At 56.5% G+C, this 57,168-nt stretch carries 54 protein-coding genes, 1 pseudogene and 1 other annotated feature (2 of these 56 only partly in view); of the genes and pseudogenes, 36 read left to right on the top strand and 19 right to left on the bottom strand.

The window, feature by feature from the left end:
- Both lplA and B3X29_RS02735 read right to left on the bottom strand, forming a co-directional pair.
- Positions 1–950, bottom strand: partial view of a lipoate--protein ligase LplA gene (lplA, locus tag B3X29_RS02740; protein WP_290503518.1) — the 5' portion only. 67 nt of this gene lie to the left of the window's left edge; the window shows 950 of its 1,017 coding nt (coding positions 1–950); its start codon is at positions 948–950; the stop codon falls past the left edge of the window.
- A gap of 35 nt (positions 951–985) precedes the next feature.
- Entirely contained in the window at positions 986–1,633 is a 648-nt protein-coding gene (locus B3X29_RS02735) for a YtjB family periplasmic protein (protein ID WP_103178181.1), read from the bottom strand.
- A 122-nt stretch (positions 1,634–1,755) separates the two neighbouring features.
- Between B3X29_RS02735 and serB the strand changes: the two genes are divergently transcribed.
- From serB to nadR, 3 genes are read left to right on the top strand one after another with little or no spacing between them, the layout of a single operon-like run.
- Complete coding sequence (serB, locus tag B3X29_RS02730) at positions 1,756–2,724, top strand: phosphoserine phosphatase (protein ID WP_103823182.1); 969 nt, start codon at positions 1,756–1,758, stop codon at positions 2,722–2,724.
- 11 nt (positions 2,725–2,735) lie between these two features.
- Entirely contained in the window at positions 2,736–4,121 is a 1,386-nt protein-coding gene (gene radA, locus B3X29_RS02725) for a DNA repair protein RadA (protein WP_103823183.1), read from the top strand.
- 35 nt (positions 4,122–4,156) lie between these two features.
- Positions 4,157–5,389 (top strand): multifunctional transcriptional regulator/nicotinamide-nucleotide adenylyltransferase/ribosylnicotinamide kinase NadR, encoded by a 1,233-nt coding sequence (nadR, locus tag B3X29_RS02720; protein ID WP_103178184.1) that lies wholly within the window; start codon positions 4,157–4,159, stop codon positions 5,387–5,389.
- Between the two features lie 107 nt (positions 5,390–5,496).
- On the opposite strand, the gene ettA is transcribed toward nadR, so the two are convergent.
- Positions 5,497–7,164, bottom strand: a complete 1,668-nt coding sequence (gene ettA / locus B3X29_RS02715; protein WP_103178185.1) for an energy-dependent translational throttle protein EttA — start codon at positions 7,162–7,164, stop codon at positions 5,497–5,499.
- A gap of 220 nt (positions 7,165–7,384) precedes the next feature.
- On the opposite strand from ettA, the gene sltY reads away from it, so the two are divergent.
- Together sltY and trpR are read left to right on the top strand one after the other, a co-directional pair.
- Positions 7,385–9,322, top strand: coding sequence for a murein transglycosylase (gene sltY / locus B3X29_RS02710; RefSeq protein WP_290503517.1), 1,938 nt, complete (start codon positions 7,385–7,387; stop codon positions 9,320–9,322).
- A 55-nt stretch (positions 9,323–9,377) separates the two neighbouring features.
- Positions 9,378–9,704: a trp operon repressor gene (gene trpR, locus B3X29_RS02705; RefSeq protein ID WP_103178187.1), complete on the top strand. Its 327-nt coding sequence runs from the start codon at positions 9,378–9,380 to the stop codon at positions 9,702–9,704.
- Positions 9,705–9,764: 60 nt separating this feature from the next.
- Here trpR and yjjX read toward each other — a convergent pair whose 3' ends face one another.
- Positions 9,765–10,280, bottom strand: coding sequence for an inosine/xanthosine triphosphatase (gene yjjX, locus B3X29_RS02700; protein WP_156653893.1), 516 nt, complete (start codon positions 10,278–10,280; stop codon positions 9,765–9,767).
- A gap of 49 nt (positions 10,281–10,329) precedes the next feature.
- On the opposite strand from yjjX, the gene gpmB reads away from it, so the two are divergent.
- The gene (gene gpmB / locus B3X29_RS02695) at positions 10,330–10,977 is read left to right on the top strand and encodes a 2,3-diphosphoglycerate-dependent phosphoglycerate mutase GpmB (protein WP_290503516.1); all 648 of its coding nucleotides are present in this window, start codon (positions 10,330–10,332) and stop codon (positions 10,975–10,977) included.
- Here gpmB and robA read toward each other — a convergent pair.
- A complete protein-coding gene (gene robA, locus B3X29_RS02690) occupies positions 10,974–11,843 on the bottom strand; it encodes an MDR efflux pump AcrAB transcriptional activator RobA (RefSeq protein ID WP_290503515.1) in 870 nt (289 codons plus the stop codon). The two genes, gpmB and robA, sit on opposite strands and share 4 nt — an antisense overlap.
- A 212-nt stretch (positions 11,844–12,055) precedes the next feature.
- Here robA and creA point away from each other — a divergent pair, with 212 nt between their 5' ends.
- From creA to creD, 4 genes are read left to right on the top strand one after another with little or no spacing between them, the layout of a single operon-like run.
- Positions 12,056–12,526 carry a protein CreA gene (gene creA / locus B3X29_RS02685; RefSeq protein ID WP_103178190.1) on the top strand — a complete coding sequence of 157 codons (471 nt, stop codon included), beginning with the start codon at positions 12,056–12,058 and terminating at the stop codon, positions 12,524–12,526.
- 14 nt (positions 12,527–12,540) lie between these two features.
- Positions 12,541–13,230, top strand: a complete 690-nt coding sequence (gene creB, locus B3X29_RS02680; RefSeq protein WP_103178191.1) for a two-component system response regulator CreB — start codon at positions 12,541–12,543, stop codon at positions 13,228–13,230.
- Complete coding sequence (creC, locus tag B3X29_RS02675) at positions 13,230–14,654, top strand: two-component system sensor histidine kinase CreC (protein ID WP_290503514.1); 1,425 nt, start codon at positions 13,230–13,232, stop codon at positions 14,652–14,654. The genes creB and creC overlap by 1 nt, the downstream gene beginning before the upstream one ends.
- A 58-nt stretch (positions 14,655–14,712) precedes the next feature.
- A complete protein-coding gene (creD, locus tag B3X29_RS02670; protein ID WP_103178193.1) occupies positions 14,713–16,062 on the top strand; it encodes a cell envelope integrity protein CreD in 1,350 nt (449 codons plus the stop codon).
- Positions 16,063–16,107: 45 nt separating this feature from the next.
- On the opposite strand, the gene arcA is transcribed toward creD, so the two are convergent.
- The gene (gene arcA, locus B3X29_RS02665; RefSeq protein ID WP_039030451.1) at positions 16,108–16,824 is read right to left on the bottom strand and encodes a two-component system response regulator ArcA; all 717 of its coding nucleotides are present in this window, start codon (positions 16,822–16,824) and stop codon (positions 16,108–16,110) included.
- Positions 16,825–16,919: 95 nt separating this feature from the next.
- Between arcA and yjjY the strand changes: the two genes are divergently transcribed.
- The 7 genes from yjjY (at position 16,920) to B3X29_RS02630 (ending at position 23,772) form a co-directional block, all read left to right on the top strand.
- A complete protein-coding gene (gene yjjY, locus B3X29_RS02660; protein WP_001541509.1) occupies positions 16,920–17,060 on the top strand; it encodes a protein YjjY in 141 nt (46 codons plus the stop codon).
- 399 nt (positions 17,061–17,459) lie between these two features.
- Complete coding sequence (locus B3X29_RS02655; RefSeq protein WP_103178194.1) at positions 17,460–18,146, top strand: tRNA/rRNA methyltransferase; 687 nt, start codon at positions 17,460–17,462, stop codon at positions 18,144–18,146.
- A 212-nt stretch (positions 18,147–18,358) separates the two neighbouring features.
- Positions 18,359–18,427 carry a thr operon leader peptide gene (gene thrL / locus B3X29_RS02650; RefSeq protein ID WP_103181027.1) on the top strand — a complete coding sequence of 23 codons (69 nt, stop codon included), beginning with the start codon at positions 18,359–18,361 and terminating at the stop codon, positions 18,425–18,427.
- Positions 18,366–18,484: a sequence feature (Thr leader region), on the top strand. Its footprint overlaps the gene before it by 62 nt.
- 25 nt (positions 18,485–18,509) lie before the next feature.
- Entirely contained in the window at positions 18,510–20,972 is a 2,463-nt protein-coding gene (gene thrA / locus B3X29_RS02645) for a bifunctional aspartate kinase/homoserine dehydrogenase I (RefSeq protein WP_156653894.1), read from the top strand.
- 1 nt (position 20,973) lies between these two features.
- Complete coding sequence (thrB, locus tag B3X29_RS02640) at positions 20,974–21,903, top strand: homoserine kinase (protein ID WP_103178196.1); 930 nt, start codon at positions 20,974–20,976, stop codon at positions 21,901–21,903.
- 3 nt (positions 21,904–21,906) lie between these two features.
- The gene (gene thrC / locus B3X29_RS02635) at positions 21,907–23,193 is read left to right on the top strand and encodes a threonine synthase (protein WP_103178197.1); all 1,287 of its coding nucleotides are present in this window, start codon (positions 21,907–21,909) and stop codon (positions 23,191–23,193) included.
- A 291-nt stretch (positions 23,194–23,484) separates the two neighbouring features.
- Complete coding sequence (locus B3X29_RS02630; protein ID WP_103178198.1) at positions 23,485–23,772, top strand: DUF2502 domain-containing protein; 288 nt, start codon at positions 23,485–23,487, stop codon at positions 23,770–23,772.
- Between the two features lie 30 nt (positions 23,773–23,802).
- Here B3X29_RS02630 and yaaA read toward each other — a convergent pair whose 3' ends face one another.
- Both yaaA and B3X29_RS02620 read right to left on the bottom strand, forming a co-directional pair.
- Positions 23,803–24,576, bottom strand: coding sequence for a peroxide stress protein YaaA (gene yaaA, locus B3X29_RS02625; RefSeq protein WP_103178199.1), 774 nt, complete (start codon positions 24,574–24,576; stop codon positions 23,803–23,805).
- A 66-nt stretch (positions 24,577–24,642) separates the two neighbouring features.
- Positions 24,643–26,073, bottom strand: a complete 1,431-nt coding sequence (locus tag B3X29_RS02620; RefSeq protein ID WP_103178200.1) for an alanine/glycine:cation symporter family protein — start codon at positions 26,071–26,073, stop codon at positions 24,643–24,645.
- 261 nt (positions 26,074–26,334) lie between these two features.
- Here B3X29_RS02620 and tal point away from each other — a divergent pair, with 261 nt between their 5' ends.
- From tal to B3X29_RS02605, 3 genes are all read left to right on the top strand, one after another.
- Positions 26,335–27,288, top strand: a complete 954-nt coding sequence (gene tal / locus B3X29_RS02615; protein ID WP_103178201.1) for a transaldolase — start codon at positions 26,335–26,337, stop codon at positions 27,286–27,288.
- A gap of 111 nt (positions 27,289–27,399) precedes the next feature.
- Entirely contained in the window at positions 27,400–27,987 is a 588-nt protein-coding gene (mog, locus tag B3X29_RS02610; protein WP_103178202.1) for a molybdopterin adenylyltransferase, read from the top strand.
- 123 nt (positions 27,988–28,110) lie between these two features.
- The gene (locus B3X29_RS02605) at positions 28,111–29,400 is read left to right on the top strand and encodes an MFS transporter (protein WP_159340006.1); all 1,290 of its coding nucleotides are present in this window, start codon (positions 28,111–28,113) and stop codon (positions 29,398–29,400) included.
- Positions 29,401–29,427: 27 nt separating this feature from the next.
- On the opposite strand, the gene B3X29_RS02600 is transcribed toward B3X29_RS02605, so the two are convergent.
- The 4 genes from B3X29_RS02600 to satP form a co-directional block, all read right to left on the bottom strand.
- On the bottom strand, positions 29,428–30,564 hold the full coding sequence (locus tag B3X29_RS02600; protein WP_159340005.1) for an ABC transporter substrate-binding protein: 1,137 nt from the start codon (positions 30,562–30,564) through the stop codon (positions 29,428–29,430).
- Positions 30,565–30,581: 17 nt separating this feature from the next.
- Complete coding sequence (locus tag B3X29_RS02595; RefSeq protein ID WP_103178205.1) at positions 30,582–31,358, bottom strand: ABC transporter ATP-binding protein; 777 nt, start codon at positions 31,356–31,358, stop codon at positions 30,582–30,584.
- On the bottom strand, positions 31,355–32,428 hold the full coding sequence (locus B3X29_RS02590; protein ID WP_103178206.1) for a FecCD family ABC transporter permease: 1,074 nt from the start codon (positions 32,426–32,428) through the stop codon (positions 31,355–31,357). The genes B3X29_RS02595 and B3X29_RS02590 overlap by 4 nt, the downstream gene beginning before the upstream one ends.
- Positions 32,429–32,677: 249 nt before the next feature.
- Complete coding sequence (gene satP / locus B3X29_RS02585) at positions 32,678–33,247, bottom strand: acetate uptake transporter (protein ID WP_103178207.1); 570 nt, start codon at positions 33,245–33,247, stop codon at positions 32,678–32,680.
- 296 nt (positions 33,248–33,543) lie between these two features.
- On the opposite strand from satP, the gene dnaK reads away from it, so the two are divergent.
- From dnaK to nhaR, 4 genes are all read left to right on the top strand, one after another.
- Positions 33,544–35,463, top strand: a complete 1,920-nt coding sequence (gene dnaK / locus B3X29_RS02580; protein ID WP_103178208.1) for a molecular chaperone DnaK — start codon at positions 33,544–33,546, stop codon at positions 35,461–35,463.
- A gap of 86 nt (positions 35,464–35,549) precedes the next feature.
- On the top strand, positions 35,550–36,683 hold the full coding sequence (gene dnaJ / locus B3X29_RS02575; protein WP_290503312.1) for a molecular chaperone DnaJ: 1,134 nt from the start codon (positions 35,550–35,552) through the stop codon (positions 36,681–36,683).
- Between the two features lie 172 nt (positions 36,684–36,855).
- Entirely contained in the window at positions 36,856–38,031 is a 1,176-nt protein-coding gene (nhaA, locus tag B3X29_RS02570) for a Na+/H+ antiporter NhaA (protein ID WP_159340004.1), read from the top strand.
- Between the two features lie 59 nt (positions 38,032–38,090).
- A complete protein-coding gene (nhaR, locus tag B3X29_RS02565; protein WP_103178211.1) occupies positions 38,091–38,990 on the top strand; it encodes a transcriptional activator NhaR in 900 nt (299 codons plus the stop codon).
- Between the two features lie 59 nt (positions 38,991–39,049).
- Here nhaR and rpsT read toward each other — a convergent pair whose 3' ends face one another.
- A complete protein-coding gene (rpsT, locus tag B3X29_RS02560; RefSeq protein WP_008502037.1) occupies positions 39,050–39,313 on the bottom strand; it encodes a 30S ribosomal protein S20 in 264 nt (87 codons plus the stop codon).
- A 154-nt stretch (positions 39,314–39,467) separates the two neighbouring features.
- Between rpsT and B3X29_RS02555 the strand changes: the two are divergent.
- The 6 genes and pseudogenes from B3X29_RS02555 (at position 39,468) to ispH (ending at position 45,426) form a co-directional block, all read left to right on the top strand.
- Positions 39,468–39,635 (top strand): annotated as a pseudogene (locus B3X29_RS02555) (DUF2575 domain-containing protein).
- A 7-nt stretch (positions 39,636–39,642) separates the two neighbouring features.
- Positions 39,643–40,581 (top strand): bifunctional riboflavin kinase/FAD synthetase, encoded by a 939-nt coding sequence (gene ribF, locus B3X29_RS02550; RefSeq protein WP_103823205.1) that lies wholly within the window; start codon positions 39,643–39,645, stop codon positions 40,579–40,581.
- 33 nt (positions 40,582–40,614) lie between these two features.
- Positions 40,615–43,431 (top strand): isoleucine--tRNA ligase, encoded by a 2,817-nt coding sequence (gene ileS / locus B3X29_RS02545; RefSeq protein WP_290503305.1) that lies wholly within the window; start codon positions 40,615–40,617, stop codon positions 43,429–43,431.
- The gene (gene lspA / locus B3X29_RS02540; RefSeq protein ID WP_290503304.1) at positions 43,431–43,931 is read left to right on the top strand and encodes a signal peptidase II; all 501 of its coding nucleotides are present in this window, start codon (positions 43,431–43,433) and stop codon (positions 43,929–43,931) included. The genes ileS and lspA overlap by 1 nt, the downstream gene beginning before the upstream one ends.
- 93 nt (positions 43,932–44,024) lie before the next feature.
- Positions 44,025–44,474 carry an FKBP-type peptidyl-prolyl cis-trans isomerase gene (gene fkpB / locus B3X29_RS02535; RefSeq protein ID WP_103178216.1) on the top strand — a complete coding sequence of 150 codons (450 nt, stop codon included), beginning with the start codon at positions 44,025–44,027 and terminating at the stop codon, positions 44,472–44,474.
- A gap of 1 nt (position 44,475) precedes the next feature.
- On the top strand, positions 44,476–45,426 hold the full coding sequence (gene ispH / locus B3X29_RS02530) for a 4-hydroxy-3-methylbut-2-enyl diphosphate reductase (protein ID WP_028015471.1): 951 nt from the start codon (positions 44,476–44,478) through the stop codon (positions 45,424–45,426).
- A gap of 19 nt (positions 45,427–45,445) precedes the next feature.
- Here ispH and B3X29_RS02525 read toward each other — a convergent pair whose 3' ends face one another.
- On the bottom strand, positions 45,446–46,348 hold the full coding sequence (locus tag B3X29_RS02525) for a LysR family transcriptional regulator (RefSeq protein ID WP_156653899.1): 903 nt from the start codon (positions 46,346–46,348) through the stop codon (positions 45,446–45,448).
- Between the two features lie 92 nt (positions 46,349–46,440).
- Here B3X29_RS02525 and B3X29_RS02520 point away from each other — a divergent pair, with 92 nt between their 5' ends.
- The gene (locus tag B3X29_RS02520) at positions 46,441–47,082 is read left to right on the top strand and encodes an alanyl-tRNA editing protein (protein WP_159340001.1); all 642 of its coding nucleotides are present in this window, start codon (positions 46,441–46,443) and stop codon (positions 47,080–47,082) included.
- Between the two features lie 203 nt (positions 47,083–47,285).
- Positions 47,286–48,056, top strand: coding sequence for a glucose-6-phosphate isomerase family protein (locus tag B3X29_RS02515; protein WP_103178219.1), 771 nt, complete (start codon positions 47,286–47,288; stop codon positions 48,054–48,056).
- Between the two features lie 28 nt (positions 48,057–48,084).
- Here B3X29_RS02515 and B3X29_RS02510 read toward each other — a convergent pair whose 3' ends face one another.
- The 5 genes from B3X29_RS02510 to B3X29_RS02490 are packed head-to-tail and all read right to left on the bottom strand — an operon-like array spanning position 48,085 to position 52,386.
- Positions 48,085–48,903, bottom strand: coding sequence for a PTS system mannose/fructose/sorbose family transporter subunit IID (locus tag B3X29_RS02510; protein ID WP_159340000.1), 819 nt, complete (start codon positions 48,901–48,903; stop codon positions 48,085–48,087).
- A complete protein-coding gene (locus B3X29_RS02505; protein WP_103178221.1) occupies positions 48,903–49,700 on the bottom strand; it encodes a PTS mannose/fructose/sorbose/N-acetylgalactosamine transporter subunit IIC in 798 nt (265 codons plus the stop codon). The genes B3X29_RS02510 and B3X29_RS02505 overlap by 1 nt, the downstream gene beginning before the upstream one ends.
- Positions 49,701–49,710: 10 nt before the next feature.
- Positions 49,711–50,205, bottom strand: a complete 495-nt coding sequence (locus B3X29_RS02500) for a PTS system mannose/fructose/N-acetylgalactosamine-transporter subunit IIB (protein WP_103178222.1) — start codon at positions 50,203–50,205, stop codon at positions 49,711–49,713.
- 10 nt (positions 50,206–50,215) lie between these two features.
- Complete coding sequence (locus tag B3X29_RS02495) at positions 50,216–50,644, bottom strand: PTS sugar transporter subunit IIA (RefSeq protein ID WP_159339999.1); 429 nt, start codon at positions 50,642–50,644, stop codon at positions 50,216–50,218.
- Positions 50,645–50,646: 2 nt separating this feature from the next.
- A complete protein-coding gene (locus B3X29_RS02490; RefSeq protein WP_159339998.1) occupies positions 50,647–52,386 on the bottom strand; it encodes a class I mannose-6-phosphate isomerase in 1,740 nt (579 codons plus the stop codon).
- 183 nt (positions 52,387–52,569) lie between these two features.
- Between B3X29_RS02490 and B3X29_RS02485 the strand changes: the two genes are divergently transcribed.
- From B3X29_RS02485 to carB, 4 genes are all read left to right on the top strand, one after another.
- Positions 52,570–53,577, top strand: coding sequence for a LacI family DNA-binding transcriptional regulator (locus B3X29_RS02485; protein ID WP_159339997.1), 1,008 nt, complete (start codon positions 52,570–52,572; stop codon positions 53,575–53,577).
- 133 nt (positions 53,578–53,710) lie between these two features.
- Entirely contained in the window at positions 53,711–54,532 is an 822-nt protein-coding gene (gene dapB / locus B3X29_RS02480; protein ID WP_103178226.1) for a 4-hydroxy-tetrahydrodipicolinate reductase, read from the top strand.
- Positions 54,533–54,987: 455 nt separating this feature from the next.
- On the top strand, positions 54,988–56,136 hold the full coding sequence (gene carA / locus B3X29_RS02475; RefSeq protein WP_103178227.1) for a glutamine-hydrolyzing carbamoyl-phosphate synthase small subunit: 1,149 nt from the start codon (positions 54,988–54,990) through the stop codon (positions 56,134–56,136).
- 18 nt (positions 56,137–56,154) lie between these two features.
- A protein-coding gene (carB, locus tag B3X29_RS02470; RefSeq protein ID WP_159339996.1) for a carbamoyl-phosphate synthase large subunit crosses the window boundary here: on the top strand, positions 56,155–57,168 show its beginning. It continues 2,211 nt past the right edge of the window; the window shows 1,014 of its 3,225 coding nt (coding positions 1–1,014); it begins with the start codon at positions 56,155–56,157; the stop codon falls past the right edge of the window.

Genomic DNA, 57,168 nt, shown 5'->3' with positions numbered 1-57,168 from the left:
CCGATCAGGGCATCGCACTCTTGTTGCAGCCTATCCGCACGGTACAAACAGCCCTGCAGACGCGCCGCCAGCGCCTCTAACGGCGCCGGGTTCAGGCTGTCGGTAAAGACCTGGGTACGCGAGATATGGCCCTTCTCGACGTCGAAGTGCAGCTCCACGCCGCCCCACGTAAAGCGCTCATCCAGCAGGTGCGAGAAGGCCGGCGCCTGACCGAAGTTCCACTCCCAGCTGCTCTGGCGGGCAAAGGTTTCGGCAAAGTTCGGCAGATCCGGCGTCTTGTCAGGTGAAATGACTTCGGCTTCAACCCGCTCGCCGTAATGGGCAAAAAACGCCTCGCGGATAGCATCGCAGATCCGCTCATGGGTGATGCCCGGCAGCAGATCCACCAGATTGGCAACCCGTCCGCGTACCGAGGTAATGCCCTTGGCCTGCAACTTTTTCTGGTCGGGATTGAGGTAGTTCGCCAGGCGGCTGAGATCGGCATTTAATAACAGGGTGCCGTGATGGAAACCCCGGTCCATCGTTTCGCGATAGGCCGAGCCGGAGACTTTCCGGTCACCTTCATCTGTTTTTACCACCAGGTCGTTGCGCCCGGAGGCTTCCGCCGTGGCCCCCAGCGCCTGCAACGCGTTCAGTACGATGCTGGTGGAGATGGTTTTGTCGTACTCCGGCTTTCCGGCCATAAAGGTAAAGCAGGTGTTGCCGAGGTCGTGGAATACCGCGCCGCCGCCGCTGCTGCGACGGGCCAGGCGCACATTGTCCTCTTCCATGCGCCGCGTGTTGCACTCTTTCCACGGGTTTTGCGCCCGGCCAATGACCACCGTGTCGGCGTTGCGCCACAGGAACAGCACCCGCTGCGTGGCGGGCATCTGGCGGAAGATGCACTCTTCTACCGCAAGGTTAAACCAGGGATCGTATGAATCTGAGATAAGCAGACGCAATGTAGACATGCAGATTTCCTTTCCTGAAACGGTTATCGACTCAATCACTCGCTTTTCTTTTCGCTCTCTTCCTCTTCAGGCACCGATTTACTGGCGGTGAGCAGGAATGGCGACTGCTGCCAGCGGGTGCGTTTGCCCTGCAGCAGCGTGCGGGTCAGCACCACGCCGATCGCCAGCGACAACAGCAGCATCAGGCGCAGAATATTGGTGGTGTTATCCACCTGCTTGGCCTCGGTGGCCAAAGTATGGGTGTCGAGCGTCAGACGCAGATAGCCGAGCGGGCCGTTTTTACCCTGAATCGGCTCCACCAGCTGCTGGTTAAAGTAGCCGCCCGCTTTTTTACCATCCAGCGCCAGCCTGTCGCGCACGTCGACATGCTCGCCGGAGCGGGCAATCAGGGCTCCTTCTTCATCGTAAACGCTGGCATCCAGGATGCGGCTCTCTTCCGTCAGAAGATGCAGCACCTGGGTGATGCGCTTTTCATCCGGCGTTTCGGTGCGCATCAGCGGGGCGATGTTGAGCGACACCTGACGCGCAAGGGTGTGCGCCAGCTCTTCAAGCTGCGGATTACGCTGCCGTTGATGATTCTGGCTGAACCACGATGCGCCCTGCATCAGCGCCACTAACAGGGCGAGACAGGAGAGGACAATCACGGCACGATGAAGCCGGAATTTCAGTTTTGCACGAGCCATATTCCACCTGCTGAAAATTTTCGGGGTTAATGTTGCCAGAAGTGATGGTTACAAGGTAGCCTCATGCGTTATTTTCCCTCCCCTGGATGATTCCCGGCGCGAACGATTTTACAGGAGCTTTAATGCCAAACATTACCTGGTGCGACCTGCCCAATGATGTCTCTCTCTGGCCAGGATTGCCGCTCTCATTAAGTGGTGATGAGGTAATGCCACTGGATTACCATGCTGGTCGTAGCGGCTGGCTGCTGTATGGACGCGGCCTGGATAAACAGCAGTTAACGACGTATCAGCGCAAGCTGGGCGCGGCAATGGTGATCGTGGCGGCCTGGTGTGTGGAAGATTATCAGGTGATCCGTCTGGCCGGTTCCCTGACCCAGCGTGCCACCCGTCTGGCGCATGATGCGGGTCTCGATGTCGCGCCGTTGGGTAAAATCCCACATCTGAAAACGCCGGGCTTGCTGGTGATGGACATGGATTCAACCGCCATCCAGATCGAGTGCATCGACGAAATTGCTAAACTGGCGGGTACTGGCGAGATGGTGGCCGAAGTGACCGAACGGGCCATGCGCGGCGAACTGGACTTCACCGCCAGCCTGAAACAGCGCGTGGCGACCCTGAAAGATGCCGACGCAAATATCCTGATGCAGGTCCGGGAAAAGCTCCCCCTGATGCCGGGGCTGGTGCAGCTGGTGCTGAAGCTGGAAACCCTGGGCTGGAAAGTGGCCATCGCCTCCGGCGGGTTCACCTTCTTTGCCGAGTATCTGCGTGACAAGCTGCGCCTGGACGCGGTGGTCGCCAACGAGCTTGAGATCCGCGACGGCAAACTGACCGGAAACGTGGTTGGCGATATCGTTGATGCCCAGTTCAAGGCCAACACCCTGACGCGTCTGGCGGAAAAATATGAGATCCCGGTTGCCCAGACGGTGGCCATTGGCGACGGCGCGAACGATCTGCCGATGATTAAAGTGGCCGGGCTTGGCATCGCCTACCATGCCAAACCGACCGTGAACGAAAAGACGGAAGTCACTATCCGTCATGCTGACCTGATGGGGGTGTTCTGCATTCTCTCTGGCAGCGTAAACCAGAAATAAAGAGGTAAAACGTGGCGAAAGCTCCAAAACGCGCATTTGTCTGTAATGAATGCGGTGCGGATTATCCGCGCTGGCAGGGGCAGTGCAGCGCCTGTCATGCCTGGAACACCATCACCGAAGTGCGCGGAGTTGCCGCTTCACCCACCGTTGCCCGTAACGAGCGTCTGAGCGGTTATGCGGGCAACGCAGGCGTATCGAAAGTCCAGAAGCTCTCCGACATCAGCCTTGAAGCCCTGCCGCGCTTCTCAACCGGTTTTAAAGAGTTTGACCGGGTGCTGGGCGGCGGCGTGGTGCCGGGCAGCGCCATTTTGATTGGCGGGAATCCGGGTGCCGGGAAATCGACCCTGCTGCTGCAAACCCTCTGCAAGCTCGCGGCGCAGATGAAAACACTCTACGTCACCGGGGAGGAGTCGCTGCAGCAGGTGGCGATGCGTGCCCACCGGCTGGGGCTGCCCACCAGCGAGCTGAATATGCTCTCCGAAACCAGCATCGAGCAGATCTGCATGATTGCTGAAGAAGAGCAGCCGAAGCTGATGGTGATCGACTCCATTCAGGTGATGCACATGGCAGACATCCAGTCGTCGCCGGGGAGCGTCGCCCAGGTGCGCGAAACTGCCGCCTATCTGACGCGCTTTGCGAAAACGCGTGGCGTGGCGATCATCATGGTCGGCCACGTCACTAAAGATGGCGCCCTGGCGGGGCCGAAAGTGCTTGAGCACTGTATCGACTGCTCCGTGATGCTGGATGGCGATGCCGATACCCGTTTCCGTACCCTGCGCAGCCATAAGAACCGCTTTGGCGCGGTGAATGAGCTGGGCGTCTTTGCCATGACCGAGCAGGGGCTGCGTGAAGTGAGCAACCCGTCCGCCATCTTCCTGAGCCGCGGCGACGAAGTCACCTCCGGCAGTTCAGTAATGGTGGTCTGGGAAGGGACGCGCCCGCTGTTGGTGGAGATCCAGGCCCTGGTCGATCACTCGATGATGGGCAATCCCCGTCGCGTGGCGGTGGGACTGGAGCAAAACCGTCTGGCAATTTTGCTGGCGGTGCTGCACCGTCACGGCGGCCTGCAGATGGCGGATCAGGATGTGTTTGTCAACGTGGTCGGCGGCGTGAAGGTCACCGAAACCAGTGCCGACCTGGCGCTGCTGCTGGCGATGGTCTCCAGCCTGCGCGACCGTCCGTTGCCGCAGGATCTGGTGGTCTTTGGCGAGGTCGGTCTGGCCGGCGAAATCCGCCCGGTACCGAGTGGTCAGGAGCGCATTTCCGAGGCGGCAAAACATGGCTTCCGCCGGGCGATTGTGCCTGCCGCCAACGTGCCGAAAAAAGTGCCGGAAGGGATGAAGGTCTTTGGGGTTAAAAAACTTGCTGATGCGTTAAATGTCTTTGACGACTTATAATTACCTGGTCGATGTTGCAGGAGGCACCGTAATTTATGTCGTCGTTTGACTATATTAAGACCGCGATCCGCCAGAAAGGCTGCACCTTGCAGCAGGTGGCGGAAGCCAGCGGTATGACCAAGGGCTATTTAAGCCAGCTGCTGAATGCCAAAATCAAAAGCCCCAGCGCGCAGAAGCTGGAAGCGCTGCACCGCTTTCTGGGGCTTGAGTTTCCACGTATGCAGAAGAACATCGGCGTGGTGTTCGGCAAGTTTTATCCGCTGCATACCGGGCATATCTACCTCATCCAGCGCGCCTGTAGCCAGGTGGACGAGCTGCACATCATCATGGGCTACGACGACAAGCGCGACCGCGAGCTGTTTGAAGCGAGCGCCATGTCCCAGCAGCCCACCGTCCCGGACCGCCTGCGCTGGCTGCTTCAGACCTTCAAGTACCAGAAAAACATCCGCATACATGCCTTTAACGAAGAGGGGATGGAGCCCTATCCCCACGGCTGGGATGTCTGGAGCAACGGTATAAAAGCCTTTATGGAAGAGAAAGGGATCCAGCCAAACTGGATCTACACCTCTGAAGAGTCTGACGCTTCGCAATATCCCGAACATCTGGGCACCGAAACGGTGCTGATCGACCCTAAACGCACCTTTATGAATATCAGTGGCGCCCAGATCCGCGAAAACCCGTTCCGCTACTGGGAATACATCCCGACGGAAGTGAAGCCGTTCTTCGTGCGCACCGTGGCGATCCTCGGCGGTGAGTCCAGCGGTAAGTCCACGCTGGTCAACAAGCTGGCGAACATCTTCAACACCACCAGCGCCTGGGAGTATGGCCGGGATTACGTCTTCTCGCACCTCGGCGGCGACGAGATGGCGCTGCAATATTCCGACTACGACAAAATTGCGCTGGGGCACGCCCAGTACATTGATTTTGCGGTGAAATACGCCAATAAAGTGGCGTTTGTCGATACCGATTTCGTCACTACCCAGGCGTTCTGTAAAAAATATGAAGGGCGCGAGCACCCGTTTGTGCAGGCGCTGATCGACGAGTACCGCTTCGACTTAGTGATCCTGCTGGAGAACAACACCCCCTGGGTGGCGGACGGGATGCGCAGCCTGGGCAGCTCGGTGGACAGGAGAGAGTTCCAGACCATGCTGGTGGAGATGCTTGAAGCGAACAATATCGACTTTGTGCATGTGGAAGAGGCGGACTATGACAACCGATTCCTGCGCTGCGTGGAGCTGGTGAAAGAGATGATGGGCGAGAAGGGGTAAGCCCTCTGCCGCTCTGCTTGCCGGGCCGACAAAACCGTAGGCCGGGTAAGGCGAAGCCGCCACCCGGCACACATAAAAACGGCAACCCGTGGGTTGCCGTTTTGCCTTTACTTGGCGATACGCTTGTACTTGATACGCTTCGGCTCCAGCGCATCAGCGCCCAGCGTGCGTTTCTTGTACTCTTCGTATTCGGTGAAGTTACCTTCGAAGAACTCCACTTTACCCTCATCCTGGTAATCCAGAATGTGGGTTGCGATACGGTCGAGGAACCAACGGTCGTGGGAGATCACCATGGCGCAGCCCGGGAACTCCAGCAGGGCGTTTTCCAGCGCGCGCAGGGTTTCGATGTCGAGGTCGTTGGTCGGTTCATCGAGCAGCAGCATGTTACCGCCAACCTGCAGCAGTTTTGCCAGATGCAGACGACCACGCTCACCGCCGGACAGCTCGCCCACGCGTTTACCCTGATCAACCCCTTTAAAGTTAAAGCGGCCCACATAGGCGCGGCTTGGCATTTCGGTGTTGCCGATACGCATGATATCCAGGCCGCCGGAAACTTCTTCCCAGACGGTTTTGCTGTTATCCATTGCGTCGCGGAACTGATCCACGGAGGCCAGCTTCACGGTTTCGCCGAGGGTGATGGTGCCGCTGTCAGGCTGTTCCTGACCGGACATCATGCGGAACAGGGTCGATTTACCCGCGCCGTTCGGACCGATGATGCCGACGATCGCGCCTTTCGGTACCGAGAAGCTCAGATCGTCGATCAGCACGCGGTCGCCGTAGGATTTACGCAGGTTGCTGACTTCAACCACTTTGTCACCCAGACGGGCTCCAGGTGGAATAAACAGTTCGTTGGTTTCGTTACGTTTCTGGTATTCGGTGTTGTTCAGCTCTTCGAAGCGCGCCAGACGGGCTTTGCCCTTAGACTGACGGCCTTTAGTGCCCTGACGAACCCACTCCAGCTCTTTCTCAATGGATTTGCGACGGGCCGCTTCCTGAGAAGCTTCCTGCGCCAGACGCTGATCTTTCTGCTCCAGCCAGGAGGAGTAGTTACCTTCCCACGGAATACCTTCCCCGCGGTCCAGCTCCAGGATCCAGCCGGCAACGTTATCAAGGAAGTAACGGTCGTGGGTGATCGCCACAACGGTGCCTTCGAAGTCGTGCAGGAAGCGTTCCAGCCACGCCACAGATTCCGCATCCAGGTGGTTGGTGGGTTCGTCGAGCAGCAGCATGTCTGGCTTTTCCAGCAGCAGACGGCACAGCGCGACGCGGCGGCGCTCACCACCGGAGAGGTTGGCGATTTTTGCATCCCAGTCTGGCAGGCGCAGGGCATCGGCCGCACGCTCCAGCTGCACGTTCAGGTTATGACCGTCGTGTGCCTGGATGATCTCTTCATATTTACCCTGCTGGGCCGCGAGCTTATCGAAGTCTGCATCCGGCTCTGCGTACTTCGCGTATACCTCGTCCAGACCTTTCAGCGCGTTAACCACTTCGGAAACGGCTTCTTCAACAGATTCACGAACGGTGTGCTCCGGGTTCAGCTGCGGTTCCTGGGGCAGGTAACCGATTTTGAGGCCAGGCTGCGGACGGGCTTCACCTTCGATCTCTGTATCGATGCCCGCCATGATGCGCAGCAAGGTGGACTTACCGGCACCGTTGAGACCCAGCACACCAATTTTTGCGCCCGGGAAGAAGCTCAGCGAGATATTTTTAAGAATATGACGTTTCGGCGGTACCACTTTGCCGACACGATGCATGGTATAAACGAATTGAGCCACGTTGGACTTCGCCTCTTTTATCGTGATGAGAATAGTGGCGAAGTGTAGCCTTTTTCCCCGCCTAATCCCAGCCATCGACGGCAGGAGTGTTAAAACGCGCAAGAAAGGTAAAAATGTGTCGGTAACGTGGCGCGTTGCGGGATGCCTGGTTAGCATAAGTTAATTACGTTTTTGCGCGGCACGATGCTGCATTTAATGACGATTAACAGAGGATGAGCGTGTGGTAAAAGCCAAACAAGTGGGCTGGCGACTGTTGGCTGCCAGCGTCTGCGTGCTGACCATCAGCAGCGCGGCGCGAGCCGATTCACTGGATGAACAACGTAACCGCTATGCCCAGATCAAACAGGCATGGGATCAGCGACAGATGGAGACGGTGCAGGCCCTGATGCCGACGCTGAAAGATTACCCGCTGTACCCCTATCTGGAATACCGCCAGCTCACCGACGATCTGATGAACCAGCCGACGATCACCGTCCAAAACTTTATCCAGGCCAACCCGACGCTGCCTCCGGCGCGTACCCTACAGTCGCACTTTGTCAACGAGCTGGCCCGCCGTGAAGACTGGCGCGGCCTGCTGGCCTTTAGCCCTGAAAAACCCGGTACCACCGAAGCGCAGTGTAACTACTACTACGCGAAGTGGGCGACAGGCCAGCAGGAAGAGGCCTGGAACGGCGCCAAAGCGCTATGGCTCACCGGTAAAAGCCAGCCCAACGCCTGCGACTCGCTGTTCGGCGCCTGGCGCGCCTCCGGCAAGCAGGATCCTTTAGCGTATCTGGAGCGCATCCGTCTGGCGATGAAAGCGGGCAACACCCGTCTGGTGACCGCGCTCGCCGGACAGATGCCGCCGGAGTATCAGACCATCTCCAGCGCGCTGATCCAGCTGGCGAACGATCCGAAGACGGTGATGGACTTTGCCCGCACCACGGGCGCCACCGATTTTACCCGCCAGATGGCGGCAGTGGCGTTCACCAGCGTGGCGCGGGACGACGTGGAAAACGCCCGGCTGATGATCCCATCCCTTGCCCAGGCGCAGCAGCTCAATGAGGATCAGACCCAGGAGCTGCGCGATATCGTGGCGTGGCGACTGCTGGGCAGCGATGTCACCGATGAACAGGCGCGCTGGCGCGATGACGCCATCATGCGTTCGCAGTCCACCTCGCTGGTGGAGCGCCGCGTGCGCATGGCGTTGGGGAATGGCGATCGCCGCGGCCTGAACACCTGGCTGGCGCGCTTGCCGATGGAGGCGAAAGAGAAGGATGAATGGCGCTACTGGCAGGCGGATCTTCTGCTGGAGCGGGGGCGTGAGGAGGAGGCGAAATCCATTCTGCACAGCCTGATGCAGCAGCGCGGTTTCTATCCGATGGTCGCGGCCCAGCGGCTCGGCGAGGAGTACACCTTAAAGATTGATAAAGCGCCGTCCGGCGTCAACGCGGCTCTGGTAAATGGGCCGGAGATGGCGCGGGTGCGCGAGCTGATGTACTGGAATCTGGACAACACCGCCCGCAGCGAATGGGCGAACCTGGTGACCAGCCGCACGGTAGAGGAAAAAGCGCAGCTGGCGCGCTATGCCTTTGATAATCACTGGTGGGATCTCAGCGTCCAGGCGACGATCGCCGGTAAGCTGTGGGATCATCTCGAGGAGCGTTTCCCGCTGGCCTATAAGGATCTGTTCGAACGCTATACCCGCGGCAAAACTATCCCGCAGAGCTATGCGATGGCGATTGCCCGTCAGGAGAGCGCCTGGAACCCGAAAGTGCGCTCGCCGGTGGGGGCCAGCGGTCTGATGCAGGTGATGCCCGCCACCGCCGCCCATACGGTGAAGAAGTTTAGTATCCCGGGTTACACCAGCCCGTCGCAGCTGCTGGATCCGGAGACCAATATCAATATTGGCACCACCTATCTGCAGAGCGTCTACGACCAGTTCGGCGATAACCGTATCTTCGCCTCGGCGGCCTATAACGCCGGTCCGGGCCGCGTGCGCACCTGGCTTGGCAACAGTGCCGGCCGCATTGACGCGGTGGCGTTTGTCGAGAGCATTCCGTTCTCAGAAACCCGCGGCTATGTGAAGAACGTCCTGGCGTATGATGCTTACTATCGCTACTTCATGGGAGAGAAAGATACCCTGATGAGCGACAGTGAGTGGCAGCGACGTTACTGATCGGTGGGGTTATGTTATGCTTGTACTCGTTTAAGAGTACGAAAGGCGGCATAACATGACCCAGCATTCCCCTTATTCATCGGCGATGGCCGAGCAACGTCATCAGGAGTGGCTTCGTTTTGTGGAGCTGCTTCGTCAGTCTTATGAACAGGATCTGCATCTGCCGCTGCTGCAGCTGATGCTGACCCCCGACGAGCGCGAGGCGCTGGGCACCCGGGTGCGAATCATCGAGGAGCTGCTGCGCGGTGAGATGAGCCAGCGCGAGCTGAAAAGCGAGCTGGGGGCGGGGATCGCCACCATCACCCGCGGATCGAACAGCCTGAAATCGGCGCCGGTTGAATTGCGCCAGTGGCTGGAGCAGGTGCTGCTGAAAAACGCCTGATGGCGCTGCGCTTATCAGGCCTACACAAGACGTATGTACCGTAGGCCGGATAAGGCGTAATTACCTGTATATCGCGTTATGAAACGGACTTAACGCCAGGATCACCGCCTGGTGGTAAACACTTGAGCGCGTCAGCGCCCCGGCGGTAAAGACCCCAATCGCCCCCTCTTTGCGCCCAATCTCATCAATGCCGGTGTATTTCGACATCACCGGCCCAAGGGCTTCCCCTTCGCGCACTTTATCCAGAATCACCTCCGGGAGCGGCAGGGTGGCGGAGCGGGCTTCGCCGCGCTGTTCAGCGCTCTCGATCACCACCCAACTGAAGGTGCTCCCTTCGTCGATCCCGGCTTCAATGGCGACCCAAAAGTCAGCCTGTGGACGTGCAAGCCGGGCATTCGCCACGCGGTTACGTGCGCCAGCGCGGGTTTCTTCGCTGCCGATTGGCTGTTCCGGGACGCCGCTCTCGACGTTGAGGGATTCAATATGGCAGGATCCTTCGCCGAAGATCTCGTCAAATGCCCTTAGAATTGCCTGAATTTTGGCAGGATTAGTGGTAGCAGAGACAACCTGGTGCATAATTAAGCCTAACTCTAAAAATATCATCGCAGTATAACGGAAAAAAAGCATGTTACAGGTATACCTTGTTCGCCACGGTGAAACGCAGTGGAACGCCGAGCGACGTATTCAAGGCCAGTCAGACAGTCCACTCACTGCCAAAGGTGAGGAACAGGCCCGGCAGGTTGGCGAACGTGCCAAAACATTGGGCATCACCCACATCATCGCCAGCGATTTAGGTCGCACGCGACGCACAGCGGAGATTATCGCGCAGGCCTGCGGCTGCGATGTCACCGTGGATGCCCGCCTGCGTGAGCTGGATATGGGCGTGCTGGAACAGCGTCTTATCGATACCCTGACGGAAGAAGAAGAGTCCTGGCGTCGTACGTTGGTCAACGGCAGCGAAGATGGCCGAATTCCACAAGGCGAATCCATGCTGGAGCTGAGCGAGCGGATGCATGCGGCGCTGGCAGCCTGCCTGGATCTTCCCGAGGGCAGTCGGCCATTGCTGGTGAGTCACGGGATGGCGTTGGGTTGTCTGGTCAGCACCATCCTTGGGCTTCCGGCCTGGGCTGAGCGCCGCCTGCGTCTGCGTAACTGCTCGCTTTCCCGCATCGACTATCAGCAAAGTCCGTGGCTGGCTTCAGGCTGGATTGTGGAGATGGCAGGGGATATCTCGCATCTCGATGCCCCTGCGTTAGATGAGCTACAGCGTTAACGGCGGATAGGAATCAGGTATTCGCAGCGCAGGTCGATTGGGCGTTCTTCCGGTCTCACATCCGTTGACGGATAGTAACGCTCAATATCCTGCCCCTTTCTGCGGTTCAGGTTCAGCATCGGCATACAGGTGCCGTACACCGTCATGATAAAGTCCTGCACGCCGGTACCCAGCCCTTCATAGGTGAACATCACATATTCGCCGCCTTCCAGCACGACCGGTTTCGACCCCTGAATATAGCCATTGGCCATTTCCGGCGTTAATGCGGTGGTATAGAACACTTCCTGCTCGTCATCTTTTTCCAGGCTTGGACGCGTCTCGTTCAGGCCATACAGCAGCGGCGGAATGGCTGGCGCATGGCTGAGGAAATCACGCCAGAACTGAACGCGCATCTGATGACGGAATTCGGAGATCTGTTCCAGCGAGCAGGAGTAGCTTTGCGTCGTGCCGACCAGATGCGTCTCTGGCAGAGTGACGAACTCATGCTGAGGCAGGGTGAACTCACCAAGGCGCAGCGGCGGGCACATACCGAATGAACTCCAGTCCGGGGAGCGGCGGTAGAGCGCAGGGGTCAACGAGAACTGTTTTTTGAACGCGCGGGTAAAGGTCTGCTGTGAATCAAAGCGGTACTGTAAGGCGATATCCAGAATTGGACGCGCAGTCAGGCGAAGCGCCACGGCGGACTTGGAGAGGCGACGTGCGCGTATATAGGCGCCAATGGCATGACCGGTGACATCCTTAAACATCCGCTGTAAATGCCACTTAGAATATCCCGCTTTTGCCGCCACATTATCGAGTGACAACGGCTGATCCAGATGGCCTTCCAGCCAGGTAAGAAGATCGCGAATAATTCCAGCCTGATCCATATACTATCCTCATCCTTTAAACAGCAGATACCTTGCTAACAGGTTAGCGGATAATAGCATTTTTTGATGTTTTAGCATTCAGTGTTTTTTTTGCGCTTAAATGCGATTTTCCTTGTTATCCAGGGAGATATTTTCTAATGCTGTGATCTTGCTGCTTTTTTTATATCATTGTTGAATAATTACGCAGTTCAATCTTCAAATATGGTAACAATATGAAATACAAGACATTGATCGTTATGACGCTGCTGTTATTAGTGGGGCGCGCCGTACAGGCCGAGGAGATTGGCTCTGTCGATACCGTGTTCAAAGTTTTCGGGCCGGACCATAAAATTGTTGTCGAAGCTTTTGACGATCCCGATGTAAAGAACGTGACCTGCTATATCAGCCGGGCAAAAACGGGCGGGATAAAAGGGGGCCTTGGGCTGGCGGAAGACACCTCCGACGCGGCAATCTCCTGTCAGCAGGTGGGGCCAGTTGAGCTGAGCGACAAGATCAAAAACGGTAAGGCACAGGGCGATGTAGTATTCCAGAAACGCACCTCGCTGGTGTTCAAAAAACTGCAGGTGGTGCGTTTCTATGATGCGAAACGTAACGCGCTGGCTTACCTGGCCTACTCGGATAAGGTCGTTGAAGGTTCACCTAAGAACGCGCTGAGCGCGGTGCCCATTATGCCGTGGCATTAATTCAGGGACACGCCATGCAGCAACCTGTGGTCTGGCTGGTTGAAGACGAAATCAGCATCGCCGATACGCTGATCTACATGCTCCAGCAGGAGGGATTTGCGGTAAAGGCCTTTGAACGTGGCCTTCCGGTGCTGGAGGAAGCGCGCCGACAAAGCCCGGCGCTCGCCATCCTGGACGTGGGGCTGCCGGATATCAGCGGTTTTGAGCTCTGCCGTCAGCTGCTGGCCCGGCATCCTTCGCTACCGGTGCTGTTCCTGACGGCCCGCAGCGATGAAGTGGACAAGCTGCTCGGCCTGGAGATAGGCGCCGATGATTACGTCGCCAAACCCTTCTCGCCCCGGGAGGTATGCGCCCGGGTGCGGACCATTTTACGGCGCATGCAAAAGTCCGCTGCGCCTTCAGAGATTGTCCGTATCGGCGAGTTTGAACTGAATGAACCTGCCGCCAGGATCAGCTGGTTTGGTGAGCCATTACCCCTGACACGCTACGAGTTCCTGCTGCTTAAAACGCTGCTGAACGCGCCGGGCCGCGTCTATTCCCGCCAGCAATTGATGGATAAAGTCTGGGGAGAGGAGGGCGACAGCTTCGATCGCACCGTGGATACCCATATTAAAACCCTGCGCGCCAAGCTGCGGGCCGTGAATGACCAGCTTTCCCCTATCAGCACCCACCGCGGCATGGGTTATAGCCTGGGATTATATTAATGCGCATAGGCATGCGGCTGTTGCTGGGATACTTCCTTATTGTGGCCATCGCCGCGTGGTTTGTGCTGTCGATCTTTGTTCAGGAGATCAAGCCCGGCGTGCGCAGGGCAACCGAAGGCACGCTGATTGACACCGCGACGCTGCTGGCGGAAGTGGGGCGAGACGATCTGCTCGCAGGCAACCCGCAGGAGGGCAAGCTGGCGCAGGCCTTTTCCCGGCTCCACCAGCGCCCGTTTCGCGCCAATATTGGCGGCATTCATAAAGTGCGTAACGAATATCACGTCTACATGACCGATGCCCGCGGCCGGGTGGTATTTGATTCCGCCGGCCTGGCCGTGGGGAAGGATTACGCGCGCTGGAACGACGTCTGGCTGACGCTGCGCGGGGAGTATGGCGCCCGCAGCACGCCGAGCGATCCGCAGGATCCGGAGAGTACGGTCATGTACGTTGCCGCGCCGGTGGTCGATCGGGGCAAGATTATCGGCGTATTGTCGGTAGGAAAGACCAATAGCGCGATGGCGCCGGTGATCCAGCGCAGCGAGCGACGGATCCTGTGGGCCGGCGGCGCGCTGCTGGGGATTGCGTTGCTCATTGGTCTGGCGGTGGCCTGGTGGATCAACCGCTCGATTAACACCCTGTCGCGCTATGCCGACTCGGTGACCAATGATACCCCGCTGCCGTTGCCCGATCCGGGCAGCAGTGAACTGCGCAAACTGGCGCAGGCGCTGGAGAACATGCGTGTTCGTCTGGAGGGAAAAAATGATATCGAAAATTATGTGCATGCGCTCACCCACGAACTGAAAAGCCCGCTGGCCGCGATCCGCGGTGCGGCCGAGATCCTGGCAGAGCAGCCCCCGCTGCAGGTGGCGGCGCGGTTTATTGATAATATCCTGGCGCAAAACGCGCGCATGCAGTCGCTGGTTGAAAAACTTCTCGCTCAGGCCAGGCTGGAAAACAGGGTCGAGATCGTTCCGGTCAGTGTCAGCATTGATGAGCTGTTCACACGCCTTGCGGATGCGCGCGCGGCGACGCTGGCCTCCCGAAACATCACCCTGGACTGGCAAAGGAGCGGGTGCTGCGTGGAGGGCGATGCCGATCTGCTTGAGCAGGCGCTGGGCAATTTACTGGATAACGCTATCGACTTTACCCCGCCGGGTGGGGCGATCCAGCTTGCCGCTACGCAGGCGTTCAGGCAGGTCACCATCACCGTGACGGATAACGGAAGCGGCATCCCGGATTATGCGCAGGCGCGAATCTTTGAGCGCTTCTACTCCCTCCCGCGCGAGAACGGGTTGAAAAGTAGCGGGCTGGGGCTGGCCTTTGTGCTGGAGGTGGCGCGTCTGCATCAGGGGAGCATCGATCTGCGAAACCGGACTGACGGCGGCGTGACGGCCACCCTGATACTTCACCGTCCCTTCACATAACTTCAAACTGACCCCACATAGCCTGGTTAGGCTCTCCTCATCACAAAGGAGACCTGATATGAAATCCCCCCTGTTCTGGAAAGTCAGCACCCTGTTAGGGTGCATTCTGCTGTTACTCATCCCACTGATGCTGGTGGGCAATCTGATTTCGGAGCGTGAGAGCTATCGTAACGAGGTCGAAAACACCCTTCGCCAGAGTACCAGCGGCCCGCAGCAGCTGGTGGGCCCGCTGATCGCCATTCCGGTAACGGAGATCTATTACAAACAGGAAGAGGCGAAAAAGGTGGAGTATAAGAAGCGTTATATGCACTTCATTCTGCCGGAGACGCTACTGGTTGAGGGCAATCAGCACGTGCAAACGCGCAATATCGGCATCTATGACGGACAAATCTGGAATACCGATCTCAACATTAAGGCGCAGTTTACGACGGAAAAACTGGCGGAGTTGCAGGGTGAGACGATGACGCTCGGCAAGCCGTTTATCGTGGTCGGCGTCGGGGATGCGCGCGGGATAGGGGCAGTGAGCATCTCAAAAATCAATGGTGAGACGTTAAGCATCGAGCCTGGCGCCGGGGTGTACGGGGCGTTATCCGGCATTCACATCCCACTGACCGACAACGCGCTGGCGGCAAAAACCGTCTCGCTGGAGATGTCGCTCAATCTGGCCGGTACCGGCAGCTTTGCCGTGGTTCCAGTGGGACGTAACAGCGAAATGACCCTGAACAGTAACTGGCCGCACCCGAGCTTTATGGGCAATTACCTGCCGGTTAAGCACGAGATTAGCGCGTCTGGTTTCCAGGCAAACTGGAAAAGTAGCTGGTTTGCGAACAATCTTGCGGGCTGGTTCAACGACAACGAGATCCCTGAATGGAGTGCGATCCCGGCGTTTAGCGTCACGGTGGCGACCCCCGCGGATCAGTATCAGCTGACCGACCGCGCGATTAAGTACGCCATTTTACTGATTGCTTTGACGTTTATGGCCTTCTTCGTCTTTGAAACTTTAACCGGATTGCGGCTGCACCCGATGCAGTACCTGCTGGTGGGACTGGCGCTGGTGCTGTTCTATCTGGTGCTACTGGCGTTGTCTGAGCATGTGGGCTTTACACCCGCATGGATTATCGCCAGCCTGGTGGGGGCGCTAATGAACGGCGTCTATCTGCAGGCAGTGCTGAAAAGCTGGAAACGCAGTGGCCTGTTTGTGCTGGCGCTGCTGGGGCTGGACGTGGTGATGTGGTTCCTGCTGCGTTCAGAAGAGAGTGCGTTGCTGCTGGGCTCTGCGGTGCTGGTGCTGGCCCTGTTCGCGGTAATGTATCTCACGCGCCACTTTGACTGGTACTCGCTCTCCCAGCCGAAGCGCACGGCGCCATCCGGGTCATCGGATAAAGATACGATGCGGTTATGGAAATAAAAAAAACGGCGCCAGGGCGCCGTTTTTTATGACTTATGTGCAGAATTATTCCTGCAGGTCGCCGCAGAAACGATAGCCTTCACCATGAATGGTGGCGATGATTTCTGGTGTATCCGGCGTGGATTCGAAATGTTTACGAATACGGCGGATAGTCACGTCAACGGTACGGTCGTGTGGCTTCAGCTCACGGCCGGTCATTTTTTTCAGCAGTTCTGCACGGGACTGGATCTTGCCCGGGTTTTCGCAGAAGTGCAGCATGGCGCGGAATTCGCTGCGCGGCAGTTTGTACTGGTCGCCCTGCGGGCTCACCAGAGAACGGCTATTAATATCCAGTTCCCAGCCGTTGAATTTGTAGCTCTCTACGCTACGACGCTCTTCGCTGACCGTGCCCAGGTTCATGGTGCGGGACAGCAGATTGCGTGCACGAATGGTTAACTCGCGTGGGTTAAACGGTTTGGTGATATAGTCATCCGCGCCGATTTCCAGGCCAAGAATTTTATCAACTTCGTTGTCGCGGCCGGTCAGGAACATTAACGCAACGTTCGCCTGTTCACGCAGTTCACGTGCCAGCAGAAGGCCGTTTTTACCCGGCAGGTTGATGTCCATGATAACCAGGTTGATATCATTTTCAGAAAGGATCTGATGCATCTCTGCGCCATCGGTCGCTTCAAAGACATCGTAGCCTTCTGCTTCGAAAATGCTCTTTAACGTGTTGCGTGTTACCAACTCGTCTTCAACGATAAGAATGTGCGGGGTCTGCATGTTTGCTACCTAAATTGCCAACTAAATCGAAACAGGAAGTACAAAAGTCCCTGACCTGCCTGATACATGCCACAAATTAACATGACCGGCGTAACGTGACTAAAGTACGTAATTGCGTTCTTGATGCACTTTCCATCAACGTCAACAACATCATTAGCTTGGTCGTGGGTACTTTCCCTCTGGACCCGACAGTGTCAAAAACGGCTGTCATCCTAACCATTTTAACAGCAACATAACAGGCTAAGTGACACCAGACACCCAATAAAACTACGCTTCGTTGACATATATCAAGTTCAATTGTAGCACGTTAACAGTTTGATGAAATCATCGTAGCGGATCGCTAGCCTTTGTCACAAATTTTCAACAAACCAACTAGTTGCGACCGTTAATTAATAAACAAGGTGAATCCAATGTCAACATTGAACCTGAGAAATCATTATCATTATTAAACATAGGGATAAGTATTGTTCATTAACATTATCGCTTAAAGTTCATTCACGAAATAGTTTAGTATTTTTAATTTGTCGTGAAATGCTATTTCAGTGATTTCTGTTACGAATTTGTAAATTCGTGATGCGTAATATGATGATGTGTATCACATTTTTATCGGCTAACTGCCTAAAAAGAGAGCATAAATGCATTTGTCTATCGTACTGGTATCCCCAGCAAGAGCAGAAAATATCGGCGCCGCCGCACGGGCAATGAAGACCATGGGGTTTACCGATTTACGAATCGTTGCCAGCGACGCGCACAACGAACCTGCGGCGCGTTGGGTTGCCCATGGATCTGGAGATATCTTAGATAATTTAACGACTTACGAAACGCTGGCCGACGCGCTGCACGATATCTCTTATACCGTCGCTACCACCGCACGCAGCCGATCTAAGTTTCATTACTACGCCACGCCCGCTGAACTGGTGCCGTTACTGGCAGAAAAAAGCCAGTGGCTGCCCAACATGGCGCTGGTTTTTGGCCGGGAAGATTCCGGCCTGACGAACGAGGAACTGGCACTCGCAGACGTGCTGACCGGCGTGCCGATGGTGGCAGATTATCCGTCGCTAAATTTAGGTCAGGCCGTGATGGTGTACTGCTATCAATTAGCATCCTTGATGCAAAATCCTGCTCCACCTCCGGCTGAGGTGGATGAAAACCAGCTTTCTGCTCTGCGTGCGCGTACCGAACGCCTGCTGACCTCGCTGAATGTCGCCGACGATCAAAAAATGGCGGAGTGGCTACAGCAGCGGTTAGGTCTGTTAGGTCAGCGAGACACGGCAATGTTGCACCGATTACTGCACGATATCGAAAAAAAACTGGCAGAGTAAAATTCTGTCATACTTTTTTGTTATGGTTGAATGCGCCAAAAAGCGTACTGCGCACGGTCCGATCCGGACGGAAATAAAAACTCAGGCAGAGATACGTGAAAGGGCCGGAAAATGTGATCAAATTAGAAATTCGTTGACTTACCGGCACGTATGCTTTAACCAATAGGGTCAGACAGCACAGACAGATAATAATGACAGAGTACACAACATCCATGAAACGCATCAGCATCACCACCATTACCACCACCATCATCATTACCACAGGTAACGGTGCGGGCTGACGCGTACAGGAAAGAAAAGAAAAAAGCCCGCACCTGAACAGTGCGGGCTTTTTTTTCGGCTAAAGATCACGAGGTAACAACCATGCGAGTGTTGAAGTTCGGCGGTACATCAGTGGCAAATGCAGAACGATTTCTGCGTGTTGCCGACATCCTGGAGAGCAATGCCAGGCAGGGGCAGGTGGCGACGGTTCTCTCTGCCCCGGCTAAAATTACCAATCACCTGGTGGCGATGATTGAAAAAACCATCGGGGGTCAGGATGCACTGGTGAACATCAGCGACGCTGAACAGATCTTTGCCAACCTGCTACAGGGCCTGGCGGATGCACAGCCTGGCTTTCCTCACGCCCAGCTGAAAGCCTTCGTTGAGCAAGAGTTCGCTCAGATTAAACACGTTCTGCATGGTATCAGCCTGTTGGGGCAGTGCCCGGACAGCATCAACGCGGCACTGATCTGCCGCGGCGAAAAACTCTCAATCGCCATTATGGCGGGTCTGCTGGAAGCCCGTGGTCATAACGTCACGGTGATCGATCCCGTCGAAAAACTGCTCGCTGTTGGCCATTACCTCGAATCTACCGTAGATATCGCCGAATCTACCCGTCGCATTGCGGCAGGCAAAATTCCTGCCGACCATATGATCCTGATGGCGGGCTTCACCGCCGGGAATGAAAAAGGGGAGCTGGTGGTGCTGGGCCGTAACGGCTCCGACTATTCCGCTGCCGTGCTGGCCGCCTGCCTGCGGGCCGACTGTTGTGAGATCTGGACTGACGTCGACGGCGTCTATACCTGCGACCCGCGCCAGGTGCCCGATGCCCGCCTGCTGAAGTCGATGTCTTATCAGGAGGCGATGGAGCTCTCCTACTTCGGGGCCAAAGTGCTTCACCCGCGTACTATCGCCCCTATCGCCCAGTTCCAGATCCCCTGCCTGATTAAAAACACCGGTAATCCACAGGCGCCAGGCACGCTGATTGGCGCCAGCAGCAATGAAGATGGTCTGCCGGTAAAAGGTATCTCCAACCTCAATAATATGGCGATGTTCAGCGTCTCCGGGCCAGGCATGAAAGGGATGGTTGGCATGGCGGCGCGCGTGTTTGCGGCCATGTCGCGCAACGGCATCTCGGTGGTGTTAATCACCCAGTCCTCTTCTGAATACAGCATCAGCTTCTGCGTCCCGCAGGTGGACTGCCTGCGCGCCCGCCGTGCGCTGGAAGAGGAGTTCTATCTTGAGCTGAAAGAGGAGCTGCTGGAGCCGATGGCGATTCAGGAGCATCTGGCGATCATCTCCGTAGTCGGTGACGGTATGCGCACCCTGCGTGGTATCTCCGCGAAGTTCTTTGCGGCGCTGGCGCGGGCGAACATCAATATTGTCGCCATTGCCCAGGGCTCATCGGAGCGCTCCATCTCCGTGGTAGTGAATAATGATGATGCAACCACCGGCGTGCGCGTCACCCACCAGATGCTGTTTAACACTGACCAGGTGATCGAGGTGTTCCTGATTGGCGTCGGCGGCGTCGGCGGTGCGTTACTGGAGCAGCTGAAGCGCCAGCAGGAGTGGCTGAAGAAAAAGCATATCGATCTGCGCGTCTGCGGCATCGCTAACTCAAAAGCCCTGCTGACTAACGTCCACGGACTGAATCTGGAGAACTGGCAGGCAGAGCTGGCGGAAGCGAAAGAGCCGTTTAACCTTGGCCGCCTGATCCGCCTGGTCAAAGAGTACCATCTGCTGAACCCGGTGATCGTCGACTGTACCTCCCACCAGGCGGTGGCCGATCAGTATGCCGACTTCCTGCGTGAAGGCTTCCATGTGGTGACGCCAAACAAAAAGGCCAACACCTCGTCGATGGATTACTACCATCAGATGCGCCACGCGGCGGCAAAATCCCGCCGTAAGTTCCTGTACGACACCAACGTCGGCGCCGGGCTGCCGGTTATCGAAAACCTGCAAAACCTGCTCAATGCCGGGGATGAACTGCAGCGTTTCTCCGGCATCCTGTCGGGCTCGCTCTCCTTTATCTTTGGCAAGCTGGACGAAGGCATGAGCCTGTCGGAAGCGACCAAAATGGCGCGTGAGCTGGGCTACACCGAGCCCGATCCGCGTGACGATCTCTCCGGCATGGATGTGGCGCGCAAGCTGCTGATCCTCGCCCGCGAAACGGGGCGTGAGCTGGAGCTGTCGGATATCGTCATCGAGCCGGTGCTGCCGGAGAGTTTTGACCACGCTGGCGATGTCGCCACCTTTATGGCGAATCTGCCGCAGCTGGATGACGCTTTCGCCTCCCGGGTGGCAAAAGCCCGTGATGAAGGCAAGGTATTGCGCTATGTTGGCAACATTGAAGAAGATGGCGTCTGCCGTGTCAAAGTGGCGGCGGTAGACGGTAACGATCCGCTCTTCAAAGTGAAAAACGGCGAAAACGCCCTCGCGTTTTACAGCCACTATTATCAGCCTCTGCCGTTGGTCCTGCGCGGCTATGGCGCGGGAAATGATGTGACGGCGGCGGGCGTATTTGCCGACCTGCTGCGTACCCTGTCATGGAAGTTAGGAGTTTAATATGGTCAAAGTTTATGCCCCGGCTTCCAGCGCCAATATGAGCGTCGGGTTTGATGTGCTGGGTGCGGCGGTGACGCCAGTGAATGGCGCATTGCTGGGTGATACGGTTACGGTAGAAGCGGCGGATAGCTTCAGTCTGAACAACGTCGGGCGTTTCGCCAGCAAGCTGCCGAGCGAACCGCGCGAAAATATTGTCTATCAGTGCTGGGAGCGTTTTTGTCAGGAGATCGGTAAAAACGTCCCGGTCGCCATGACGCTGGAAAAAAGCATGCCGATTGGCTCCGGGCTGGGTTCCAGCGCCTGTTCCGTCGTCGCTGCGCTGGTGGCGATGAACGAACATTGCGGCAAGCCGCTGAATAACACCCGCCTGCTGGCCCTGATGGGCGAGCTGGAAGGACGCATCTCCGGCAGCATTCATTATGATAATGTCGCCCCCTGTTTCCTGGGCGGCATGCAGTTGATGATCGAAGAGAACGGCATTATCAGCCAGCAGGTGCCAGGCTTTGATGAGTGGCTATGGGTGCTGGCCTATCCGGGCATCAAAGTGTCGACCGCTGAAGCGCGCGCTATTCTGCCGGCGCAGTATCGCCGTCAGGACTGCATCGCCCATGGCCGTCATCTGGCAGGCTTTATTCATGCCTGCTATACCCGTCAGCCAGGGCTTGCAGCAAAACTGATGAAAGATGTTATTGCCGAGCCGTACCGCACTAAACTGCTGCCTGGCTTTGACGAGGCACGCAGTGCCGCACTGGATATTGGCGCACTGGCCTGCGGCATCTCCGGTTCCGGACCGACCCTGTTTGCGCTGTGCGACAAACCGGATACGGCTGAGCGGGTGGCAGGTTGGCTGGAGAAAAATTACCTGCAAAATCAGGAAGGCTTTGTTCATATTTGCCGTCTGGATACGGCGGGCGCACGAGTACTGGGATAAACGATGAAACTCTACAATCTTAAAGATCATAACGAGCAGGTAAGCTTTGCACAGGCAGTAACGCAGGGGCTGGGCAAAAACCAGGGGCTGTTCTTCCCGCACGATCTGCCGGAATTCGGTTTGACCGAAATTGACGAGATGCTGAAGCAGGATTTCGTCACCCGCAGCACCAAAATTCTCTCGGCGTTTATCGGCGACGAGATCCCACCAGAGCTGCTCGAAGAGCGCGTTCGTGCGGCCTTTGCCTTCCCGGCACCGGTAAGCCAGGTCGAGCCGGATGTCGGCTGCCTTGAGCTGTTCCACGGTCCGACGCTGGCGTTTAAAGATTTTGGCGGCCGCTTTATGGCGCAGATGCTGACTCACATCAGCGGCGATAAGCCAGTAACCATCCTGACGGCTACCTCTGGCGATACCGGGGCGGCGGTCGCGCATGCCTTCTACGGCCTGAAAAACGTCCGCGTCGTGATCCTCTACCCGCAGGGTAAAATCAGCCCGCTGCAGGAAAAACTCTTCTGTACGCTCGGCGGCAACATTGAAACCGTCGCTATCGACGGGGATTTCGATGCCTGTCAGGCGCTGGTTAAGCAGGCCTTCGATGATGAAGAGCTGAAAGTGGCGCTGGGTCTGAACTCTGCCAACTCCATCAACATCAGCCGCCTGCTGGCGCAGATCTGCTATTACTTCGAAGCGGTGGCGCAACTGCCGCAGGAAGCGCGTAATCAGCTGGTGATCTCGGTGCCGAGCGGCAACTTTGGCGATCTGACAGCCGGCCTGCTGGCGAAGTCTCTGGGCCTGCCGGTGAAACGCTTTATCGCGGCCACCAACGCCAACGACACCGTTCCCCGCTTCCTGAAAGAGGGCAAGTGGACGCCAAATGCGACGCAGGCCACCCTGTCTAACGCGATGGATGTGTCACAGCCTAATAACTGGCCGCGTGTGGAGGAGCTGTTCCGCCGTAAAATCTGGCGTCTGAATGAGCTGGGCTACGCTGCGGTGACTGACGAAACCACCAAAGAGACAATGCGTGAGCTGAAGCAGCTGGGCTACGTCTCTGAACCGCATGCCGCGGTGGCGTATCGCGCCCTGCGCGATCAGCTGAACCCGGGCGAGTACGGCCTGTTCCTCGGCACCGCGCACCCGGCGAAGTTCAAAGAGAGCGTGGACGCGATCCTGGGCGATTCCCTGCCGCTGCCGAAAGAGCTGGCCGAACGTGCCGATCTGCCGCTGCTGTCGCACAACCTGCCGGCCGATTTTGCGGCGCTGCGTAAGTTGATGATGACGCGCGGGTGATTGTTTGTTGCCGGGTGGCGCTTCGCTTACCCGGCCTACACGAGCTCGAATTGTAGGCCCGCCAGGCACAGCGCCGCCGGGCATCAGGCCGCACAATCCAGCCGGGGACGCCTCTGCGTTACCCGGCTTTTTTATGGAGAAATTAAGGAGAGAAATAGCAGGGAAAAAGTAGAAATTCCCAATAAATGCGGATACTTACAGAATAGGATTGCAGAGAATAACATCCTACCTATCCCTCACGTAATCTCCTTACATCGGCCCACAACGGGCAGGATGAATAAGGAGTAACCTATGTCGAAACTGAAACCTGTGCTGATCGCGCTTTCTCTGATGCTGGTGGCTCCGATGGCGGCTCAGGCCTCTGAAATCACTCTGGTACCGGCGGTCAAACTGCAAATTGGCGATCGGGATAATCGTGGACACTACTGGGATGGCGGTCACTGGCGCGACCATGACTGGTGGAAATCTCACTACGAGTGGCGGGATAACCGCTGGCATCCGCATGGCGAGCATCACGATAATCGCCATCACGATCGCCATGATGACCACCGTCCGGGACCGGGCTGGAAGCATCACTAAGATTTCCCCGCCGGGCGGCGGGGAAGGTGATTACTGCTCGTGACGCTTAAACACCAGCTCACCTTTCCCTGACGCTTCCTCATCAAAGAAATAGCCTTCGCTGTCGAATGCTTTCAGCTGCTCTGGCTGGGTCAGACGGTTTTCAATGATGTAGCGGCTCATCAACCCGCGGGCTTTTTTGGCGTAGAAGCTGATGACTTTGAATTTGCCATTCTTCTCGTCCAGGAAGACCGGCTTGACGATCTCCGCGTTCAGCTTTTTCGGTTTGACCGCTTTGTAGTACTCATCTGATGCCAGGTTAATGATAACGTTATCACCCTGGGCCGCCAGCGCCGCGTTCAGCGTGTCGGTGATGGTCTCTCCCCAGAACTGATAGAGATCTTTCCCTCTCGCGTTTTCCAGGCGGATCCCCATCTCCAGGCGGTAAGGCTGCATCAGATCCAGCGGGCGCAACACCCCGTACAGGCCGGAGAGCATGCGCAAATGCTGCTGGGCAAAATCAAAATCCGCTTCGCTAAAGGTTTCTGCCTGCAGGCCGGTATAAACATCGCCTTTAAAGGCCAGAATCGCCTGACGCGCGTTGAATGGGGTGAAATCGGGCTGCCAGTCGTGAAAACGGGTGGCATTCAGATCCGCCAGCTTGTCGCTGATGCTCATCAGGGTCGCAATTTGCGGAGCCGAAAGCTTACGCGCCTCGCGGATCAGCTGTTGCGAGTGATCCAGCAGTTCCGGCTGGGTATAGCGCTCGGTGGCAAGCGGGCTCTGGTAGTCGAGCGTTTTGGCAGGTGAAATCAGAATCAGCATATCCAGTCCTTGCAGAAGAATGAGTGCGACTTTAGCAAAAAAAACGCCCTGGGTGATCGATGGCTGTTATTGACGCGGCAAATCATCCCAGGCGCCGGGGGCGAGCTGTGCTTCAATCTCGGGATAACGCGAGACATCAAAGACCGGCTGGACACCCAGCTTGCGCTGACGCAGATAGTCCCGGGCAATCAGGGTCACCACCGGGGAGAGCAGCAGGATAGCCGTCAGGTTGGCGATGGCCATCAGGGCCATGATGATATCCGCCAGCTGCCAGACCGTCGGCAGGCTTAACAGCGATCCGAGCAGCACCATCAGCACAACGCCGCCCCGTAATACCCAGCGCGATCGCCGGGCATCGGGATGCAGAAAGATCAGGTTATTTTCGGCATAGATGTAATTCACCACGATGGAGCTGAACGCGAACAGGATGAGGATAAACCCGACGAATCCCGCTCCCCAGCCCCCGGTCAGGTTTATCAGGGCCTGTTGCAGCAGCTGTATGCCTGCGGTATCTGCTGGCAGATCCATAGGCCCTGCCAGCAGCACAATCATGGCGCTGGCGGTACCGATAATGATGGTATCGACGAAGACGCCGATCATCTGCACCAGTCCCTGAGAGGCCGGGTGAGGGGGACAGGAGGCGGCGGCTGCGGCGGCATTCGGGGTTGAACCCATGCCCGCTTCGTTGGAAAACATGCCGCGCTGGAAACCTGCCGTCAGGGCCTGGCTCAGGGTGTAGCCCAGCGCCCCGGCGGCCGCTTCGCGCCAGCCAAAGGCGCTTTTGACGATCAGGCTGAAGACGGCGGGTAACTGTCCGGCATGCCAGACGCAAATGACCAGGCTGCTCATGACCCACAGCAGCGCCATCGTCGGCACCATCCACTGCATCAGCCGGGCGACGCCTTTGATGCCGGTGACGATCGCCAGCAGCGTGAACGCGGCCAGCATGCCGCCGGTGATGATTTCCGGGCAGTCGAAGGCGAAGCGCAGCGCATGGGCCACCGAGTGGGCCTCGACGGTGTTAAAAATAAGACCGTAGGCGACGAGCAAAAAGAGTGAAAAGAGCACGCCCATCCAGCGCATGCCGAGGCCCCGGGCCATGTACCAGGCCGGGCCACCGCGAAATTGCCCCTGTTTATCCGCTTCCTTATAAAGCTGCGCCAGCGAGCACTCTGCGAAGGAGGTCGCCATGCCGATAATGGCGGTCATCCACATCCAGAATATCGCCCCCGGGCCGCCAGCGGAGATGGCCAGCGCGACTCCGGCCAGGTTACCGCTACCGAGCCGGGCCGCCAGGCTGGTACAGAGCGCCTGGAATGAGGTTAAGCCTCCCGGCTGGGGGCTCAGGCTATTTTTCAGATTAATGCGCAGTTGAGGAAGGGAGCTAAATTGAATAAACCCGCTGCGAACAGTGAACCAAAGACCTGCCGCAAAAAGCAGGTATATCATCACCGAACCCCACAGAATTTCATTAATAAACGACAGATAATCAGGCACTAACGTCCCTCGTGTTGATGCCAAAGTGCATAGGTAATCGCTTCGAGCGATTGAACAAACAGTGAATGGGTAATCTGTTAATTTGCTGAGTTTATCACAGTATCTTTCAGCGCATTGTCTGCGGTTGCGCTGACCTTCCGTCGTGTTATCATCAGGGCAGACCGGTTACATCCCCCTAACAAGTAAACCTGTCATTTTTCCGTTTCTGGCATCTTGCTGGTAACGCGAATTATCCAGGGCAAGTTAAAGAGAAACACTATCATGACGGATAAATTAACCTCCCTTCGTCAGTTCACGACTGTTGTCGCTGACACCGGAGATATCGCGGCAATGAAGTTGTACCAGCCGCAGGATGCCACAACGAACCCTTCTCTGATCCTTAACGCTGCACAGATCCCTGAATACCGTAAACTGATCGACGATGCCGTTGCCTGGGCGAAAAGCCAGAGCAGCGATCGCGCACAGCAGGTAGTGGATGCTACCGACAAACTGGCAGTGAACATCGGTCTGGAGATCCTGAAACTGGTTCCGGGCCGCATCTCCACTGAAGTGGATGCGCGTCTCTCTTACGACACCGAAGCGTCCATCGCGAAAGCCAAACGCCTGATCAAGCTGTACAACGATGCGGGTATCAGCAACGACCGTATCCTGATCAAACTGGCTTCCACCTGGCAGGGCATTCGCGCTGCAGAGCAGCTGGAAAAAGAGGGCATCAACTGTAACCTGACCCTGCTGTTCTCCTTCGCGCAGGCGCGTGCGTGTGCAGAAGCGGGTGTCTACCTGATCTCGCCATTCGTGGGCCGTATTCTGGACTGGTACAAAGCCAACACCGATAAGAAAGAGTACGCGGCAGCGGAAGATCCGGGTGTGGTTTCCGTTACCGAGATCTACGAGTACTACAAACAGCACGGTTATGAAACCGTGGTGATGGGCGCAAGCTTCCGTAACGTGGGCGAGATCCTGGAACTGGCTGGCTGTGACCGTCTGACCATCGCCCCTGCGCTGTTGAAAGAGCTGGCAGAAAGCGAAGGCGCAATCGAGCGTAAGCTGAGCTTCAGCGGTGAAGTGAAAGCCCGTCCAGAGCGCATCACTGAATCTGAGTTCCTGTGGCAGCACAACCAGGATCCAATGGCGGTAGACAAACTGGCGGACGGTATCCGTAAGTTTGCCATCGACCAGGAAAAACTGGAAAAAATGATCGGCGACCTGCTGTAATCATTCCAGCGTGACCGGGCTCCCGGTCACGCTACCTTTCTCATACCCTGTCTGAATCGCCTTCCTGCGTGTATCATTCCCCTCAATCTGTATTGTTTGAATGGAATGGATATGAATACCTTACGCATTGGCTTAGTTTCCGTCTCAGATCGCGCCTCCAGCGGTGTCTATGAAGATAAAGGCATCCCCGCGCTGGAAGCCTGGCTGGCGTCTGCCCTGACTACGCCGTTTGAAGTACAAACCCGTCTGATCCCCGACGAGCAGGCCGTGATTGAGCAAACCCTGTGTGAACTGGTGGATGAAATGAGCTGTCACCTGGTGCTGACAACCGGCGGTACCGGTCCGGCACGACGCGATGTGACCCCGGACGCAACGCTTGCCGTCGCCGACCGTGAAATGCCGGGCTTTGGCGAACAGATGCGCCAGATTAGCCTACACTTTGTGCCAACGGCCATCCTGTCACGCCAGGTCGGTGTGATCCGCAAGCAGGCGTTGATTCTCAATCTCCCGGGCCAGCCAAAGTCGATTAAAGAGACGCTGGAAGGCGTTAAAGAGGCTGACGGCAAAGTGGTGGTGGCGGGAATCTTTGCAAGTGTACCGTATTGTGTACAGCTTCTGGAAGGACCTTACGTCGAAACCGATCCGCAGGTAGTAGCAGCTTTTCGTCCTAAAAGCGCGAGACGTGAAACAATATCCTGAAATTAACCAGAATGTGACATAAGCTGTAACGGCAGTAGCGTGCTGATTGATTTACGGTATAGTAATTTTTTCTTTACGATAGCTGTAAATATTACTCAACAATTCAGCCCAGAATGGTTCGCTATGTCACATTACAACCGGCCCCTCAATCGACAGGATTATAAAACCCTCACGCTTGCCGCACTCGGCGGCGCGCTGGAGTTTTATGACTTCATCATTTTCGTCTTCTTCGCCGCTGTCGTCGGGGAGCTGTTCTTCCCGGCTGATATTCCCGAATGGCTGCGTCAGGTTCAGACCTTTGGCATTTTTGCCGCCGGTTATCTGGCGCGCCCGCTGGGCGGCATCGTGATGGCCCACTTCGGCGATCTGGTCGGGCGCAAGAAGATGTTCACCCTCAGCATCCTGCTGATGGCGGTACCTACCCTGGCGATTGGCCTGCTGCCTACCTATGCCTCCATGGGCATTCTCGCGCCGGTCCTGCTGCTGCTGATGCGTATTCTGCAGGGGGCGGCGATCGGCGGTGAAGTACCAGGGGCATGGGTATTTGTGGCGGAACATGTTCCGGCCCGGCGGATCGGCATTGCCTGCGGCACACTGACCGCAGGACTGACCGTCGGCATTCTGCTGGGCTCGGTGGTGGCGACGCTGGTAAATACCAGCATGACCCAACAGGCGGTACACGACTGGGGCTGGCGTATTCCATTCCTGCTGGGCGGCGCGTTTGGTCTGGTCGCCATGTATCTGCGCCGCTGGCTGCAGGAGACACCGGTATTCCTTGAGATGCAGCAGCGTAAGACGCTGGCGCAGGAGCTGCCGGTGAAAGCGGTGGTGGTGCGGCACAGAAAGGCGGTGGTGGTGTCAATGCTGCTCACCTGGCTGCTCTCGGCGGGTATCGTGGTGGTGATTTTGATGTCGCCGGTCTGGCTGCAAAAACAGTATGGCTTTGCGCCGGCGGTGACGCTGCAGGCTAACAGCATCGCCACCATCATGCTCTGCTTTGGCTGCCTGATTGCCGGGCTGGCGGTGGATCGTATCGGCTCCAGCCTGACCTTTTTTATTGGCAGCCTGCTGCTGGCCGGGTCGAGCTGGGCGTTTTACCATCTTGCGGGTAGCCATCCTGAACAGCTGTTCCTGCTGTATGGCACCGTGGGGCTTTGCGTAGGTGTGGTGGGGGCTGTGCCGTATGTGATGGTCCGCGCCTTCCCGCCTGAGGTGCGCTTCACCGGTATTTCATTCTCCTATAACGTCTCGTACGCCATCTTCGGCGGCCTGACGCCGGTTGCCGTAACCCTGCTGATGGGGATATCGCCGATGGCGCCCGCCTGGTATGTGCTGGCGCTCTCGTTGATGGGACTGGCGCTGGGGATCTGGCTGCGCCAGAAACCGGTGGAAGTACCGGTCCTCGCGGGATAGCAAAATGCCGGGCTGGGCCCGGCATTTTTATGAGTGCGAAGGGGTGTAGCTCAGGATGATGTTCTCATCCGGGATATGGGTGAAGTCAGCGATAATCGCGTGGTAATCCGCCTGTGGATCCATGTCGTTAAAGAGTGCTGGATAGAAAATTTTACTCAACGCCTCGATGGCGACGATGTTGTATGGGTTGTTATAGAAGTGGTGATACAGCGCCCCGGTATGACCCTGCGCCACCGCCGGAATAGCGGCAACCCCCTGACGCGCCACAAGCGCATTGAACGCTGCGGTGACCTTCTCTGCCGGGACGTTATAGCCAAACGGGATAATGGCCGAGCCTTTGCCCGGACGCTTAGAGCCGGTCATCAGGTAGTAGTCCGGGTTGAGGGAGATGATTTTTTCCACCGAAACATTCCCGCTCGCCCCAGGCAGCAGCTGTGAGCCTATGTTGGTGCCACCCGCCGCTTCAACCAGTCCCCCCCAGCCGTTACGCGCATGGGTAAAACAGCAGCCATTATCCAGCCCGCCAACACCGGCGATCGGTTCGATAAAGACCAGCGGTTTTTTGCTGACGGTCGCCAGACGCTGGTGGATTTTATCCAGACGCTGTTGATAGAAATCGATGTAGGCTTGCGCGCGTTCGGTCTGACCCAGCACCTGGCCCAACAGGGCGATACTCGGCAGGGTATTCTTTACCGGATGCAGCTCGTAATCCACGAAGAGGACCGGAATGTGCAGGGCCTCGAGCTTCGTCAGTACGCCAGATTGCACCAGCGACGGTTTAGCGCGAAGCTGGGCGATCATCAGGTCCGGCTGGCGGGAGAGCACCGTTTCGAGATCGACATTGCCCTGGTCGGAAAACTTCATGTCGAGGATCTTCTCCGCTTCTGGCCATTTCCGCTTCAGCACGTTCCAGGTTTCGGTATCCTGCTTTTTCGGCAGATTGTTCCACGCCACCACCCTGGCGAACGGGTTCTCGCGCACCAACAGCGCCAGCGCGAAGATGTCCCGCCCGTCCTGCAAAATGATGCGCTGCGGTTCGTGTTCCACCGTCACCGTGCGGTTATCCATATCCTTGACCGTCACGGGCCAGCTTTGCGCCTGGGCGATAAGCGGGGTAATGAAGAGGACCAGCCCCCCGGCGGCTGCGATGAGTTTTTTTAGCATCCTGTTTTCCATCTCTTTTAGGGTGTTAATCCGTCGACCACCACATGGGGCAGCCTGCGGGAACAGTATTCGACTCGTCCCTCCACGCCATATACCGTCGCCAGATTAGCAGGGGTAACAACCTCTCCCGGCAGGCCGCTGGCAATCAGTTCGCCGCCTTTCAGCATCAGGGCATAGTTAGCGTGGCGCAGGGCAATGTTGATGTCGTGGATCACCACGACAGTGACGATGTTGCGCAGCCGCGTTTCGCGGGCGACGATATCCATCACATGGAACTGATAGTTGAGGTCGAGGGCACTCAGGGGCTCGTCCAGCAACAGCAAATCGGGCTGGCGGATCAGGGACTGAGCGAGGCCAATCAACTGCTTTTGCCCGCCGGAGAGCCGGTCGAGAAAACGCATCGCCAGATGAGCAACACCCAGTTTTTCAAGGATGGCGTACGCCTCCTGTTCAACATTTTGCGTATCGACGCTGCCGCTGGCCCGACGGGCGACAATCACCGATTCCAGCGCATGCAGGTGCACACCCTGAGGCAGGGATTGCGGGAGATAAACCACCTTCTGCGCCCGCGTTGCCGAGGGCAGCATCATCAGATCCTCGCCATTCAGCCGTAACTCGCCCTGCGCAGGATTCAGGTCCGCCAGGGCGCGCAGCAGGGTCGATTTACCGGAGCCGTTCGGCCCCAGCAGGGCGGTGATCTCGCCGCGGGGGAGCAGGGGCGTGGTGAGCCCGCTGATGATCTTTGTCTTGCGATAGCCGGTGTGCAGTTCCCGGACGCGAAGGCCGTCGGTCATACGTTCCCCCGGTTGCGAATAATGATGCTCAGGAAGAACGGCACGCCCACCAGCGAGGTGACAATCCCTACAGGAATAATGACGCCGGGAACGATGTTCTTGGAAAAAACGGAGGCCAGCGAAAGCACCAGGGCGCCAACCAGCATGCTGCCGGGGAGATAAAAACGGTGATCCTCGCCAAACATCATGCGGGAGATATGCGGCGCCACCAGGCCTATAAAACCCACTGGCCCGACAAAGGCGACCGTCAGCGACGAGATAATACTGATGCGTAAGAGCGTCGCCAGACGCAGCTTTTTTACGTTAATGCCGAAGCTGACGGCACGATCTTCGCCCAGACGCAGCGCCGTGAGTTTCCATGCATTTTTCAGCGACAGCGGCACGATAATCAGCAGGGCTACGGCCAGGATCGCCAGCTTATCCCATGAGGCTCTTGCCAGGCTGCCCATCGTCCAGAATACCAGTCCCTGCAGCGTATCTTCGCTGGCGACAAACTGCAGGATGGAGATTAGCGCGTTAAAGGTAAAGACCAGCGCGATACCGAATAACACCACGCCGGAGGTGGCCACGCGGGTCCAGCGGCTGATGCCATCCAGAATAAAGCAGGCCAGCAGGGCAAAGATAAAGGCGTTTGCCGGAATAAACCACTTATCGTCAATGCCGGGAACGCCCAGCCCGAGCACTATCGCCAGCGCGGCACCGAAGGAGGCGGCAGACGACACGCCCAGCGTAAATGGACTGGCGAGCGGGTTATTCAGGATGGTTTGCATCTCTGCCCCGGCAAGCCCCAGGGCCATGCCAACGGCGACAGCCATCAGCGCGAACGGCAGCCGCAGTTCCCAGACGATAACGCGCGTGCCGGCATCGACAGAAGCGGCATCCATTAAGGTGTGCCAGAGCGTGGAAACGGAGATGCCCGACGGGCCGAGGATAAAATCGAGGATCAGGGAGCAGATAATGAAGAAGAGCAGTACGCCTGCCAGAGTAAAACGCCTGACCAGGACTTTACGGTAATGCGACGCGATAATGGCTTCGCCAGTTTGCTCGCGAGCGGCAAGGCTGGAGTTCATCAGATAACCCTATGCAACACAAAAGAATCATTTATCCCCTGCGCGTTCCATTTTGGCGGCCGTCTGATATCCATTATCCGGGATGCCCGGGCAACACTATTCGCAATGATAATGCTTATCAATTGAATATGAGGATTATTGCCGTTCTGTTTACGTATCGTTTCTGAAGCGGGCAAAAAACAAGCAGATTAGAAGGGGAAGGTGTAACCGGAGAGGGGAGTCGTGCCCGCGGAGCGGGCACGAAGGGGATCAGTGTTTTTCACCAATCGGCAGAACGGTGCGACCGAACTGCTCGTTCAGGACTTCACCCATTGCCAGGTAGATGGCGCTGGCACCGCAGACCAGGCCAACCCAGCCCGCCACGTGGATAATGGCTTCGCCGTTATCCACCAGGTGACCCACTGCCAGCAGGGCGAACAGCACGGTCAGGCTCAGGAAGACGAACTGCAGCGCGCGGTTACCCACCAGCGTGCCGAAGAACATGAACAGCGTGAAGACGCCCCACAGGCCCAGATAGACACCCAGGAACGGCGTATTAGCCGCATCGGTCAGGCCCATTTTCGGCATCAGCAGAATGGCGACCAGGGTCAGCCAGAATGAACCGTAAGAGGTAAATGCGGTTAAACCGAAGGTATTGCCTTTCTTATATTCCAGCAGGCCCGCGAAGATCTGTGCGATACCGCCATAAAAAATGCCCATCGCCAGGATAATGCCATCCATCGGGAACATCCCGATATTATGCAGGTTCAGCAGAATGGTGGTCATGCCAAAACCCATCAGGCCCAGCGGAGCCGGATTAGCCAACTTAGTGTTGCCCATAAGTCCTCAAAAAAATCATCATTAATATGGTGAAATAGTGGTTCCCACGCCAATACTCCCTGGCGGGGCGCGGCATCATAATGGGCGCCATCGATGCCGTCTATGATCTAATCAGGGTGAAATTAAAAAATTTTTTATCCGTCCCCCTTGATGGATGCCGTTGCGACCCCATCTTGTAGTCAACCGCAGTGTGTGGACCTGAAAAAATTCAAATCTGGGCAGTTGAAAAAGCACCTTTTGCCCTTATTACAGGTACACAACCACATGTTGACCGAATTTATAGTGGAGACGTTTAGATGGGTAAAATTATTGGTATCGACCTGGGTACTACCAACTCTTGTGTAGCGATTATGGACGGCACAACTGCACGTGTGCTGGAGAATGCCGAGGGCGATCGCACCACGCCTTCTATCATTGCCTATACCCAGGATGGTGAAACTCTGGTTGGTCAGCCGGCTAAACGTCAGGCAGTGACAAACCCGCAAAACACGCTGTTTGCGATTAAGCGCCTGATTGGCCGTCGCTTCCAGGACGAAGAAGTTCAGCGTGATGAAGCCATCATGCCTTACAAAATCATCGGCGCTGAAAACGGCGACGCCTGGATTGATGTTAAAGGCCAGAAAATGGCACCGCCGCAGATCTCTGCTGAAGTGCTGAAAAAAATGAAGAAAACGGCGGAAGATTACCTGGGTGAGCCGGTAACTGAAGCGGTTATCACCGTACCAGCCTACTTCAACGATGCACAGCGTCAGGCGACCAAAGACGCGGGCCGTATCGCGGGCCTGGAAGTCAAACGTATCATCAACGAACCAACCGCAGCGGCACTGGCTTACGGTCTGGATAAAGAAGTTGGCAACCGCACCATCGCGGTATACGACCTTGGTGGTGGTACTTTCGATATCTCTATTATCGAAATCGACGAAGTTGACGGCGAAAAAACCTTCGAAGTACTGGCAACCAACGGTGATACCCACCTGGGTGGTGAAGACTTCGACAGCCGTATGATCAACTACCTCGTTGACGAATTTAAGAAAGATCAGGGCATTGACCTGCGTAACGATCCGCTGGCGATGCAGCGCCTGAAAGAAGCCGCAGAAAAAGCGAAAATCGAGCTCTCTTCTGCGCAGCAGACCGACGTGAACCTGCCGTACATCACTGCAGACGCCACCGGTCCAAAACACATGAACATCAAAGTGACTCGCGCGAAACTGGAAAGCCTGGTAGAAGACCTGGTTAACCGTTCCATCGAGCCGCTGAAAGTTGCGCTGCAGGATGCGGGCCTGTCCGTATCTGAAATCCAGGACGTTATCCTGGTAGGTGGTCAGACTCGTATGCCAATGGTTCAGAAGAAAGTCGCTGAATTCTTTGGTAAAGAGCCGCGTAAAGACGTTAACCCGGACGAAGCCGTTGCTATCGGTGCTGCTGTTCAGGGCGGCGTACTGACCGGTGATGTTAAAGACGTACTGCTGCTGGACGTTACCCCGCTGTCTCTGGGTATCGAAACCATGGGCGGTGTGATGACTCCGCTGATCGCCAAAAACACCACCATCCCGACCAAGCACAGCCAGGTGTTCTCTACCGCTGAAGACAACCAGTCTGCGGTAACCATCCATGTGCTGCAGGGTGAGCGTAAACGTGCCGCAGATAACAAAGATCTGGGCCAGTTTAACCTCGACGGTATCAGCCCGGCGCCGCGCGGTATGCCTCAGATCGAAGTCACCTTCGACATCGATGCTGACGGTATCCTGCACGTTTCCGCGAAGGACAAAAACAGCGGTAAAGAGCAGAAGATCACCATCAAGGCCTCTTCTGGTCTGAACGAAGAAGAGATCCAGAAAATGGTTCGCGAAGCAGAAGCGAATGCCGAGTCTGACCGTAAGTTCGAAGAGCTGGTTCAGACCCGCAACCAGGGTGACCATCTGCTGCACAGCACCCGTAAGCAGGTTGAAGAAGCGGGCGATAAACTGCCTGCTGACGACAAAACGGCTATCGAGTCTGCACTGAGCGCGCTGGAAACTTCCCTGAAAGGTGAAGACAAAGCCGATATCGAAGCGAAAATGCAGGCACTGGCGCAGGTTTCCGAGAAGCTGATGGAGATCGCACAGCAGCAGCACGCACAGCAGCAGGCTGGCGCAGGCGCTGACGCTTCTGCGAACAACGCGAAAGATGACGATGTTGTCGACGCAGAGTTTGAAGAAGTGAAAGACAAAAAATAATCGCCCTTTGAACGGGTAATACACTGGCACGGGCGAAGAGGTTTCCTCTCCGCCCGTGCACGCATGTTAGGGGCAGATAAAACAAGATGGCAAAGCAAGACTATTACGAGATTTTAGGCGTTTCCAAAACAGCGGAAGAGCGTGAAATCAAAAAGGCGTACAAGCGCCTGGCCATGAAATATCACCCGGACCGCAACCAGGGTGACAAAGAGGCCGAAGCCAAATTTAAAGAGATCAAAGAAGCCTACGAAGTCCTGACCGATGCGCAGAAACGTGCGGCTTACGATCAGTACGGTCATGCCGCGTTTGAACAGGGCGGTATGGGCGGCGGCGGATTTGGCGGCGGCGGCGCAGATTTCAGCGATATCTTTGGTGACGTGTTCGGCGATATCTTCGGCGGCGGCCGCGGTCGCCAGCGTGCAGCCCGTGGCGCAGACCTGCGTTACAACATGGAGCTGACGCTGGAAGAGGCGGTCCGTGGCGTGACGAAAGAGATCCGCATCCCGACGCTGGAAGAGTGTGACGTTTGCCACGGCAGCGGGGCGAAGGTGGGCACCAAGCCGCAGACCTGTCCAACCTGTCATGGCTCCGGTCAGGTGCAGATGCGTCAGGGCTTCTTCGCGGTGCAGCAGAGCTGTCCGCACTGTCAGGGTCGCGGTACGCTGATCAAGGATCCCTGCAACAAATGTCACGGTCACGGTCGCGTCGAGAAGACCAAAACCCTCTCCGTTAAAATCCCGGCGGGCGTGGATACCGGCGATCGTATTCGTCTCTCTGGCGAAGGCGAAGCAGGCGAGCATGGCGCACCGGCAGGCGATCTGTACGTTCAGGTACAGGTGAAGCAGCACGCGATTTTTGAACGTGAAGGTAACAACCTGTACTGCGAAGTGCCGATCAACTTTGCGATGGCGGCGATGGGCGGTGAGATTGAAGTGCCAACGCTGGACGGTCGTGTAAACCTGAAAGTGCCTAGCGAAACCCAGACCGGCAAGCTGTTCCGTATGCGCGGCAAAGGGGTGAAATCCGTCCGTGGCGGCGCGCAGGGCGACCTGCTTTGCCGCGTGGTGGTAGAAACCCCGGTTGGCCTGAACGAAAAACAGAAGCAACTGCTGAGAGAATTGCAGGATAGCTTTGGTGGCCCAACAGGTGAAAACAACAGCCCGCGCTCCAAAAGCTTCTTTGATGGCGTGAAAAAATTCTTTGACGATTTGACTCGCTAATGCTGAGCTAACGTTGTCCCCGAAGCCCGGAAGCGATTCCGGGCTTTTTTATCCCTGAAGTAATCAGATCGAAAAAACTGAGTCTATAGTTAACATTAACCTGCTTTTGCCGATGAATATCCGTGCGTATGATGGTTTTAACGAAGGATTGTCGTAAAAAGAGAGAGTAATAGTGAAACTTTTGAATCGTTTTTTCCGCAATGAGGCCTCTGGAGGCATCATACTCATGCTGGCTGCAGCCATCGCTATGCTGCTGGCAAACCTGGGCCCAACCCGCGGCCTGTATCACGCTTTTCTGGAAACACCCGTTGAGTTACGTGTCGGCGTGCTGGAAATCAACAAGAACATGCTGCTGTGGATCAACGATGCACTGATGGCGGTCTTTTTCCTGCTGGTGGGGCTGGAGGTCAAGCGTGAGCTGGTCCAGGGCTCCCTGGCAAGCCGTCAGCGCGCGGCGTTTCCGGTGATTGCCGCCATCGGCGGGATGGTGGTTCCGGCCCTCATCTTTCTGGCTTTTAACTATCAGGATCCCATTGCCCGGGATGGCTGGGCGATCCCGGCAGCAACGGACATAGCCTTTGCGTTGGGCGTTCTCGCGCTGTTAGGTAATCGCGTGCCGATGGAGTTAAAAATCTTCCTGATGGCCCTGGCGATCATCGATGACCTGGGCGCAATCGTCATTATTGCCCTGTTCTATACCAGCGAGCTGTCGGTGCTGTCGCTGGCGGTTGCGGCGGCGGCCATCGCGGTACTGGCGCTGCTCAATATCTGCAATGTCCGTCGTATTGGTATCTATCTCCTGGTGGGTATGGTGCTGTGGACGGCTGTACTGAAATCGGGCGTGCATGCCACTCTGGCCGGCGTGATTATCGGTTTCTTCGTGCCGCTGAAGGCGCAAGAGGGTGAATCGCCGGCGAAGCAGCTCGAGCACGTGCTGCATCCGTGGGTCGCCTTTATGATCCTGCCGCTCTTCGCCTTCGCAAACGCGGGTGTTTCCCTTGAGGGCGTCACGCTGGATGGATTGATGTCGATGCTGCCGCTGGGGATCATCGCCGGGCTGTTTATCGGTAAGCCGCTGGGGATTGGCCTCTTCTGCTGGATGGCGCTGAAACTGAAGCTTGCCACCCTGCCGCACGGAACCACCTGCCGGCAGATCATGGCCGTCGGCGTGCTGTGCGGGATCGGCTTTACTATGTCGATCTTTATCTCAACACTGGCGTTTGGCGCGAATGCCCCTGAGCTTATCATCTGGGCTAAGCTGGCTATCTTAACCGGATCGCTGTTGGCTGCGTTTGTAGGTTATATGTTGCTGAAGACGAAATTGCCCTCGCAGGCGCATCCGGCGTAACGGGACTCCGGGAGGGACAGGCAGCCCTCCCGTTAACACAATCAGGGAGCGAGGATCATATGTCTCATCTTAACTACAACCATCTTTACTACTTCTGGCATGTCTACAAAGAGGGGTCGGTTGTCGGCGCTGCAGAGGCGCTCTACCTGACGCCGCAGACGATTACCGGGCAGATAAAAGCGCTGGAGGAGCGCCTGCAGGGCAAGCTCTTCAAGCGTAAGGGGCGCGGTATTGAGCCAAGCGAACTGGGTGAACTGGTGTTTCGCTACGCCGACAAAATGTTCACCCTGAGCCAGGAGATGCTCGATATTGTGAATTACCGTAAGGAGTCGAACCTGCTTTTTGATGTGGGCATTGCAGATGCGCTGTCAAAGCGGCTGGTCAGCGGGGTGCTGGATGCGGCAGTCGTGAAGGATGAGCAGATCCACCTGCGCTGTTTTGAATCGACGCACGAGATGCTGCTGGAGCAGCTGAGCCAGCATAAGCTGGATATGATTATCTCTGACTGCCCCATCGACTCCACGCAGCAGGAAGGCCTTTTTTCGGTGAAGATTGGCGAATGCGGCGTCAGCTTCTGGTGCAGCAATCCGCCGCCAGAAAAACCGTTCCCCGCCTGTCTGGAAGAGCGCCGTTTACTGGTTCCCGGGCGTCGTTCGATGCTGGGACGCAAGCTGCTGAACTGGTTTAACTCCCAGGGGCTGAACGTTGAAATTCTGGGTGAGTTTGACGATGCCGCATTGATGAAAGCGTTCGGGGAAGCGCATAACGCCATTTTTGTCGCCCCGACGCTCTATGCGCAGGATCTCTATGCGGATGAGAAGATTACCGAGATAGGCCGGGTGGACAACGTGATGGAAGAGTATCACGCCATTTTTGCCGAAAGGATGATCCAGCATCCGGCGGTGCAGCGTATCTGTAATCAGGATTACGCTGCGCTGTTTACGCCACCGGTACTCTGAAGGCATAAAAAAACCCGCATTAAGCGGGTTCTTTTAAAACAAGCAACAACAAATAGCGATTAAGCCAGTTTGTTGATCTGCGCGGTCAGGTTAGCCTTATGACGCGCTGCTTTGTTTTTGTGGATCAGACCTTTAGCAGCCTGACGATCCACGATTGGTTGCATTTCGTTAAATGCGTTCTGCGCAGCAGCTTTGTCGCCAGCTTCGATAGCTGCGTATACTTTCTTGATGAAAGTACGCATCATAGAGCGACGGCTTGCATTGTGCTTACGAGCCTTTTCAGACTGGATAGCACGTTTCTTAGCTGATTTGATATTAGCCAAGGTCCAACTCCCAAATATGATCTATGTGGACAATTCAAAGGCCGAGGAATATGCCCTCTATACCTTCTTTTGTCAATGGATTTGTGCAAATAAGCGCCGTTAATGTGGCGACGCTACGTTACGTAGTGATGGCGCAGGATTCTACCAGCTTGTCGTGTCTGAATACAGCTTTTCGGCACAAAAAACGTTATCTGCCGACAGTTTTTTTCGCTCTGAAAGGTCAGCATGATGAAATCATTACAGCTTTCTGTTTTGCGGCAACAATCGCCGGTTAACCTTAACCGCTGTACAAGGTATACTCTGGCGATTTTCACTGTTTTGAGCCAGTCATGAAGCTGATACGCGGCATACATAATCTCAGTCAGGCCCCGCACGGGTGTGTGCTGACTATTGGTAATTTCGACGGCGTGCATCGTGGGCATCAGGTGCTGTTGCAGGGATTGCGTGAAGAGGGACGGGCACGGGGTCTGCCGGTCGTCGTAATGATTTTTGAACCGCAGCCGCTGGAGCTCTTCGCCAGCGAAAAGGCGCCTGCGCGACTGACCCGTCTGCGTGAAAAATTACGCTATCTGGCGCAGTGTGGCGTGGACTATGTCCTGTGCGTCCGGTTCGACCGACGCTTTGCCGCCCTGACGGCACAAAATTTTGTTGGCGACCTGCTGGTCGATCGCCTCGGGGTACAGTTTTTGGCGGTGGGTGATGATTTCCGCTTTGGCGCTGGTCGTCAGGGGGATTTCTTGCTATTACAGAAGGCTGGTCTGGAGTATGGCTTTGACGTCACCAGCACCCAGACCTTTTGCGAAGGCGGCGTGCGCATCAGCAGCACGGCGGTTCGCCAGGCTCTAGCCGATGACGATCTGGATACCGCCGCAAAACTGCTCGGACGCCCGTTCTCCATTTCCGGACGCGTCGTGCACGGCGATGAACTGGGTCGCACCATTGGTTTCCCTACGGCGAATGTACCGCTGCGCCGTCAGGTTTCCCCGGTTAAAGGGGTTTATGCGGTAGAAGTGACGGGGCTGGGTGATAAGCCTTTACCGGGTGTTGCCAATATTGGTACCCGTCCGACAGTTGCTGGCGTGCGCCAGCAGCTCGAAGTGCATTTGCTGGACGTTGTAATGGACCTCTACGGTCGCCATATAGATGTAATCCTGCGTAAAAAAATACGCAATGAGCAGCGATTCGCCTCGCTTGATGAGCTGAAAGCGCAAATCGCGAGAGATGAATTAACAGCCCGCGAAATATTTGGGCTATCGAACCCGGCTTAATGCCTGAGATATAAATACGGAACCGAGAATCTGATGAGTGACTATAAATCAACCCTGAATTTGCCGGAAACAGGGTTCCCGATGCGCGGCGATCTCGCCAAGCGCGAACCGGGAATGCTGGCGCGTTGGACCGATGATGACCTGTACGGCATCATCCGTGCAGCCAAAAAAGGTAAAAAAACTTTCATTCTGCATGATGGCCCTCCCTATGCGAATGGCAGCATTCATATTGGTCACTCTGTAAACAAGATTCTGAAAGACATTATCGTTAAGTCTAAAGGCTTAATGGGCTATGACTCGCCTTACGTTCCAGGCTGGGACTGCCACGGTCTGCCGATCGAGCTGAAAGTGGAGCAGGAGTTTGGCAAGCCGGGCGAGAAGTTCACCGCTGCTGAATTCCGTGCTAAATGCCGCGAATATGCCGCCACGCAGGTGGATGGTCAGCGTAAAGACTTTATCCGTCTGGGCGTACTGGGCGACTGGTCGCATCCGTACCTGACCATGGACTTCAAAACCGAAGCCAACATCATCCGTGCGCTGGGTAAAATCATCGGCAACGGCCACCTGCATAAAGGTGCTAAGCCGGTGCACTGGTGTGTGGACTGCCGCTCTGCGCTGGCAGAGGCAGAGGTTGAGTATTACGACAAAACCTCTCCGTCCATCGACGTAGCCTTTGAAGGCGTCGATCAGGATGCGCTGCAGGGCAAATTTGGTCTGCCGGGCGTCAACGGCCCAATCTCGCTGGTCATCTGGACCACCACGCCGTGGACCCTACCTGCCAACCGCGCGATCTCCCTCTCTGCGGAGTTCGAATATGCGCTGGTACAGGTTGAAGGCCGCGCGCTGATTCTGGCGAAAGATCTGGTTGAGAGCGTGCTGAAGCGCGCGAATATCACCGACTATAAGGTACTCGGCACCGTGAAGGGCGCTGAGCTGGAGCTGATGCGCTTTAAGCATCCGTTCCTCGATTTCGATGTTCCGGCGATCCTGGGCGAGCACGTTACCCTGGAAGCGGGTACCGGTGCGGTACATACCGCCGGTGGCCACGGCCCGGACGACTACAACATCAGCCTGCAGTACGGTCTGGAAATCGCTAACCCGGTTGGCCCGGATGGCGCGTACCTGCCTGGCACATACCCGACGCTGGACGGTGTTAACGTCTTTAAAGCCAACGATATCATCGTCAACATGCTGCGCGACAACGGCTCGCTGCTGCACGTTGAAAAAATGCAGCACAGCTATCCATGCTGCTGGCGTCACAAAACGCCGATCATCTTCCGTGCGACCCCGCAGTGGTTTGTGAGCATGGATCAGAAAGGGCTGCGCGCGCAGTCATTGAAAGAGATCAAAGGCGTGCAGTGGATCCCGGACTGGGGCCAGGCGCGTATCGAGTCCATGGTGGCGAACCGTCCTGACTGGTGTATCTCCCGTCAGCGTACCTGGGGCGTACCGATGTCTCTGTTCGTGCATAAAGAGACGCAGGAGCTGCACCCGCGCACGCTGGAGCTGATGGAAGAAGTGGCTAAGCGCGTTGAAGTGGACGGCATTCAGGCGTGGTGCGATCTCGATTCCCGCGACATCCTGGGCGCAGATGCGGATAGCTACGAGAAGGTGCCGGATACGCTGGACGTCTGGTTCGACTCCGGATCTACCCACGCCTCCGTGGTTGACGTGCGTCCTGAGTTTGCCGGTCACGCTGCCGACATGTATCTGGAAGGTTCTGACCAACACCGCGGCTGGTTCATGTCATCCCTGATGATCTCCACCGCCATGAAGGGCAAAGCGCCTTACCGTCAGGTACTGACCCACGGTTTCACCGTCGATGGCCAGGGCCGCAAGATGTCTAAATCTATCGGTAACACCGTTTCTCCGCAGGACGTGATGAACAAGCTGGGCGCGGATATTCTGCGTCTCTGGGTGGCATCTACCGACTACACCGGCGAAATGGCGGTTTCTGACGAGATCCTGAAGCGTGCTGCCGACAGCTATCGTCGTATCCGTAACACCGCGCGTTTCCTGCTGGCGAACCTGAATGGTTTCGATCCGGCAAAAGATATGGTGAAACCGGAAGAGATGGTGGTGCTGGATCGCTGGGCGGTAGGCTGTGCCCAGGCGGCGCAGGAAGATATCGTCAAGGCGTACGACTCCTACGACTTCCACGAAGTAGTGCAGCGCCTGATGCGCTTCTGCTCCATCGAGATGGGCTCGTTCTATCTCGACATCATCAAAGACCGTCAGTACACCGCCAAAGCGGACAGCGTGGCGCGTCGTAGCTGCCAGACTGCGCTGTACCACATCGCGGAAGCGCTGGTGCGCTGGATGGCGCCGATCATGTCCTTCACCGCAGATGAGATCTGGGGCTACCTGCCAGGCGACCGTGAGAAGTATGTCTTCACCGGCGAGTGGTATGAAGGTCTGTTTGGTCTGGGCGAAACCGAAGCCATGAACGATGCCTTCTGGGACGAGCTGCTGAAAGTGCGCGGCGAAGTGAACAAAGTCATCGAGCAGGCGCGTACCGACAAGAAAGTGGGCGGCTCTCTGGAAGCGGCAGTAACCCTGTTCGCTGAACCAGAGCTGGCGGCGAAGCTGACTGCGCTGGGTGATGAATTACGATTTGTCCTGTTGACCTCCGGTGCAAAAGTTGCGGATTATGCCGATGCGAGCGCTGATGCCCAGCAGAGCGAACTGCTCAAAGGGCTGAAAGTGGCGCTGGCAAAAGCCGACGGCGAGAAGTGCCCGCGCTGCTGGCACTACACGACCGATGTCGGTCAGGTGGCGGAACACGCAGAGATCTGCGGACGCTGTGTCAACAACGTCGCCGGTGATGGCGAAAAACGTAAGTTTGCCTGATGAGTAAATCATTCTCTTCAACAGGGCTGCGCTGGCTGTGGCTGGTGGTGGTCGTGCTGATTATTGATTTGGGCAGCAAGTACCTGATCCTCCAGAACTTTGCTCTGGGGGATACGGTTCCGCTGTTCCCGTCGCTTAATCTGCACTATGCGCGTAACTATGGCGCAGCGTTTAGCTTCCTTGCGGACAGCGGCGGCTGGCAGCGCTGGTTCTTTGCCGGTATCGCCCTCGGTATCTGCGTGGTACTGGCCGTGCTGATGTACCGTTCGAAAGCCACGCAACAGCTGAACAACATCGCCTACGCGCTGATCATTGGCGGCGCGCTGGGTAACCTGTTCGACCGTCTGTGGCACGGCTTTGTGGTCGACATGATCGACTTCTACGTCGGCAACTGGCACTTCGCCACCTTCAATCTGGCCGATACGGCGATTTGTATCGGTGCGGCGCTGATTGTGCTGGAAGGCTTCTTGCCGAAGCCCGCAGCGAAAGAGCAGGCGTAACAAACCCGCCGGGCGGCGCTGCGCTTGCACCGGCCTACAATGAGTAGGCCCGGTAAGCGCAGCGCCACCGGGCAAAATGAGTGAGCACTCTGCATGTCTAAATCCGTACAGTCCAACAGCGCGATGCTGGTTCATTTCACGCTGAAACTCGATGATGGCTCCACGGCGGAGTCCACCCGCAATAACGGCAAACCGGCGCTGTTCCGTCTGGGTGATACCTCTCTGTCTGAAGGTCTTGAGCAACAGCTGCTGGGGCTGAAAGAGGGGGATAAAAAAAGCTTTTCACTGGAGCCGGATGCTGCGTTTGGCGTGCCGTCCCCGGACCTGATCCAGTACTTCTCGCGTCGTGAATTTATGGATGCAGGAGAGCCTGAGATCGGGGCGATTATGCTCTTTACCGCTATGGATGGCAGCGAAATGCCAGGTGTGATCCGTGAAATCAACGGCGACTCGATTACCGTTGACTTCAACCATCCGCTTGCCGGGCGTACCGTTCATTTTGATGTAGAAGTGCTGGAAATCGATCCGGCACTGGAGGCCTGAAATGCAGATCCTGTTGGCTAACCCGCGCGGCTTCTGCGCCGGTGTAGACCGCGCTATCAGCATTGTTGAAAACGCGCTGGAGATCTACGGCGCGCCGATTTACGTGCGCCATGAAGTGGTACACAACCGCTACGTGGTCGACAGTCTGCGCGAGCGTGGGGCGATCTTTATCGAGCAAATCAGCGAAGTGCCGGACGGCGCTATTCTGATCTTCTCCGCGCATGGCGTTTCCCAGGCCGTGCGTAACGAAGCCAAAAGCCGCGATCTGACCGTATTCGACGCTACCTGTCCGCTGGTGACGAAAGTGCATATGGAAGTGGCCCGCGCCAGCCGTCGTGGTGAAGAGTCGATCCTGATTGGCCACGCCGGTCATCCGGAAGTCGAAGGAACCATGGGCCAGTACAGCAACCCGGAAGGGGGGATGTATCTGGTTGAGTCCCCGGAAGATGTCCTGACGCTGAACGTGAAAAACGAAGCCCGTCTGTCGTTTATGACGCAGACCACGCTTTCGGTTGATGATACGTCGGATGTGATTGACGCCCTGCGCCAGCGCTTCCCGAAAATCGTCGGGCCGCGTAAAGATGATATCTGCTATGCAACCACTAACCGTCAGGAAGCGGTGCGTGCCCTGGCTGAACAGGCGGACGTGGTGCTGGTGGTCGGCTCGAAAAACTCCTCTAACTCCAACCGTCTGGCCGAACTGGCGCAGCGAATGGGCAAGGCGGCGTTCCTGATTGACGACGCGACGGACATCCAGGAAGCGTGGGTTAAAAACGCGGCCTGTGTCGGTGTCACCGCCGGGGCTTCCGCGCCGGATATTCTGGTGCAGAATGTGATTGCTCGCCTTCAGGAGTTGGGTGGGGGTGAAGCCGTTCCGCTGGAAGGGCGCGAAGAGAACATCGTCTTCGAAGTCCCGAAAGAGCTGCGAATCGACGCCCGCGAAGTAGAATAAGGTTTAAAAATGCCAGTCATCAGGTGACTGGCATTTTTTCATTCAGATAGTTGATCATGGCTCGCATTCTGGCTGGCATATGCTTGTTACGCGTCCAGAGCAGCCATAAATCGCCCGAATAGCTGCTGATAAACGTCCACTCCGGCAGAACCTGTACAATTTCCCCTTTTTCAAGCGCCTCACGCGCCGTAAACAGCGGTAAACTCCCGATACCTACATGGTGTTTGACCGCATCCAGCCGCACGCCCGTGTGGTTAGCCGCGTAGCGGCCGTGTGTCTGTACCATCTCCGTTTTTCCCTGTGAGGTAAATTTCCAGCGTGAATCGGCCGGGGTTTCACCGAGCGAAATACAGCTATGCCCCCGGAGGTCGTGCGGATGCTGAGGCGTGCCTGCGCGACGAAGGTATTCTGGCGTCGCGCAAATAATATGGGTTACCGGCATCAGCGGTTTTCCGTACAGGCCTGGCGAAGGGGTATCGGTGATCCGTAATGCCAGATCGACACCGTCATCGATCAGATCCATGTAGCGATCTTCCAGGCGCAGGCAGACATCTATTTGCGGATAGCGCGCCAGGAATGCTGGCATCAGCGGATGGATCACGAACCGTCCCACGGCTTTCGGTACGCTTATCGTGAGCTTTCCCTGCGCAATGGTTTGCAGACTACTGCCGGAATCCATTGCCTGTTGGGCCGCGTCCAGCATATCCAGGGCATGTTCATAGACCGATTTTCCGGTTTCGGTAAGCGCCAGCTTGCGCGTGGTACGGTTCAGTAACTTACACCCCATCTCCTTCTCCAGGCGTGAAACACAGCGGCTGATCGCTGAGGGGGTCGCGCCCGTAATACGGGCTACGGTTGAAAAATTGCCATGTTCGACAATGGTAACGAAGGTCGCGAGATCGGGAAGCAGTGCAGGTTTCATTTGTGCATACCAGGCAAGAGTGCATTGTTTGAAAGCCAGATTATCGATGCTTAAGTGATGAATATACTGTCAGGGTACAGAGGAGAACAACCATGACAGAACGACTTTATTACATCAGTGAAGCGACGGAAGGCCGCGCGAAAGTCATCCGTTGCACTGAAGAGGCGGATGGCCGTTACGCCGTCGAGCTGGATCAAACCCTTTTCCATCCGCAGGGTGGCGGACAACCAGCAGATCGGGGCTTCATCGCTGGGATCGCGGTGGAGAGCGTGAACCTGCGTGGAGAGCAGGTCATTCACATTCTGGCCCGGCCGCTTATGCCTGGTGAGGTGGACATTCAGGTGGATAAAAGTGCGCGGGTGCGACATTCCCGCTGGCACAGCGCAGGCCATTTGATCGGTTATGCCGGCGAGCGATGTGGTTGGGAACCGGTAAAAGCCCACCACTGGCCCGGTGAAGGACGGATTACCTTTACGGCCCGGGACCTTAATAGCGCAATGCCTGATGCTAGCGCGCTGACAGTTCTTATTAACGGCTGGAAAGCGGACAATCTGCCCCGTCATACAGCAATGGAAGCGGGCAGACGCCAGGTTCGCTTTGGCGATCTTCCTGCTTATGCCTGTGGCGGAACGCATGTTAGCCAGCTGGCGGAAATAGGTGAGATGGAGATCCTGGGGATGAAAATAAAAAAAGGGCAGTTGGTCGTCACTTATGCCCTTCACGAGCAGGCGTAACTGGAGCGTGATTAACCCGACAGAGCGGAAGGCTTCGCGGGAGGGGGACAGGTTAATCTGGTAAGCTTGTTGTGTTGTTCTCCTCGGGCCGGAGATAAACATGAATCCTGATATTACCCCGCCACCCCAGGTGGCATCGGCCGGCGGTTATGCGCTTCGCGTATTTGCCGCTGAACTTCACCCACAGGGATGGGAGGTCAGCCATGCTTAACGTTGGGCTGGATATGACCATTACACACCGTCCATTGGGTTTTAGCTACGGAGGCGACGTCACTGGCCCGATGCCGGAGATCCGAACGCTGGATCAGATCCGTCCGTCGCTGCGCAATCCGGACTGCGAAGGGCCAGAGCAGGTGTATGCCATCGCGATGGACGTGGCGAGGCTTGCAGACAGAGAGGAGCTGGAAAAGCGGAAACTGCTGTTTGGCGTGGTCACCTATGCCGCGGGTACGCTCGGCGATGAGCCGGTGCGTAGCCAGGGGCATGTTCACCGTATCAGCCAACACAGTGGATGGTCACCGCCCGAACTGTATGAGATCTGGCAGGGGAAAGCGATCGTCTACATGCAAGAGTATGTTGATGACGATCCCGGCCGCTGCTTTGCGGTGCTGGCGGGGCCGGGTGAAAAGGTACTGGTGCCGCCGGGGTGGGGCCATGCCACTATTTCCGCCTCGCCGGAGGAGCCCTTAACCTTTGGCGCCTGGTGCGACAGAGAATATGGCTTTGAGTATGAGGCCATTCGCGCCCGCAGGGGGCTCGCCTGGTATCCGCTGGTGCAGGGGAGGCATATCGTCTGGCAACATAATAAGCATTATATGGCAGGCAGGCTGCAGATGATTACGCCGCGCTGCTACAGCGAGTTTGGCATCACCGATGCGCCTGTCTACCAGCAGTTTATTGACGATCCCGCCCGCTTTCAGTTTATCTCCCGCCCGGATAAAACGGCGGAGCTATGGCGCAACTTCCATCCGTAACGTAAGCCGGGGCATCGCCCCGGCTCGTTTAACCGGCAAACAGACCGGATGCCACGCCAAGCGCGGCCAGCACCAGCAGTAGCAGCATGGCTTTCACCGGCGAGACCCCTTTTTTTGCCATCAGATACCAGGTGCCGAGCACGACCGCCAGCGGCAGCAACTGCGGGAAGATCCCATCGAGCATCTGCTGAACGTGGATATTCACCCCATCTTTAGTGATGAACTCCAGCCCGGTGCCCAGCTTCACGTAGCTTGCCGCCACGCCGCCCATGACGAAAACCCCTAGCAGCGAGAGCGCCTCACGCAGGCGTGCGGATTTGCTGCTTACCAGCATCTCCACCGAGCCGGAACCCATCCGGTAGCCCTTAAGAAACAGGAACCAGGAGCCAGGGAGCACGATCGCCAGCCAGGCGATAGCATAAAAAAGCGGCCCGAGAATATTCCCCCCCGCCGCCAGCGCCATTCCGATACTCAGCAGAATGGGGATCAGCATGCCGGGGATCATTGAGTCGCCGATGCCGGCGATCGGCCCCATCAGGCCCACCTTCAGGGTATTGATGGTGTCGCCGTCAATGGGTTCAACGTTGGCTTTTTTCTCTTCCAGGCCCAGCACCATGCCGTTAACTATCGCGCCAATCTGCGGTTCTGTGTTGTAGAACGAGGCATGACGGCGCAGCATTTCGGTGCGCTGCGTTGCGTCCGGATAGAGCTTTTTTGCCACCGGCAGCATGCTCAGGCAAAAGCCGAAGGATTCCAGGCGTTCAAAGCTCATCGACGACAGGTTATGCATCATCCATGCCCGCCAGCAGCGGCGCAGATCCTTACGGGTGAGTTTACGTTCTTCCATCAGAATTCATCCTCGTCGTCGTGCGTCGGTCTTGCGGCAACGGGTTGCGGTGCCTCCGGCTTGTAGTTGTAATGGATCAGCGCCAGCAGCGCGCCGACAATCACCAGCGCCACCATGTTCAGCTTCAGAAAGACAATGCAGACGAAACCGACCAGGAAGTAGATGAGCATGGTATAGCTTTTGATGATCTGCTTTAACAGAATGGCGATGCCCACGGCAGGCAGGATGCCGCCCAGCACGTTCATCGTGGAGAGCACGATTTGTGGCAGGCTATCCATAAAGCTGCTGATGTACTGGGCACCAAAATAGACCGCGATGAAGGCCGGAACAAAGCGCAGTACAAAGTTCATCGCCTGCGGCCAGATCGCGCTGTTGAGAAAGAGTCCCCGTTCGTCGCCGCGTTCCAGCGCAACATCCGCCCGGTGGTTCCAGTACGAATTCAGGACCATCATGGCGTTAAAGAGGATGGTGCCGGCGATGCCAATGGTGGCCGCCAGGGCAACGGCGACTTCGGGACCTTTACCGGAGAGAATGCCAAGGGCTATCGCAGGCCAGGCGACGAAGTTTAAATCCGCTGGCATCGAGCCGCCCGGGGTGACCATGGCGATATAGACAGCCTGAACCGCCACGCCAATCATGATACCGGTTTTTACGTCGCCAAGGATAAGCCCTACCAGCATGCCCGAAATCAACGGCCTGGAGATGAGATACCAGCCGCCTGTCAGGCCGAACAGCCAGGGACTGCTGAGCGCCCCGAGATAGCAAAACAGGCCGATTAATGATGCTTCGACAATCATTTCTGGCTCCTTATTTTATTTTTTGTTTAGCGTCCTGCCAGCTAAAGAAGCTGGCATCCGGCACCAGGCGAAACTCAATCACATGGCCCCGTTCGGCAAGCCACTCAAAGGCTGCGGCCTCCTCAGCGCTGACGGACTGGTTAGGCCCGATGGTCGTGGTGTTGGCGCGGGCGCTCATTGGCCCGACATTAATTTTCCCGTTGCTGTTTTTCAGGCTAATGCCCGCCTGTTCAATGCGCTGCAGCGTGACCGGTGATTTGCCGATCACGAAATAGCGTTTCTCGCTGGCAATGACCTTCGGCAGCTTCTCAATGGCCGTAGCGGTATCAAATAGCCACACTTTGGTATCGGATACCGCCCCTTTCATGACCGACGAGAGCAGTGGGTCGGCCGCGACGGCATCGTCAATGGCGACGATGCCGTCGCAGGGCAGCTCTTTTGCCCAGCGTGTGACCAGCTGGCCGTGGATTACCCTGTCATCAATGCGTACGAAAGAAATCGTCATAGCTCTCTCCTTAAAAATCGTCTGTCTGTTCGGTCACCACGTGCCTGGCCTGGATGAGCGTGGGGAAAGTCAGTTCAAGAAGCTGTGCGGCGGCTTGTTGCACATCGTCCAGCTCAGTGACCTCATCGGTTTGCAGCAGCATCGGGAAATTCACCCCCGCTACCACGGCGATGGGCGGCTGGGTTAAGGGGTTAAACGCGGCTTCGCAGGCCACGTTCCAGGGCGTGCCGCTCTGCATATCGCACAGCACCAAAATGCCGCTGGCCCCCTCGCTGGCCTGCGCCAGAGCGGTAGTGAAATCATGGCGAAATCCTTCAATGCCTCTCTCTCCGGTGAGGCATACGGCGCGTAGATTTGGCAGTTCGCCATAGACCATCTCCCCGCTTTCCAGCAGCGCGGCGGCCAGGGGGCCGTGTGTGGCAACGATAAACTGAATCATGCTTACCCCCTTACCCAGGCTTTAACGGTGGCCAGTTGCTGGCCGATGCCTTTACCCCAGGGAGAGATGCGGTATTCGCCCACGGCAGCAGGGACGATAAAGGTTTCGGCGTAATGCACCACGAAGGGTTCAAAGGCGTTGTCAGGACTGTCCACTCGCGCTTCTGCCCCCTCCACCAGGTTCAGCACGTTTACGCCGCCTTCCGTGTTGTGCAGGACTGGTTCGCTGAACCAGTGACGGCGGGTTTCAATAAATTCGCGTTCGTGCAGGCCGGTGCGCTCTTCGCGCCAGCCCTTTCCTTCGCTGACAGGCTCAAACTGGTTCACGAGATGCTTCTGTACCCAGCGGGTGTCACGCTGCCAGTCAATGACCTGCTCGCCATGCTCGAGGTGAACAGGGCGGGGCAGACCGTCCATGCCGAGACGGCCCCAGTCCCAGAGTTTGAAGGTGAAAATGTAAGGCGTGGCGCTGATCTCCAGCACCATCGTGCCGGAACCTGAGCAGTGAACCGTGCCGGCGGGGATCAGGAAGTGATCGTGTTTATGCGCCGGGATCTTGTTCACAAAGCGGGCGTCATCGAAGGCTTTTTCACCCTGAGCGGCGCGTTTGAGATCGTCCATCATTGCCTGTGGGTGGGTGCCGCTCACGGTGCCCAGGTAAACCACCGCGCCGGGCTCCGCCTCCAGAATGTAGTAACTCTCATCCTGGGTGTAGTGCATACCGAACTGCTGCTGGATGTACTCCGTTACCGGGTGCACCTGAAAGCTCAGGTTCTGCCCGCCGATGGTATCGAGAAAGTCGAAGCGGATTGGGAATTCCGCGCCAAACCGGGCGTGAACCTTTTCCCCCAGCAGCGAGCGGGGCTGAAGCAGAACCAGGTCCTGGGAGGGGATCTCGATCCGCACCGCGCCAAAACGCAGTAACAGGCTGTTTTCCTCGGGCACGCAATCAAAACACCACGCGTAGTTGGGCGCGACGGGATCGAGATCGAACTGTTGTTTCATCCACTGGCCGCCCCAGACGCCGGGATCGAAGAAGGGCACCACGCGGAAAGGACGCCGGGTGGTGTGCGCCAGGCCCGCGCGCAGGGCGTCTCCGCAGACCATCGCCGGTGCGTTAGCGAGGGTGGTATCCAGCAGGAAATCAGCGCGTTTAAGCAGCGGTGTTTTGTGGCGATCGAACACCCGCCACTCAATAAAGAAGGCGCGCTTATAACGGCGGAGCATATCTTCAGTCTGGTTTTCGACGCCCCAGTTGCCCAGCTCGCCTTTGCGCATACGCTGCTGAATTTCCCAGCGCGGCAGATCGGCGTAGACCAGCACGTCGCCCGGATGGACCAGGGCAGCGCCGGAGCCATAAATCACCACCAGCCCCTCTTCACAAGCGGTGACCTGCTCTTGCAGAGCCTTTAGCTTCTCCCTGTCCATAAATTCCACTAGCTGGTGGCATGAAAGCACGCCAAAAACGCGGTCATCGGTGAGGTTACGCGCCAGCATCGCATGCAGCGCATCCTCATCGCGGCGGGCCCGTTCGGCATTAATCGTCAGCGCCGGACGGAGCGATGAGAACAACATCTGCTCCAGTTCGTCGAGACGTACGCCGGGATAGCAGTCGATAACCAGCACGGTGCGTTTCGGGAGCTGTTGCTGTGCAAGCGAACGTCCAATCGCCTCCCAGCCCTGCCAGGCGCGGTGGTCGAAGCCGCTTATGTTGACTTCAGGGTGTTTATCGTAGGTGGTCATAGTCTCTCTCCTTCAATATTGATTAGGTTATTCGATTAACCGGCTTTGAAAAGAGTGGTTAACGCGATTAACCCGGCATTCCGCGGCATTTACGGGTAATCTGCGGCGGTTCTGTGAAGGAGGTCACAGGGAAAAATGCAAAAATTAGGTTATTCGATTAATCTAAAGAAAAAAGGAGTCACCATGACGGGAATAACGCTGGCGGACGTGGCAAAACGGGCAGGCGTATCAACTGCAACGGTATCAATGGTGCTGTGCAACAAGGGGCGGATCTCCCAGGCCACGCGGGAGAAAGTACGCCGGGCGCTGGACGAGACGGGCTACGTCTATAACCAGACGGCGGCTAATCTGCGCAACCGGCGAAGTAACCAGGTCGGGCTGCTGCTTCACGATATTACCAACCCCTTCTACGGCGAAATGACGGCGGGGCTGAGCCACGAGATGGAGCGCCACGACCTGCTGCTGTTCCTGGCCAACAGCGAAGAGTCTTCATCGCGCCAGCAGAAGTTTGTTGATTCACTGATGCGCAACAACGTCTGCGGCATGGTGCTGTGTGCCGCGCGCGAAACGCCGCAGGCCTTTTTTGATGGCCTGAAGCGCCGCACTATTCCGGCGATTATGGTGGTGCGCCCGCTGAACGATCCAGATTTTGATTTCGTTGGCACTGATAACTTCCTCGGCACCCAGTTAGCCACGGAGCATCTGTTGCGGATGGGCCATCGCCATATCGCCTTTATCGGAGGAAGCGCGCGCTCCGGCTCGCGGGCGCAGCGCCTCGGGGGATTTACCAGCAAGCTGCTGGAGTATGGCGTAACGCCGAATCCGGAGTGGATCGTCACCGCCCAAGCCAGCCAAAGTGACGGGGCGCGCGTTGCGCTGGCTCTGCTGTCGCGCCATCCGCAGATCACAGCGGCTATCTGTTACCAGGACATCGTGGCGCTGGGCGTTATGCAGAGTTTACGCAAGCTGGGGCGCGAGCCGGGCAGTGATTTTGCGCTGGTCGGGTTCGATGACATTACCGAAGCGGGACTGGTTCAGCCTGCGTTAACCACGGTCTCCGTGGCCGCCAAAGAGATCGGTCGTAAGGCGGGCGAGCTGCTCTTTAGCCGCATTCAGGGGAATGACGAGCCGCCAAAGCGGATCATCCTGCCCCCTACGCTGGTGGTGCGTGAATCGTGCGGTTTTCGCTGACACCTATGTTTTTTACTGATATCTGACCCGTTTTATCATTAAATTCTAATTATCGGCGTTTTCAGATGGCGGCAATCTTGCTGGCTGGTTACTCTGGAAACGATTTACATCATTTTAACGTAAGAGAATAACTATGCATGATGCACAGGTCCGTGTCGCAATTGCGGGCGCGGGTGGCCGTATGGGCCGTCAGTTAATTCAGGCTACGCTGCAGATGGATGGCGTTGCGCTTGGCGCCGCGCTGGAGCGCGAAGGCTCTTCTTTATTAGGCGCGGATGCCGGTGAGCTGGCAGGCGTGGCTAAGACGGGCGTTACCGTGCAGAGCAGCCTTGATGCAGTAAAAGATGACTTTGACGTGTTTATCGATTTTACGCGCCCGGAAGGCACGCTGCATCACCTGGCGTTTTGCCGCCAGCACGGCAAGGGCATGGTGATCGGCACCACCGGTTTTGACGATGCGGGCAAACAGGCGATTCAGGATGCGGCGAAAGTCATCCCTGTCGTATTTGCGGCCAACTTCAGCGTGGGCGTGAACGTGATGCTCAAGCTGCTGGAGAAAGCGGCGAAGGTGATGGGCGACTATACCGATATCGAGATCGTTGAAGCGCACCATCGCTACAAAGTGGATGCACCGTCAGGTACGGCCCTGGCGATGGGCGAGGCGATTGCCCAGGCGATGGATAAGGATCTGAAAACGTGTGCCGTCTACACCCGTGAAGGTCATACCGGCGAACGCGTTCCGGGCACCATTGGTTTTGCCACGGTGCGTGCCGGTGACATTGTAGGCGAACATACCGCGATGTTTGCCGATATTGGTGAGCGCGTTGAAATCACCCATAAGGCTTCCAGTCGTATGACTTTTGCAAATGGGGCTGTACGTTCTGCTATTTGGTTGAAAGGCAAAAAAGATGGTCTTTTTGACATGCGAGATGTGCTTGATCTTAACAACTTGTAATCATAGTTACCCTTCGTGATGTGGTTATTGCAGTCGTAATTAATTGATTGCACAGGGCAATATTTTATTGCCCTTTAATTTTGAAGTCTTTGGCATAGTTTTTATATTAACTTCCCATAAATCTTCTTTTTCACCTCTATTTTTGTTTCAAACTTGTGAATTTTGACCAAATGGTCCACTTTTTTGGACCGCAACGGCAGTTCTAACAATAAAATGGGTTAGCAAGCGTTTTCCCAGGTGATTTAGTTGGTCTTTTTGCCCGTTAACAACTCTCTTTCCCACCAGTGGCATAAAAATGACAGACAAAACCCACTTTTTGAGTTGACTTTCCCCTGCTTAATCTCCAGAATGCCGCCGTTTGCCGAAAATCCACTGGCAGCAGATTTGCATTGATTTGAACCCTGGTTATGAATTAATATGCAAATAAAGTGAGTGAATATTCTCTGGAGGGTGTTTTGATTAAGTCAGCGCTATTGGTTCTGGAAGACGGAACCCAGTTTATCGGTCGGGCCATTGGGGCAACAGGTTCGGCGGTTGGGGAAGTCGTTTTCAATACTTCAATGACCGGTTATCAAGAAATCCTCACTGATCCTTCCTATTCCCGCCAAATCGTCACTTTAACTTATCCCCATATTGGTAATGTCGGCTCCAACGCCGCTGATGAAGAGTCCTCCCAGGTCCACGCACAAGGTCTGATCATTCGTGACCTGCCGCTGATTGCCAGTAACTACCGCAGTACTGAAGACCTCTCTTCCTACCTGAAACGCCATAACATCGTGGCGATTGCCGATATCGATACCCGTAAGCTGACGCGTCTGCTGCGTGAAAAAGGTGCCCAGAACGGCTGCATCATCGCTGGCGACAACCTGGATGCGGCTCTGGCGCAGGAAAAAGCCAAAGCCTTCCCGGGTCTGAACGGTATGGATCTGGCAAAAGAAGTGACCACCGCTGAGTCCTACAGCTGGACGCAGGGTAGCTGGACGCTGGCTGGCGAACTGCCGGAAGCGAAAAAAGAGGAAGAGCTGCCGTTCCACGTGGTGGCCTACGACTACGGCGCCAAGCGCAACATCCTGCGTATGCTGGTGGATCGCGGCTGCCGCCTGACCGTTGTGCCGGCCAAAACCCCGGCAGACGAAGTACTGAAGATGAACCCGGACGGGATCTTCCTCTCTAACGGCCCGGGTGACCCGGCACCGTGCGATTACGCTATCGACGCGATTAAAACTTTCCTTGAAACCGACATTCCGGTATTCGGCATCTGCCTCGGCCATCAGCTGCTGGCGCTGGCGAGCGGTGCGAAAACCGTGAAGATGAAGTTCGGTCACCACGGTGGCAACCACCCGGTGAAAGATATCGACAACAACACGGTAATGATTACCGCACAGAACCACGGTTTTGCTGTCGATGAAGCCTCCATGCCTGCCAACCTGCGCGTCACGCACAAGTCGCTGTTCGATGGCACCTTGCAGGGCATTCATCGTACCGACAAACCGGCGTTCAGCTTCCAGGGACACCCGGAGGCAAGCCCAGGCCCGCACGATGCCGCGCCGCTGTTCGATCACTTCATCGAACTTATCGAGCAATACCGTAAGACCGCTAAATAATCAGGAGCCGAGAAGACCATGCCAAAACGTACAGACATAAAAAGCATCCTGATCCTTGGCGCTGGCCCGATCGTTATCGGCCAGGCCTGTGAATTTGACTACTCTGGCGCTCAGGCGTGTAAAGCCCTGCGTGAAGAGGGTTACCGCGTTATTCTGGTGAACTCCAACCCGGCCACCATCATGACCGACCCGGAAATGGCCGATGCGACCTACATCGAGCCGATTCACTGGGAAGTGGTACGCAAAATCATCGAAAAAGAGCGTCCGGATGCCGTACTGCCAACCATGGGCGGCCAGACGGCGCTGAACTGTGCGCTGGAGCTGGAGCGTCAGGGCGTGCTGGAAGAGTTCGGCGTGACCATGATTGGTGCCACCGCCGACGCGATTGATAAAGCGGAAGACCGCCGTCGCTTCGACGTGGCAATGAAAAAAATCGGCCTCGACACCGCGCGTTCCGGTATTGCACACAATATGGAAGAGGCGCTGGCGGTTGCCGCTGACGTGGGTTATCCGTGCATCATCCGTCCTTCCTTCACCATGGGCGGCACCGGCGGCGGTATCGCTTACAACCGTGAAGAGTTCGAAGAGATTTGTGCCCGCGGTCTGGATCTTTCTCCAACCAACGAGCTGCTGATTGATGAATCACTGATCGGCTGGAAAGAGTATGAGATGGAAGTGGTGCGTGATAAAAACGACAACTGCATCATCGTCTGCTCTATTGAAAACTTCGACGCCATGGGCATCCACACCGGTGACTCCATCACCGTGGCACCCGCCCAGACCCTGACCGACAAAGAGTACCAAATCATGCGTAACGCCTCGATGGCGGTACTGCGTGAGATTGGCGTCGAAACCGGCGGCTCTAACGTGCAGTTCTCGGTTAACCCGAAGAACGGTCGTCTGATTGTTATCGAGATGAACCCGCGTGTATCCCGCTCCTCTGCGCTGGCATCGAAAGCCACCGGCTTCCCGATTGCCAAAGTGGCGGCGAAACTGGCGGTGGGTTATACCCTCGACGAGCTGATGAACGAC

The organism is Leclercia sp. UBA5076 (assembly GCF_002416465.1).
GTDB lineage: Bacteria > Pseudomonadota > Gammaproteobacteria > Enterobacterales > Enterobacteriaceae > Enterobacter.
The sequence above is the reverse complement of the archived record's forward strand: the minus strand, read 5'-3'. Positions and strand labels throughout refer to the sequence as shown.

What these genes read in the sequence shown, in the direction of transcription:
- B3X29_RS02735 (WP_103178181.1), bottom strand. Translation starts at nt 1,633, where the DNA reads ATGGCTCGTGCAAAACTGAAATTCCGGCTTCATCGTGCCGTGATTGTC.
- serB (WP_103823182.1), top strand. Translation starts at nt 1,756, where the DNA reads ATGCCAAACATTACCTGGTGCGACCTGCCCAATGATGTCTCTCTCTGG.
- nadR (WP_103178184.1), top strand. Translation starts at nt 4,157, where the DNA reads ATGTCGTCGTTTGACTATATTAAGACCGCGATCCGCCAGAAAGGCTGC.
- trpR (WP_103178187.1), top strand. Translation starts at nt 9,378, where the DNA reads ATGACCCAGCATTCCCCTTATTCATCGGCGATGGCCGAGCAACGTCAT.
- yjjX (WP_156653893.1), bottom strand. Translation starts at nt 10,280, where the DNA reads ATGCACCAGGTTGTCTCTGCTACCACTAATCCTGCCAAAATTCAGGCA.
- gpmB (WP_290503516.1), top strand. Translation starts at nt 10,330, where the DNA reads ATGTTACAGGTATACCTTGTTCGCCACGGTGAAACGCAGTGGAACGCC.
- robA (WP_290503515.1), bottom strand. Translation starts at nt 11,843, where the DNA reads ATGGATCAGGCTGGAATTATTCGCGATCTTCTTACCTGGCTGGAAGGC.
- creA (WP_103178190.1), top strand. Translation starts at nt 12,056, where the DNA reads ATGAAATACAAGACATTGATCGTTATGACGCTGCTGTTATTAGTGGGG.
- creB (WP_103178191.1), top strand. Translation starts at nt 12,541, where the DNA reads ATGCAGCAACCTGTGGTCTGGCTGGTTGAAGACGAAATCAGCATCGCC.
- creC (WP_290503514.1), top strand. Translation starts at nt 13,230, where the DNA reads ATGCGCATAGGCATGCGGCTGTTGCTGGGATACTTCCTTATTGTGGCC.
- creD (WP_103178193.1), top strand. Translation starts at nt 14,713, where the DNA reads ATGAAATCCCCCCTGTTCTGGAAAGTCAGCACCCTGTTAGGGTGCATT.
- arcA (WP_039030451.1), bottom strand. Translation starts at nt 16,824, where the DNA reads ATGCAGACCCCGCACATTCTTATCGTTGAAGACGAGTTGGTAACACGC.
- B3X29_RS02655 (WP_103178194.1), top strand. Translation starts at nt 17,460, where the DNA reads ATGCATTTGTCTATCGTACTGGTATCCCCAGCAAGAGCAGAAAATATC.
- thrA (WP_156653894.1), top strand. Translation starts at nt 18,510, where the DNA reads ATGCGAGTGTTGAAGTTCGGCGGTACATCAGTGGCAAATGCAGAACGA.
- thrB (WP_103178196.1), top strand. Translation starts at nt 20,974, where the DNA reads ATGGTCAAAGTTTATGCCCCGGCTTCCAGCGCCAATATGAGCGTCGGG.
- thrC (WP_103178197.1), top strand. Translation starts at nt 21,907, where the DNA reads ATGAAACTCTACAATCTTAAAGATCATAACGAGCAGGTAAGCTTTGCA.
- B3X29_RS02630 (WP_103178198.1), top strand. Translation starts at nt 23,485, where the DNA reads ATGTCGAAACTGAAACCTGTGCTGATCGCGCTTTCTCTGATGCTGGTG.
- yaaA (WP_103178199.1), bottom strand. Translation starts at nt 24,576, where the DNA reads ATGCTGATTCTGATTTCACCTGCCAAAACGCTCGACTACCAGAGCCCG.
- tal (WP_103178201.1), top strand. Translation starts at nt 26,335, where the DNA reads ATGACGGATAAATTAACCTCCCTTCGTCAGTTCACGACTGTTGTCGCT.
- mog (WP_103178202.1), top strand. Translation starts at nt 27,400, where the DNA reads ATGAATACCTTACGCATTGGCTTAGTTTCCGTCTCAGATCGCGCCTCC.
- B3X29_RS02605 (WP_159340006.1), top strand. Translation starts at nt 28,111, where the DNA reads ATGTCACATTACAACCGGCCCCTCAATCGACAGGATTATAAAACCCTC.
- B3X29_RS02600 (WP_159340005.1), bottom strand. Translation starts at nt 30,564, where the DNA reads ATGCTAAAAAAACTCATCGCAGCCGCCGGGGGGCTGGTCCTCTTCATT.
- B3X29_RS02595 (WP_103178205.1), bottom strand. Translation starts at nt 31,358, where the DNA reads ATGACCGACGGCCTTCGCGTCCGGGAACTGCACACCGGCTATCGCAAG.
- B3X29_RS02590 (WP_103178206.1), bottom strand. Translation starts at nt 32,428, where the DNA reads ATGAACTCCAGCCTTGCCGCTCGCGAGCAAACTGGCGAAGCCATTATC.
- satP (WP_103178207.1), bottom strand. Translation starts at nt 33,247, where the DNA reads ATGGGCAACACTAAGTTGGCTAATCCGGCTCCGCTGGGCCTGATGGGT.
- dnaK (WP_103178208.1), top strand. Translation starts at nt 33,544, where the DNA reads ATGGGTAAAATTATTGGTATCGACCTGGGTACTACCAACTCTTGTGTA.
- dnaJ (WP_290503312.1), top strand. Translation starts at nt 35,550, where the DNA reads ATGGCAAAGCAAGACTATTACGAGATTTTAGGCGTTTCCAAAACAGCG.
- nhaR (WP_103178211.1), top strand. Translation starts at nt 38,091, where the DNA reads ATGTCTCATCTTAACTACAACCATCTTTACTACTTCTGGCATGTCTAC.
- ribF (WP_103823205.1), top strand. Translation starts at nt 39,643, where the DNA reads ATGAAGCTGATACGCGGCATACATAATCTCAGTCAGGCCCCGCACGGG.
- ileS (WP_290503305.1), top strand. Translation starts at nt 40,615, where the DNA reads ATGAGTGACTATAAATCAACCCTGAATTTGCCGGAAACAGGGTTCCCG.
- lspA (WP_290503304.1), top strand. Translation starts at nt 43,431, where the DNA reads ATGAGTAAATCATTCTCTTCAACAGGGCTGCGCTGGCTGTGGCTGGTG.
- fkpB (WP_103178216.1), top strand. Translation starts at nt 44,025, where the DNA reads ATGTCTAAATCCGTACAGTCCAACAGCGCGATGCTGGTTCATTTCACG.
- ispH (WP_028015471.1), top strand. Translation starts at nt 44,476, where the DNA reads ATGCAGATCCTGTTGGCTAACCCGCGCGGCTTCTGCGCCGGTGTAGAC.
- B3X29_RS02525 (WP_156653899.1), bottom strand. Translation starts at nt 46,348, where the DNA reads ATGAAACCTGCACTGCTTCCCGATCTCGCGACCTTCGTTACCATTGTC.
- B3X29_RS02520 (WP_159340001.1), top strand. Translation starts at nt 46,441, where the DNA reads ATGACAGAACGACTTTATTACATCAGTGAAGCGACGGAAGGCCGCGCG.
- B3X29_RS02515 (WP_103178219.1), top strand. Translation starts at nt 47,286, where the DNA reads ATGCTTAACGTTGGGCTGGATATGACCATTACACACCGTCCATTGGGT.
- B3X29_RS02510 (WP_159340000.1), bottom strand. Translation starts at nt 48,903, where the DNA reads ATGGAAGAACGTAAACTCACCCGTAAGGATCTGCGCCGCTGCTGGCGG.
- B3X29_RS02505 (WP_103178221.1), bottom strand. Translation starts at nt 49,700, where the DNA reads ATGATTGTCGAAGCATCATTAATCGGCCTGTTTTGCTATCTCGGGGCG.
- B3X29_RS02500 (WP_103178222.1), bottom strand. Translation starts at nt 50,205, where the DNA reads ATGACGATTTCTTTCGTACGCATTGATGACAGGGTAATCCACGGCCAG.
- B3X29_RS02495 (WP_159339999.1), bottom strand. Translation starts at nt 50,644, where the DNA reads ATGATTCAGTTTATCGTTGCCACACACGGCCCCCTGGCCGCCGCGCTG.
- B3X29_RS02490 (WP_159339998.1), bottom strand. Translation starts at nt 52,386, where the DNA reads ATGACCACCTACGATAAACACCCTGAAGTCAACATAAGCGGCTTCGAC.
- B3X29_RS02485 (WP_159339997.1), top strand. Translation starts at nt 52,570, where the DNA reads ATGACGGGAATAACGCTGGCGGACGTGGCAAAACGGGCAGGCGTATCA.
- dapB (WP_103178226.1), top strand. Translation starts at nt 53,711, where the DNA reads ATGCATGATGCACAGGTCCGTGTCGCAATTGCGGGCGCGGGTGGCCGT.